The following is a 56,168-nucleotide window of genomic DNA, read 5'->3' on the forward strand; positions in this document are numbered from 1 at the left end:
CCATCTTGCTTAGAGCTTAGAATCTCATTGTAATATTTTTCAACACCTTTAAGTCCATAAACACGCGTGATTCCATCGATTTCGTTTTTTTTCACATAGCCGATGAGTGGCTCAAGCACGCTTGAGTAAGGATAACTGCGATTTATCCCGCTGACTTGGATTGTAAGTCCCTGTTTTGGGATTACCACGCCTTTGGCATTTTCATATTCCTTAAACACATCATAACGTAGCAAAATGAGATTTAAGCGCCGCAAGTTTGTCGCCACACTTGGCGAAAGTCGATAGGAAAGCACGACATTGCCCTGCGCTTGAAACTTTTTATACACTTCACTTGTAGGAATCCCGCTATATATTGAAAAGAGATTCACAAACAATTCTTTTTTTTGCGGGTCGATGCTTTGGGTGTTGATACTTGCTTTGTAAAGCTTTGAGCTTGCAGCCAATTCGAAATTATCAGAGCTAAAAATCGATCCGCGCAAGGCAGTATCGATTTTGGCAACCTCCAACGTTGGAAGTTTGCGTGGGGTGATAATTTTCACATAAATAATGCCTAGAAATGCCACAAAGCACAGCAATAGAAAGAAAAAAACGCTTAAAATAACCGCTACTTTTCGCTCTCGCAAGATACTCCTTTTGGCATTATATGCACAAAAATTCTAAGAAATTATCTCAAAATCTTTAAATATTGGGTCGTGTAGAAAATTTAAAAAAGCAGAGATTGCACCTGAATTTTATACCTGTTTTATATTTTTATACCTGTGTTCTCATAATCTCTTTATACGCGTTAATTGCTTTATTTCTCACTTCTAGCATAACTTTCATACTATTTTCCGCCTTGCTAATAGCAATTGCCGCATCGTGCAAATCTTTAATTTGTCCTGTCGCCATATCTGCAAGCGCTTTTTCGGAGGTTTGTTGCAAGGTATTAACATCATCAATTGTTTGTTTAAGCGTTTGGGTAAAATCAGGTCCATCATATTTTGCGCCATTGGCTTTGTTTCCAGCACTTGAAATGCTATTTATATCAGTATGAAGTATGTCACTTTTGATAACGCCAAATTGAATATCTGCCATTTTTTTCTCCTAACTCTTCACCAAGTCATTTCATGCTTGAAACATACTAATCGCGTTTGTCGCCATATTTTTCGCGCTTTGGAATGCGCTAACATTAGCTTGATATGCCCTTGTTGCTTCGATTAAATCGGCCATTTCTACGACTGGATTAACATTGGGATACGCCACATAGCCTTCAGAATTTGCATCTGGGTGACTTGGATCGTATTTCATCAATGGCTGTCTGTCATCACGCACGATTTTGTGAATATAAACGCTCATTATAGCAGGTTTTGGCTCGATTCCCAAATTTCCTTCACCAAGTGGATCTTCATATTTGAGCTGATTGTTTTTCGTGCCTAAGCGCTCATTTAGCACCTTATTGAAATCAAACGCACGAAATACCACTTCCCTACGTCTATATGGTCCACCTTCATCAGTGCGCGTGGTGTTGGCATTTGCAATATTTGAAGAGATAATGTTTGTGCGCACGCGTTGCGCAGAAAGTCCATAACCGCTAATATCAAAACTAGAGAGAAAAGACATTTTTTGCTCCTAAAATTAGTTAAGATTCTTTCCAGAATCTAGAGCGTAGCTAAAGATTCCCTTATGTCGCTTAAGTGCGGAGGTTAGGGCTTGATACATTGTAGAGTTTTTGCCCATTTCGCTAGTTTCTACATCTAAATCCACGCTATTGTCGTCATTTCTTGCTAAATGCCCATCGCGGAAAAACATTGTCGCCTTATTTAGTAAGCTTTGCTTCCCGTCAAAATGTGAGCCCTTACTTTGGATAAGTGGAAGTTCTGTGTTTTTATCTTTTTTAAACACCTTATTTGCGCTCTTTGCGAGATATTGTTCGAAATTAATATCTTTTGGTTTATAAAATGGCGTATCAACATTTGCGATATTTGAAGAAATCAAATCCTGCCTAAGCGAGCGAAAACTAAGGGCTTCATAAGTGAGCGGATAGACTTTTGAAATATCTTTAATTAAGCTCATTTTTTCTCCTTAAAACTTCTCAATAACTACATAAGTTTAAAGCAATAAATATGCCAAAATTATTGCAAAAAGAGTAAAAATAGGGATTTTGTTTTAAGAGATTTTCAAGTTAGAGGTGAAATGTAGTTTAAGTTGGATTTTTTCGTACACTCTGGGCAAATACCAATAAGCACCGCTGAAGTATCATAAAGTTTGTAGCCGCTTTTTTCCGCACCTAATGCTTCTAGCGCGCTTGTATCGATTTTAATATCTTCCAGTTTTCCACATTTTTCACACGTCACATGGATATGTCTATCGCAAGCAAGCTCATATTTTTGCTTTTGACCGGGAGCCTTAACTTCGCGCAAAATATTTGCTTCACAAAGCGCACTAATATTTTTATAAATAGTTGCAAGCGAGATAGAAGGGTAAAAATCCCTTATGTGTGCGTAAATCTCATCGACATCCATATGCCCATTTTTTTTGATTTCATTAAGCATCGCAATGCGTTGCGGGGTGATTTTGAGATTTTTTGCCCTTAAATCCTGTGCTACAAATTGTTGCATTCTTATTCCTGATTAATTAACTATAGTTTTTGCGCGCATTATAAAAATAAAAGTTAAGTTTTGGCAAATGAAATTAAAATTCGCACCAATAAATCCTAACATTTACAACTTAAGCCTTAATGAATATTAAAGCGCAAATTTTGCTACAATAGCGCGCTTATTTAATGTTTCAGAATCTAGGCAAGTTTATAAATCCGAGTTTTCATAAATTACATACATTAAAGGATAGAGAAATGAAAAAATTTTTGTTTTGGCTTTTTGGGATTATTTTTGTGCTTGTGCTATTGCTATTTGTCGCACTTTTTACACCCATTGGCAATAACCTATTTAAGCCACTTTTACAAGCACAGATCGATAAATACGCGCCACTAAAATTGGAGCTTGAAACTTTCAAACTGCGCTTTAATTCTATGGATGTGCTTGTGCGTAATGAGGAAAATATCATCATTACTTTAAATGGGGATTTTTCGTTTTTCTCGCAAGATGTGGATTTAGCGCTCAAAGTCGATGCGAGGGATATTAGCATTTTTGGTGAGCTTGTGGAGACACCACTAAGCGGGAGTTTCACACTAGAAGCACTCGCACAAGGAAATATTCAGAATCTTAGCCTACGTGTTTCAAGTGATATTGCGCACTCTTTTAGTCTTATTAGCGCGTTTGTAAAAGATTTTAGCTTAGAATCTATAAGGGCAGATATTAGAAATTTACAGATTCAAGAAGCGCTTGCAATGGTTGGGCAGAAACCTTATGCAAGCGGACTTTTGGGCGTTCAAGCAGATATAAAAGGAAATGAAAACTTGGAATTTAACGGGCGTGCGGATATTAAAATCACGCAGGGTGCGCTTTCACAGAATCTTGTCAAAAAAGATTTTGGCGTGGAGATTCCAAAAATAAATTTCACAAACACACTCGCCCTTATCTTTGATATGGACAAAGTCGCACACACACTGCAATTTAACTCAAATGTGGGCGTGATAGAATCTGAAGGGCAAACAACGCTTGAAAATCTTTTCACAAACAGCACTTATAGTATCAATCTCTCAAATCTTGCGCTATTTGCACCATTAGTAGGTATGCCTTTAAGAGGTGAGTTTAAAACGCAAGGAAGCGCGCTTGGTGCGATTATGCAAAATCTTGATATTCAAGGTGTTAGCAATGTGGCAAATTCTAAAACGAGCTATGCGTTAAATCTGAAAAATCTTGCGCCAAATACCGCGAATTTAGGGATTAAAGATTTAGAGATTCACAAGGCACTTTGGATTCTTAGTATGCCACAATATGTCAAAGGCACGCTTACAGCAGACATTGACGCATCAAATCTTGCCAAGAAACTTAATGCCACGATAAACGCGCAAATCAAAGCTAACACGGAAAATGCGGTGATGAAAAAAGAATTTGAGCTTGATATGCCAAAAACGCCATTTGAGCTCAATGTAAGCGTGGATATCAAAGAGCTTAAAGGCAGTGCGAATGCGATTTTTAGCTCGCCCCTTGCGATTTTAGAAGCAAAGCCAATAGCACTAGATTTAGAAAAAATCACTTTTAGCGCACCTTACACACTCACACTTCCAGATTTAAGCAAGCTTAAATTTGCAACTAAACTCAAACTTGTTGGCAAAATCTTAGCGCAAGGAAAATTTAGCTTTGCAGATATTCTATCCGCAGATTTTCACACACAAAGCCTAGGTGGGGATATTAAAGGTGAGCTCAAAGATTCTCAATTGAATGCAAAGCTTGATTCTGTCAATACATTAAGTTTGCTTAAAATGCTAAATACAAGTCAAATCTTTAGCTCAACACTTTTTGGCGACTTTGCCTACGATACTAAAACCTCGCAAGGCACGCTTAAAGCGAGTATGAAAGAAGGCAGAATCTTGGAAAATGAATTGACAAAAAATATCAAGCAATATTTGAAGTTTGATATGGTGGGCGAGGTGTATAAAGATGTTGCGTTAAGTGCGAATATTGATGAGGCAGTGATTAATTCTGCCTTTAGCCTTGCGAGCAAAAACACCACAATAAGCAGTGAGCGCACAAAACTTGATTTTGAAAAAGAAAGCATAGATTCTAAGATTTCCGTAGGAATCAAAGAAAATAAGGTTGATGTGTATCTCACAAATGCCATTAGCAAGCCGAATGTAAGAGTTGATGCGAAAAATTTGCTTATCCAAAACGCGCAAAAAGAAGTTGGCAGACAGGTTGAAAAACTCCTAGAAGATGAAAAAACTAAACAAAAAATCCAAGAAGGGGGCAAAAAACTTCTTAAGGGCTTGTTTTAGTAAGGATTAAAAAATGAAAAACAATGCAAGGTGGGCGTTTTTAAGTCTTTTATATGTGGGGAATATCAAAAAGGCACCAGGTACTTTTGGCACGTTGGCAAGCCTGCCTTTTGCGCTACCAATTTTGTTTTTTTCCCAAGAAAGTCTATTTTTATGTGCGTTGTTAGTTGGTGTGATTGCGACAAAGCAGATTGATATTTTCGAGCAAAATGGTGGCGCGCACGATGATAAAGGTATTGTTATTGATGAGCTTGTGGGTATGTGGGTAGCGCTAAGTTTTCTTAACCCTCACGAGCTTTTGGATAAATCGCTTTTTTGGTTATGTGGCGGGATTTTTGTTAGTTTTTTGCTTTTTAGAATCTTTGATGTTTTCAAGCCCTCGTTTATTGGCAAAATCGATAGAGAGGTAAAAGGCGGATTTGGCGTGATTGGTGACGATGTATTGGCTGGACTTGTGGCTGGGATTTGCGTGAAACTTTTTATATTTGGAGCACTACTTTTAGAATCACACCTTGCGTCTTAAAAAGACATAGCAAAAACTATACAGCACCATAAAGCTCACGCTTAAGACAATGAGTGCCGACGTATTTTGATACAGCATGCAACTTAGGATAATAAAAGGCGCGTTGCAAATCCAAAGTAAAAGTGAAGTTTGGGCATTTTTAAAAGATGAGGTTCGTGTGCGTTTTGAAAGCCCACTAAAAAGCAAGGTGTGTAAATGTAGGTCATCTGGTTGCATAGCTTGAAGCTTTTTGCTTTTACGCCGATAGATTGAAAAGAGCACTTCCCATACTGGATATATCATAACGCTAAACCCAAACCAAGTGCTGACATTTGCATTTTTTTGCGTCAAAAGGATAAGTAAGAATCCTGCCAAAAAGCCCAAAAAATATGCCCCACCATCACCTAAGAAAATTTTACCTTTTGGAAAATTAAGCACAAGAAATCCTAAAATTGCCATAATGATAAGAATACAAATCTCAAAAATATCTTTATCTTTGACTTCAAACGCCACAAAACCAATAGCCCCAAAAATTAGCAGGCAAATCCCGCTGGCAAGCCCATTAAAGCCATCTATGATATTGATAGCATTTGTAACGCCCACAAGCGCAAATATGCTAAAGAGCACACCAAGCACCTTTGGCAACTCAAATCCAAGCGACAAATCTTTGATATACACGCTCATCAAAAAGCACGCTAAAAATGCGCCAAAACATTGCAAAATAAGTCTTATTTTGGGATTTAGCGAGGAACTAAAATCCTCTGCTAGCCCGCTAAAAAAGATGATAAACGCACCAAATAAAAGCCCAAGCATCAATCTATCATAACCAAAAAAAAGCATATATGAACAGCAAAATGCTATAAAAATCCCCACGCCCCCAGCTCTAGAGGTGTTATCGGTGTGGAATCTTTGTGGTTTTTTTGAATTTGCAGAATCCACAAAAAAATACAAGTGTTTTGAAGTAAGAATAGCCATTACACAAAGGCAAAAACTCGCTACAAAACCCACAATACTCGAGAAAATAAGATGCTCGCTTATCATAATTCCAACTCCTTAAAATAGGGCAAAATATGCATTGTAATATATATTCTTTGTGTTTTGCCTTAAGGGAAAACACACTACGAGCGCATTTACACATCATTTACTTGACGTAAAATATTACCTAAACATCGAAATGCTTTGTATTTTGCACGTGTTAATCGCGTATCATAAAGCGCGCGATAGATAAAGATGTATTCCTTTAAACTTGCTTTATTGCAAAACTCGACATAATGGTGATTTTCAAGCAACAAAATATAGCGAATTTGGCGTTTTTTAGCTAGTGAGATTTTGTTTATGCCTTTATGAATTTTACTCAAACTGCCTCCTTTGAAAGGTTTTGAAATTTTTGTATGAATTTTTATGTATATGTAAAATGAATAAATATGTTACAATTTTTGGAGTTTTTTAAAAGCTCCTTTTAGAATCTACCAGAATCCACTCTCTCTTAAGAATTTGTTAAGAAAACCTGTATAACCGTGCCAAAGGGATATTCGTGAAAAATGTAAGATTGAAATGTGCTCTTTTCAATCTATCGAAAAAAGTTTATACGCGGATTATCGCCAATGCAACCTGACAAAATCCATTTCCATATGCTAATTTTTAAACGCTTTGTAAAAAGTAATCCTTTGACTTCGATGAGTATTTGCGCGTTGCAAGTACCTTTCATCGTGTTGAGCTGCATGTTTTATAACAATACCTTTGTGCTTATTGGCATAAGTGTGCTTTTTGTGCTTATGTATGTGTTTATATACAAACGCCTTGTGTATTTTGCGTGGAAAGGTAAGTAATAAAGGCTCAAAGAAAATATTATTTTTGCTTTTTGAGTTCTTTTTCAAATTTCTTGCGTTTTAAAATCGGAAGTTTATCAACAAATAAAACCCCATTAAGATGGTCAATCTCGTGCTGAATTGCCACGCTTAGAAAATCTTCTGCCTGCAAAAGCTTGTCATTCCCAAAACGGTCTTTATACGTAAGGCTAATATGCGAAAAGCGCGTGGTGGATTCATAAAAATCTGGCACTGACAAACAGCCCTCATTCCACGCAATCTCGCCTTCTTGCTTTAAAAATACAGGATTAATGATTTCTAGCAAATCCTCTTTATACTGCTGGTTGTCTTCGCGCGGAAGGTTGATGACAAGAATCTGCTTTGCCACACCAACTTGAATCGCTGCTAATCCCACGCCATTGCGCTCAATCATCGTCTCATACATATCATCAAGTAAAGTATGCAACTTAGAATCAAACACCTCCACAGGCTTTGACTTCTCTTTCAGACGCTTATTGGGGTATTTCAAAATTTCCAAAATCATCGTCTATGCCTTCTTGGCTATCTTCACTTGCTTGCGACTTGTATATTTCAAAGTGTTTGTTCTCTTTTTTCGCAGATCCTAGTGCTTCTTTAGTGTTTTCAAGATTCTGTTCTACGCTTAAAGTTGTGTCAAATTTACTAATGCCAACCACCACTTCGAGATTTACCTGCTCATCGTTTATATATACATTGCTTGTTTTTAGGATGTTGAGCATTTCTTTGATAAATTCTTGACTTTGAGATTCTGTAATATTGCGTATAAACACGCCAAATTCAGAATCCCCAAGATAGCAAAGGCTATCATTTTTGCCAAGCTGGTCAAGAAGTATTTTTGAAACCATCTTAATAGTTGTGATAAACGATTTTTTATCCTTGAGTGCTTTAAGTAAATTTTCGCCCAGCTCTATTACACAAAGCACGCCATTGCACGCAAGATCAGAATCTATCTGGCATTCTTTGGCAAGTTGAGAAAGGAAAAACTCCTTATTATAAATCCCAAGCGTGGTATCATACATAGAGTTCTTTTTCATATCAAGCAGTTCTTCATAAGTCGCGCCATAAGATTTTGCAATCCCTTTGATTTGGTTAAACACACTTTGATACGCACTTTGCACATCTTTTAAGAGAATCTTAATAGCGTTTTTGCTCGCAAATGGATTTTCTATATTTTCTATCTCTGTGATTTTTTCTTGCGTTTTTTGCTCGATTTTTTCTAGATTCTTACACACCACACCAATACTTTCTAATATTAACTTTATCCCGCCAAAGCTCCTATCAACATTCTTTTCAAGCGCGATAATTTTAGTCGTATAGTCGCGCGCTTCCCTTGCGTGGATAATTTTATTTTTGACTTCTTCATTAGTTTCTTGCTTAAGGTTGCGCTCAAAAATACTTTCAAAATTTTCCGGAAACGGTAAAATATTCTCATCCTCGAGAATCTGCATAGTTTTTTTGGAAATATCTCTTAAATGCTCTTTGGCTAGGCTTTCTGTATCGGCTTCTATCTTGTCTGTTGGCGTGTCACTTTCAAGCTCTAGCCCCAAGCTCCCAAAAAAATCATTATTATTGTCTAGCATCTTTTGCCCTTATTTTAAGCTTTTGTTTAAAATCTCATCGACTAGCCCATACTCCTTTGCTTCCTCGCTACTCATAAAAAAGTCTCTTTCCGTGTCTTGCGAAACTTTTTTAATACTTTGTCCTGTGTTTTTTGCCATAATTTCATTGAGAATCTTTTTCAAGCGCAGAATCTCTTTTGTCTGAATCTCAATATCTGTCGCTTGCCCCTGCGCGCCACCTAATGGCTGGTGAATCATAATGCGTGAATTTGGCAAGGAATAGCGCTTGCCCTTAGTTCCGCTACTAAGCAAAAATGCTCCAGCACTCGCAGCCTGTCCAATACAAATCGTGCAAATATCTGGGCGGATATAATTCATCGTATCATAAATGCTAAATGCGCTTGTAATCACGCCTCCGGGGGAATTGATATAAAAATTTATATCTTTCTCTGGATCCTCTGCTTCTAAGAAAAGCAATTGTGCGACAATAGAGCTTGCCACATGGTCATTTATCTCCCCACTTAGCAAAATAATGCGATCTTTTAAAAGGCGAGAGTAAATATCATAACTGCGCTCCCCTCTACCTGTGCGCTCAATCACATAAGGAATATAAGTCATAACCTGTCCTTTTTTTGTTTTTAAAATTGAAATCTATTCAAGAATCTTTTATTGTCTTTGACGTGCTTTTTGGCTTTTCGCCCTCTTGCGAGGTTTTAGAATCTTTAGATTCCTTGAGCTTCTTAGAATCTTCTAATTTAGAATCAAGCAAGAAGTTTAGAACCCTATCTTCAATCATCGCCATTTTAATCGCTGGTAAAAGATTATTTGCCTTATAATACTCCATCATTGCCTTTGGATCCTGCCCCATCATCATAGATTCATAATAAATTGTCTGCAACACTTCATTATCTGAAATGACAATATTATTTTTCTTTGCGAGCGCGTCCATAATGAAAGTTACTTGCACGCTTTTTTGCGCCTCTTCTTTGAAACTATCGCGCTTCGCCTTAGCTTTTTTCTCATCGTTTTTGATTTCTTCAAACTCTTCTGGCGTGATAGCGTTTAGCGCATTGCGGAATAAAATATCCATTTCTTGCTCGACAATAAGCTCTGGTAAATCAAAGCTAATCTCTTTAATAAGCGCAGTCAAAAGCTTTTCTTTCAATTCTTTATTATATGCATTTGTTTTATTTTCCACTTCTAATTGTTCTTTAATGGCGTCTTTCAATCCTTCCAATGTGCCAGAATCCCCAAGCACAGATTTTGCAAACGCATCATCAATTTTTGGCAATTCTTTTTGTGAAATCTTATGCACGCTGACTTTAAACTCCGCATTTTTGCCTGCTAAATGCGCTGCGTTATATTCCTCCGGAAAGCTAACCTGAATCGTCTTATTTTCTCCTGCTTTCATACCAATAAGAGAATCTTCAAAGCCCGGGATAAACTGATTTGAGCCAATGCTAAGATTATAATTCTCTCCATTACCGCCTTCAAACGCCTTCCCATCGACAAAACCTTCAAAATCAATTGTCGCTATATCATCTTTTGCAAGTGTATGTGTTTTTGGCATTTCCTTAAGCGGCGCGCGTGATTTTGCGATTTCTTCTAAGCGCTCTTCAATTTGCTTTTTGCTAACAGCCGGGAGTTTGACTTCTGGCACGCAAGAAAGCGCCTTATCTACATTAAATTCTGGTGTGAGAGAAATTTTTATCTCCACATCAATTTGTCCATCTTTTTCCTCAAACTTTGTAATTGCGGGATTGCCTAGAATCTGCGTGTGTGAAATCCCTAATTTTTTCGCACCTTCTGTGAGTAAATCTTGAATCGCTTCTTGCTTAGAATCTTGGTCGATTTGCTCTTTGTAGCGCATTTGGATAAGGTTTTTTGGCACTTTACCTTTTCTAAAACCATCAAGCTTTATGTTTTTTGCGATTTTTTTAATCACACCCTCAATCTTTTCTTCCAAAGTCTTTTTGGAGATATTCCCGCTCACACTTGCATTTGCGGAATTGTATTTTTGCGTATTGATAGTAGAAGTTGTAGAATCCATATCTTTCCTTAATGAGTTATGAAGTATAATGCGCGCGCATTCTAGCAAAAGATTCTTAAAATTTAGATTATTATTACAAAAGGGACGCATATATGCCGCTTTCGCAAATCCGCCAAAAACTCAAAAATAATATCAACCTCTCTCCTAGCTTTGGCAATGTGATAAAAGTTATGCCAAATATGATTGTCGCACACGGAATCCGCCCAAGTGTAGGCGATATTGTGGAGTTTATCTCTAAAGATTCTCAAAATGAAAATTTTCAAACGCATCAAAATCGCCAAAAAGAGCAAAGCAGAGAGCTGGGAATGGTAAGCGCGATTGAAGAAGATTCTTTTTTAATAAGCCCATTTTCCTTTGTAGAAGGACGCAAAAGTGGGGATATTGTGCGGATTGTGAATCCGGGCTTGCAAATCCCAGTGGGCGATGCGCTCAAAGGACGCATTATTAATCCGCTAGGCGTGCCAATTGATGATAAAGGCGCAATTTTTACAACTGATACCACACCACTTATGCGCCCACCCATAGGCGCGATGAAGCGTGGCGTGATAGATGAGATTTTTAGCGTTGGGGTGAAAAGTATTGATGGCTTGCTAACCTGTGGCAAAGGGCAAAAAATGGGAATCTTCGCAGGCTCGGGTGTTGGGAAATCTAGCCTTATGGGAATGATTGTCCAAGGTGCGCAGGCGCAGATTAAAGTTATCGCGCTTATTGGAGAGCGTGGGAGAGAAGTGCCAGAATTTGTGCAAAAAAATCTCGGCAATGATTTGACAAACACGATTATTATTGTCGCCACGAGCGATGATTCTCCACTTATGCGCAAATACGGGGCTTTTAGTGCGATGGCGATTGCGGAGTATTTCAAACAGCTTGGTAATGATGTGCTTTTTATTATGGATTCTGTGACGCGTTTTGCAATGGCGCAGAGAGAAATCGGGCTTTCCCTCGGCGAACCACCCACAAGCAAGGGCTACCCACCCTCAACTCTCACGCTTTTACCACAACTTATGGAGCGCGCGGGCAAGGAAGAGGGTGTTGGCTCAATTACAGCATTTTTTACGATTTTGGTTGAAGGCGATGATTTAAGCGACCCTATTGCGGATCAAAGTCGCTCGATTTTGGACGGGCATATCGTGCTTTCACGCGAGCTTACAGATTTTGGGATTTACCCACCCATTCAGATTCTCTCTTCTGCTTCAAGGCTTTTAAATGATATTGTGAGTCCCGCACATTTACAGGCGGTGCGGAAGTTTAGGCGCTTGTATGCGTTATTGAAAGAAAATGAGGTGCTTATACGCATTGGTGCGTATCAAAAAGGAAGCGACCCTGAGCTTGATGAAGCGCTTAGTAAAAAGACGTTGATGGAGGATTTTCTCAGGCAGGATTTGAAGCAAAAGTGGGAATTTGGCAAAACTTTAGAGCAGTTGCAAGTGATTATGGACTAAGTTTTTTGCTACAATGACACCTTTTTTGCAAATGCAACTTTTAGTTTGTAAATTTTTATTTTTAAAGGATTTTAGAATGCAAACCTTTCTTTTTACCGGTGCGAGTGGCTATATCGGCTCTCATAGTGCGTTTTGGTTTTTGCGCAATAGAGATGAGTGCAAAATTGTCATTTATGACAATCTAAGCACGGGCTTTGCACAAAATTATGAATACTTGCAGTCTGTATTCCCCAATCGCGTGGAGTTTGTCAAAGGTGATTTAAGCGAGAGCGCAAAGCTGGATTCTCTTTTTTCAAAACATAATTTTAGTGCGGTGGTGCATTTTGCTGCATCGCTCATTGTGAGTGAATCTGTAAGTCTTCCGCTAGTGTATTACAAAAACAACACGCTTAACACCACGCTTTTAATCGAGCTTTGCATAAAATATGGAATCCAAAAATTTATCTTTAGCTCGACTGCTGCGGTGTATGGAGAGCCAGATTCTAAACTTATCCCAATTATAGAATCCGCCCCACTCGCTCCAATAAATCCTTATGGTGCGAGCAAAATGATGAGCGAGCGCGTGCTTATGGATACGCATATCGCAAATCCGAACTTTAATTACGCGATTTTGCGTTATTTTAATGTCGCAGGGGCGAGTAGTGCGAATACTCAAGAGCTTTTAGATTCTAGTCGTGGTTTGGGACAAAGGAGCAAAAACGCCACGCATCTCATCAAAGTGGCTTGTGAGTGCGCGAGCGGAAAAAGAGAAGGTATGAGCATTTTTGGCAAAAATTACAAAACGCCAGATGGCACTTGCGTGCGCGATTATATCCATATTGATGACTTAGCCAGCGCCCACCTTTGCGCGCTCAAATTTTTAGAATCCACCAAACAAAGCGAAGTTTTCAATGTCGGCTATGGTAGGGGTTATAGTGTCAGCGAAGTAGTGGAAATGGTGAAAAAGGTGAGCGGTGTAGATTTCAAAGTTATAGATTCTGCCCCGCGCACGGGCGATCCAGCAATTTTAGTAGCGGATAATTTCAAAATAAAGCACCTCACTTCGTGGAAACCGCAATTTGATGATTTAGCTTTTATTATCAAAAGCGCGTATGAGTGGGAAAAGGCGTTTTAATTGCATTATAAATTATGGAACTAAAAATGCTAGGAGATTCTACAATCTCATAGAATCTTAAGGAAAAAACTATGAAAAAACTTTTTATTATAGGGATTTTTAGCATTTGTGGAATGTTTGCTTTGAATGCGTGCGGGAAGCCAAAGCCTGTGGGCTCGTATCAAGCGCTTGAGTGCAAAACAATCTGCGCGAAAGGAGAATGCCAGCAGCAGTGCGTCAATGTAAGCGGGGATTATTACAAAAAATAATTTTTTAAAATCTTAAGCTCACAACAAAGTCTAAATGATGTCACAATCCACAACGCCCACCACACCACCAAGCCAGCTAAAGTCCCCGCGCTTAAAAGGCGCGCTTTTACGCAAAATTTTTATCGCTGCAAGTATCCGTAGATGGAATGATCAAGCCACGCCGGTGGAATTTGTTGAGCTTGATAAACAGGCGCATAAAATCGTCATTGCCTATCTTTTAGCTCGCTATGAAGAGTTAGAAAATGGCGCGAAAATTGACTGGGAGCGCCTTATTTTGCAATTTTGCTTTGAATTTTTCGAGCGCGTGGTGCTTACAGACATTAAGCCTCCGGTGTTTCATCAGCTTGTCAAAACGCATAATAATGAGCTTGTAAAATTTGTGCTAAAAAATTTAGAATCTGATTTGGGTGCGTATGAATTTTTCCCAAAAATGGGTGAATATCTTACCTCGCATAGAGAAAATTTGGAAAAAAAGATTCTCAAAGCCTCGCATTATTACGCTTCAAAATGGGAGTTTGACATCATCTATCGCTTTAATCCTGAAATGTATGATGTGCAAAATATTAAGGACATTATCGATAGGCAGGTTGAAGAACATTACGAGCTAGCGGGTATGAAAAAAATTATGCTTTATAAGGACACGAGGGAGCTTATCACGATGTTTGGACAGCTAAGATTCCAAAAGCGTTGGAGTCAAACGCCCAGAATCCCAGCTACTTCTGTGTTAGGACACACGCTCATTGTGGCGTTAAGCGCGTATCTTTTAAGCTATGATTTGCCGTGTTGTCCGCAAATGCGGATTAATCACTTCCTTTGTGGGCTTTTTCACGATTTGCCAGAAATTCTCACGCGCGATATTATCTCCCCAATCAAACACACAATTAAGGGCTTAGATGAATTTATCAAAACCATAGAATCTCAAGCAGTGGGTGAGAAAATCCTCTCAAAAGTCCCGCATAACATACAAGAAGATATTCGCTATTTCACAGAAGATGAATTTAGCAATCGCTACAAAATTGATTGTTTCCCGCATAAGTCTTCAAGCGCACAAGAGCTTTTTGCAAAATTTAACAAAGACAAATTTGAGCCAATTTGTGGGGAGTTTTTAAAGCTTTGTGATCATCTAAGTGCATTCTTAGAAGCAAAAATTTCAATTGCACACGGAATCTCAAGCCAAGATTTGGCACAAGGTGCGGAAGGACTTCTTGAAAGATGTGGAAAAAAAGAGCTTTGCGGGGTTGATTTGGGTGCGTTGTTTAGGGATTTTGAATAACCCCTAAACAACAAGATTTATTGTGTATCTGGCTCATCGTCAAAAATTTCAATAGATTCTATCTTATCACCGACTTTTAGAGAATCTAGCACCTTAAGACTTTCGCGTTTATTTGGCATAATGCGCCCAAACACCGTGTGCTCGCCATCTAAATGTGGTTGGTCTGCAAAGCAGATAAAAAACTGACTTCCACCTGTATCGCGTCCAGCGTGCGCCATAGAGAGAGAGCCGCGCTTGTGCTGATTTGGGTTATTTGTGACTTCACACTTGATTCTATATCCCGGACCGCCTGTGCCATCGCCTTTTGGACAGCCACCTTGCGCAACAAATCCACTGATTACACGATGAAAATTTAACCCATTATAAAAGCCCTTTTTTGCCAAAGTCGCGAAGTTTGTAACCGCTTGTGGCGCATCTTGTGGAAAAAGTTTGATGAGAATCTGCCCCTTACTTGTTGTGATAAGCGCAAAATTTAGCTTATCTAGCGTGTCTTGATTGATTTCAAAAGTTTTGAGTGCCTCCATTGACTGCTCCTTAACATAAAAATTCCTTAGGTTATAAAAGGTGGCGCGTATTTTACCGATATAGCCAATTATTTAAGCTTAAAAATTTTTATCACAAGGAAAAACTTGCAAAATTTTTTTCAAAAACTTTCTATGATTGTTTTTTTATCGCTTTTATTCAGCGCGCACGCATTGGGCGATGTGATGCTAGAGGAAGTAGAAGAGATTGAATGGCTTGAAAAAAGCGCAGAATCCACACAAGAATTTTCCCAAAAAAATGCAGATTCTAGCGTAGATTTTCACTCGCTTAGCTCGCTTTTTTCCCAAAACACCACGCAGACAAATGAGAATCCCACAAACCCTATCTTGCCACAAAACCTTCTTCCACAACAATATATGCTAGAACACCCCTTGCCAAAGTGGATTTATGCCACGGCGATTATTGAAGTGTATTTTAGTGATGGTTCGCAGAGAATGGGCTTTGGCACGATGCTAGAAAATGGTTTGTTTATCACTTCTGCGCAGATTGTCTATGATGAGAAGCTTATCCCAAAAACCATTTACACCAAAATGCAAGATTCTAGCGCGCGCGTGCTTATCTGCACAAATAAGCTTAATGTTAAAGCTGTGGATACGCAAAACAATCTCGCACTTTTGGAATCTATCGCATCAACTGATGATTATTGTCATACGCGCGCAAAAAGCTACTATCACGACAGGATAGAAAAGCGCTATTTTATAGATATTTTCGCAAATCCAACACTTGCCAAAAAAAGCTCTTTTGATACGATGAATGCGCAAAAAAACAACACAAAAGATTCTATGATTTTTTATGCTTTTGTAGAGAGTTATTATTCTTTTGTCCCAAAGGTGCTTGAAGATGGCGATTTCACAAAGGCAAAAAATGGCGTGCAAGGCGCGCAGGTGGCATCAGATATGCAAGATTCTCAAAATTTGCTCGCGGTGTATGATGATTTCGCATATGGCAGAGCATTTTTTAGCAGCGATGGGGTGTTTTTGGGAATCCTTAGCGCAAAAGACAAGAATAATCAGCCAGTTTTTGCTAAAAGAGAGCTTATACAAGAATTTTTATGCTCTTTGCATCATCACGGAGTTTTAAAAGATAATGTCCTAAACTTCAAATGCACTCAAGGGCGCTTGTAGGGAATTGAAAAATTAGTTTGTGCTGGTGTGCTACAATTTGCAGATTTAAAATCTCAACAAACACTTTTAAAACACACAAAGGCAGGCAATGAAGCATTTTTGGGATTCTATATTTTTTAAAATTACTTTTTTATTTTTCTGCGCATTGCTTGGATTTTTTGCCTTTTCTTACTTTCTTATCAAGGACAAAATCGAGGAAGATAGCAACGCTAATCGCATAAAATATAATCAAATCGTTTCAATGATTAATGAAATCTCGCGCTTTGGCGGTGGTGTGGATATTGTGAAGCGCTATTTGAGCGATTTTGGCTTTGTAGAGGTTGAAGATGGCTTTAAAAAAGAACGTCTGCAAGAAGAGGATAAAATCCCGCAAAACTTCCCCGGTACAATTGCTAAAGTGCGCAACACACAGCAGGGAATCTATATCTTGCTAGAATCTAGCAAAGAAGTTATTTTGTATAAAGACAAGGCGTCGCATTCCTATGAAAGCTTTTATTTCATCACGCTTGCGGGTGTGGTGATTTTGACTTTTATTTATGTGCTACTTTTAAAAGCGCTTATCCCCTTAAATACTTTGCGCGCACAGATTTCAAGCTCTGAACAAGACATTATTTTGCGCGTGAAAAAAAATCCAAAAGATGAAATTGAGCTGTTGGCAAATGAGTTTTATAAATTTTCAAACAAAATAAAAGCGCTTAATGAATCGCGCCTTTTGTTTCTGCGTTCGATTATGCACGAGTTAAAAACACCAATAACCAAAGGCAGAATCACCGCTGAAATGATAGAAAATCCCGTGCAAAAAGAGCGCCTTTGCTCAGTGTTCAATAGGCTAAATGAGCTTATTTTTGAGTTTGCAAAGCTAGAGCAATTAAGCTCAAAAATGTATAAAATCACAAAAAGTGAGTTTTTGCTCGAGGATCTCATACGCGCAGCAGAGCAGATTCTCTTAATTGATAGAAATGCACCTAGTCCGATCACGTTAGAATCTCCTTATGCACTTATCAAGGCAGATTTTGAACTTTTTGTGATAACGATTAAAAATATGCTTGATAACGCCATAAAATACGGGGAGGATGGCAAGGTGCGCGTTTATACCAAAGATGATGGGTTGTATGTAGAAAATAAGGGCACACCGCTAAAATTTAAGCTTGATGAGTATTTTAAGCCCTATTTTCGGGATTCTAAAAAGAATACTCAAGGTTTTGGGCTAGGAATGTATATCATCAAAAGCACCCTAGATAGTCAAAATTTCAAGCTTCGCTATATCAATGAAAATGGGAAAAATAAATTTATCATTAAAGGCTGTGTGGTGGATAACTTTTGCGCGTTAGAGGATAGACCAAAACCCAAGACAAGAGAAATTGAAAAACTCTAATCCCAAAAATTTAGGAGGCAAAAATGTTTAGACGCTTTAGGAGACTGCGCTTAAATCCCTTGAGTAGGGAGCTTGTGCGAGAAAATGCACTTAGTGTGAGTGATTTTATTTATCCGCTTTTTGTGGTGGAGGGAAGCGGGGTAAAAAATGAGATAGATTCTATGCCCGGCGTGTTTCAGCTTAGCATTGATATGCTTTTAAAAGAAATTGATACATTGCAAAATCTTGGGATTTTTCATATTTTGCTTTTTGGTGTGCCAAATCACAAAGATTCTTGTGGAAGTGAGGCACTAAGCGATGAGAGCGTGACTGCGCGCGCGGTGAAAGAAATTAAAAAGCACGCGCCACAAATGTTTGTAAGCCTTGATTTATGCTTTTGTGAATACACAGACCACGGGCATTGCGGGATTTTGGATAAAAATGGAATTGTGGATAATGACGCGACTTTGGAAATTTCTGTTCAACAAGCAATCGTGCTAGCAAGTTGTGGCGCGGATATGATAGCACCAAGCGGTATGATGGATGGGATTATTAGCGCACTGCGCTATGGGCTTGATAAGGCAGGATTCCCAAATTTACCGATAATGGCATATTCTACGAAGTTTGCAAGCGCGTATTATGGACCATTTCGCGATGTGGCGCAGTCTAGCCCTAGCTTTGGGGATAGAAAAACCTATCAGCAAGATCCTGCAAACCGCAGAGAAGCTATAATTGAAAGCTTAAATGATGAGAGTGAGGGCGCAGATATTTTGATGGTAAAGCCCGCACTTGCCTATCTTGATGTGGTGCGCGATATTAGAGAACGCACGCTTTTGCCCCTTGCGGTGTATAATGTGAGCGGTGAATATGCGATGTTGCAGTGTGCGAAGCGCGCTGGCATTATTGATTATGAAAAAGTGATGATAGAAAGTCTCGTGGGAATGAAGCGTGCTGGGGCTGATATTATCATTTCTTATCACGCAAAAGAGGTGGCGGAGATTCTTAAAAAATAAAGCAAGGTTTGAGGGCGCAAGCCTCTTTTAAATTTCTCTCTAAAGTATCACCCCGCCACCTAGGACGATGTCTTTGTCATACACCACGAGTGCTTGTCCCTTTGCCACGCCATAGGCAGGCTCATTAAGGTGCGCAGAGATAATACCATTGTCCAAAGCCACTTGCGCTTTGATTGGCGTGCTACGATAGCGAATTTTGATTTCATATTCCCCATTTTCAAAGCTTGGTGTAAGGCTAAGATTCTGTGCGAAAACTTTATTTGTCTTTAGCTCCTCTTTTGTGCCTACGATGAGTTCATTACCTTCGGGATTTATGCCTGTTACATAGTGGGGCTCGTGTGCGCCAAAGACTTTGAAGCCCTTGCGCTTGCCAATAGTGTACTGCATATAGCCTTTATGTTCGCCGATAATCTCACCCTGTGCATTTTTCACAAGCCCAGCATTTTCAACCTGCTCATATTTTTTCAATATATCAATATAATCTGTCTCAACAAAGCAAATTTCTTGGGAATCTTTATAGGTTTCAAGCGTGCCTAAAAATGGCAGAAGCTTTAGCGCAGTGGGCTTAATATCCACTTTCAAGCTCTCTCCCAAAGGAAAAATAACAGAATCTATGGAATCTTGAGAGAGCGCATAGAGGAAGTAGCTTTGATCCTTTGTGTCATCGACCGCCTTTTGTATGCGCTTAATCCCCTTATACTTGCTAATGCGCGCATAATGCCCGGTGGCTATTTTCTCGCAGCCCATACTTTTAGCCTTTTCAAACGCCACGCCAAATTTGATAAAAGGATTGCAAATCGAGCAAGGATTTGGAGTTTCTCCGCGCTTGTATGAGGCGATAAACTCGTCATACACGACTTTTTTAAACTCCTCTTGGGCGTTGATGACTTCAAAATTTATGCCAAGTTCTTTGGCAACTTTTTGTCCGTTATTGATAAAAATTTCGTGTTTTGCCTCTTTGTCGTGCAGCTTGAGATAGATTCCCTGCACTTCGTAGCCTTGATTTTTGAGTAAATACGCGCAGTATGAGCTATCTACTCCACCGCTCATAAGTAGGGCAACTTTTTGCATTTATTTTCCTATTGTTTATTTGGGTTTGTAAGGGTGCGCATTATAAGATTTTTTAAAAAACAAAAAGCTTAGTGGTAAAAAATATTTGACCAAATCAGAACGACAGATTCAGGAGTTAAAGAAAAAGCTTAATAAATTGTAGCAAACTAGTGTTTTTAAGCTAAAGCAAGCTCTCTAATCCGCCGTTGTGAAGTTTCACAAATTCTTTAGCAATGCGTGGATTGCGGCTACCTTTTTGCGTGGCGAAGTTTAGCGCACTTTGGCGCACATTTGGCGTGCATTTGACACCCATAGATTCTACAAGCGCGATAAACTCCTCTGTGCCCAAAGTATAGAATCCAAGCGCAATGCCAAATCTATCACTTAGCGCGATAAGCTCATCTTGCGCATCATTTGTATGTATCGTATCTTGCGGGTAGGATTCTTGCAAAAGGTGGCGCATATTTGAAGTGGCATAAATGAGCACATTTTTTGCCACAGCCTCTAAACTCCCTTCCATAAGGCTTTTTAAGGTTTTGTAGCTTTCATCATTGAGCCCAAATGCCAAATCATCGCAAAAAATAACAAAGCAAAATGGCAGCTCACGGATAGAATCTAACACAAAAGGCAGAATTTCTAAGCTTTTTTTGGGAATCTCAATCACGCGCAAAGGCTTTAATAACGCGCTTTCTTGTGCGTGTTTTTGGGAAGTGGCAAAAGGGGGTGAATGGGTAAAATTACCAAAAGGCGCAAGGTGGGAATTAGAATCTAGATTCTCACCTGCAAGCACTTTGTTAAAAGGAATTGCAACCTTTGGCGCGTGTAATAAAAAATGCGTTAGCACCGCGCGCATAGATGAGCTTTTCCCACAGCCTCGAGCACCCCAAAACAGAGCATTACAAGAATCTTTGCCTTGTAAAAAATTCTGCGTGTTTGTATAGAGAATCTCTATCTGCTCTCTAATGCCAATAAACGCGCCAAAATCTACGCGCTCAAAGTCTCTAATGGCGTGCATTCCACCACTAAAGCCCTCAAATTCCCCGCGATATACGCACGCAAGCGTATGCTCAAAGTCAATCCCTAACATTAGTTTTTTTCAAGCTTGCAAGTATTAACTTCCCTTACGCTAACCTCTTGGATTTTATACAAGCCCATCACCAAAAACACAAACGCAGCAATTCCAACTCCTAATAAAAAGACAAAAAGCCCACCTATGGCTATAAGCGTAGCTGAATAGCCTTCAACAAAAAAGAATTTTATAGATTCTAGTTCATAACCACTAAGATTTTCCAAGCCTCCAAAATCGCTCGAAGCTTCTAGCAATATTGACGCAAAGATTCCAAACAACATACCTATACACACTATCGTGCCAATTGTTGCGATAATGGAGAGTTTGAAAGAGGTGATGAATTCTTTCAAATTTGTGCGCGCACTCATCTCATAGGACATAAGATAACCCCAATAAATGGCAAGCGCAGAATATCCAATGACTAAAAGTGCTAGTATCACAAGCGGAATAGCGCTTTCACTAAATACACTTGCAGTTGCACATATAGCACCCGCAATATCAAGTCCAATCACAAGTAAAAACTGAAAAAGATACAAGCGAAAAATAAAGGTATTGCAAAGCCTGCTAAACCTATACAGCCCAATCATACCCACTACAAAGGAAGCAATCATTCCTATGACAGCAAGGAAAGCTACAAATGGAATCACAATTACAAAACAACAAATAAAATAGCTAACAAGAGAGTAAAACATAAGATTTTTAGCACTTTGCAATTCTTGATTGTCTCTAACATTAAGCACTTGCATACAAACTCCTAAACACAAAGATAAGCGCGCATTATAGCTTAGTATTTGTAAAACCGCATCCGTAGATAAAATTTAAAGCTTGCTTGCTTTCATATCAATGACATAGCGGAATTTTGCCTTGCCTGTGGTGAGATTCTCATATGCCTCGTTGATTTTATCCGCAGTGATGATTTGCGTTTCTGGGTAGATTTTGTGCTTGAGTGAAAAATCTAGCATCTCTTGCGTCTCGTTTATCCCGCCAATAAGCGAGCCATACACTTTTTTGCCTGCTTTAAACACAAGCGTATCAAGGCTAATTTGTGGCATCACATCACTTGGTGGAATCCCCACAATCGCAAATTCCCCGCCATATTTCAAAAGGTTGATATACGCGCTTGGGTCGTATTTTGTGGGGATTGTTGAGATGATAAAATCAAAGCGCTCTTTGAGACTGTCTAGCTCATCAGTGATGTAAAGCGCCTTCGCGCCAAGCTCTAGTGCTTCTCTTTCTTTATTGCGATTGCGTGCAAAAACACTCACTTCCGCGCCCATTTTTAGCGCGTATTTTAGCGCCATTACGCCAAGCCCACCAAAGCCTGCCACACCGATTTTATCGCTCTTTTTGATTTGGCTAAATTTTAGTGGGGAATAAGTCGTAATACCCGCGCAAAGCAGAGGAGCAACTTTTTCTAGTGGCGCGTCATTTGGGACATTTACTGCGAATTTTTCGCTTACTACGATATTGTTGGAATACCCGCCATAAGTTGGTTCGCCATTATGGAAGCAATCCTTGCAATCATAGGTGAAGACGACTTTGCCATTTTCGCAGAATTGCTCTTGACTTTTTTTGCACGCCTCACATTCCCCGCAGGAATTTACCATACAACCCACGCCTGCATAATCGCCGACTTTGAATTTTGCTACATTTTTACCCACAGCTACCACACGCCCTGCGATTTCGTGTCCGGGAACCATCGGATAAATCCCCTCGTGCCACTCACTGCGCGCAGAGTGAATGTCGCTGTGGCAGATTCCAGCAAAAAGGATTTCGATAAGAATGTCATTATCCCCCAACGCGTGGCGACTAGCGCTAAAAGGCTTGAATGCTGAAGTTTTAGAATCCACCGCATAGCCTTTAAAATCTATTCTTTTGCCATCTAGTGCCTGTTTGATATACTCTTGCATATTTGCTCCTTGTAAAGATAGTTTCAGAATCTTAAAAGCTTGTTGTCAAAAGATTCTTATGTGTGCAATTATAAAAGATGACATCTAATGTCTGTCAAGAGGGTGAGGGCAAATTTGTTTGTAAAATTTACTTTAACGCAACTTTTCGTTATAATGCGCCTTTTGCGATAAAAAGCTCGCAAAAGGTCGATTATGTGTTCTCTGGGTTTTTAACGCTCTCATTTTATTTTAAGGAATTTGTATGAAAACTCTTTATAAAACGCTTTTGGCAGGTTTTTTATTGGGGAATGTCGCATTGAATGCGCAGGAATTTAACGAAGTGGGGCATAAATCTCTAGGTATGGGTGGCACAGGTGTCGCAGTGAAAAATAGCCCTTATGGATTGTTCTTTAACCCCGCACTTTTGGCTGCAAAACCCGGCACAAAGATAGGTTATAGCATTGGTGGTGGCTTGTCAGAAAAAAATATGTATAACATCATCAATAGCAACCTTGCAAATGTGCAAGATGTTCAGGCGTTTAACAAATTACTAGAAAGCAATAACCTTCAAGTAAAGCTTTCCGGCGCACTTGCTTTGCAATTACCAGAATTTAGCTTCGGACAGCTTGCTATTGGATTTAATACAAGCGCATATGGCTCGCTTGGGCTAACAGGGTATTTACCAACAAATCAAAACAATGTCGATAATGCGGGCATTAAGTTTAATGTCTCAAGCTTGGTTTTAACCGAAGTGCCGGTGGGCTATGCGTATTCTTTTGATCCCGGACTTGGCAAAATTAGCATAGGTGTGGCGCTTAAATATATGAATGCAAGCTATGCACATAGTTCTGTGGTGCTAGATTCTAAATTTAATGAGAAAAAACTTACTGATTTGTTAAATGATTCTCTAAAAAGAAAAGGGGCGGTTTCTAGCTCAAATGTGGGAATTGATGTGGGCATGACTTATGCACCGGTTGAAAGCTTGATTTTGGGACTTGTGGGGAAAAATCTCAATAGCCCATCTTTTGGCTTTGGCGAAACGAAGTTAAAGATTAAGCCACAAGCGCGCTTTGGAGCTGGATTTAACCCAAGCGAGCGCATTGTTATTGCTGCGGATATAGACTTGACAAATAACGATGTTATCACACTTGGTGGCACAAGATTGCAATCGCAAAAAATGGGCGTGGGTATTGATTTTGACGCGGTGCTTTTTAGCGCGCGTGCTGGTTTAGCAAAGGATTTGCGTCAGGATAATGGCGCGATTATTTCTGCTGGTATTGGCTTTGGATTCTTAGATGTTTCACTTGCTGTGTCTTCGGGCAAATCGCGTCTTGCTGATGGCGGGACAATGCCACGATATGTAGCACTTCAAGTGGGTGGCGGATTTACATTTTAATTTTAGATAAGGCTTGATTCAAGATTAGGGGGGGTGGCTATGAAAGCAAAAGTTTTTCTTACTTCCTTTGTTGCGTGTGTGGGTTTAGCAAGCGCACTAGAATTTGGCGGTATAGGGAATACTTCCGCAGGAATGGGGGGTGCGGGTGTCGCACTAAAAAACTCGGCGTGGGGACTTTACTATAATCCTGCTTTGCTTTCTGCCTCGCCAAAGGTGAAGTTTGGTTATAGCTTAGGTGTTGGTATTAGTGAAAAAAATCTCGTGCAACTCGCAACCGTGGATATTGCAAATATGCAAAATACCGCTAAAAGACTAGCAAGTAGCTTTAGTGGTGGAAGCGGTACTAGTGGCGCGGTAAATGGTGTCGTAGATGCCGTGGATAAAGCACTGGATAAGGTGCTAAATAATGGCAGTGGCACAGGGCAAAATACACAGCAAAAGTTAGAATCTTATCTGCAAAATCATCAAAATGGCAATTATACGGATCTAATTGATGCGATTAAGGCAGAAGTTCAGAATAGCTCGCTAGATTCTGTCCAAAAAGATTTGCTTGGTAGTATCTTAGGCAATGTGGATTATGATGATTTAAAGTTTGGTAATGGCAATGTTGGTAGTGGCTTGCAAAATGCACTAACCAGTATTACTATTAGCAAGGGTTCAGACAAGGGACTAGATAAATCAATGGCAGATATTGCGCTTGTGCAAGATTCTATCAAGGATAGCAATCTAAGCCTTGTTAGTCAAAATGGACTTGTATTTCAGCTTGGCTCGCAGACGCTAAATAACACCGTTGGCACGCTTGCAGTTGGATTTTTTGCTTCGGTGCATTCAAGTATGTCAATTAATGCAAATCCTAATAAAATGCGACTGATTTTGGAAGCTGGCGGGAATTATTATGAGTTAAAAATTAGCGATAATGGCTATACCTATGGGCTTTCTTCAAAAAGTGATTATGAAGCGCACTCACTCCTTGCGGCTTTGCAAACAACAAAGCCAGATGAAGCGCATAATCTCACTATTACTTCGTTTGTGCTAAATGAGATTCCAATCGGCTATGCGCGCACTTTTTATTTCAAAAATAGTAATCTCAATGTCGGTGTGAGCGGAAAGCTGATGAGTGGTATTAGCGTGCAAAATAAAATTGCTATTTCTACTAAGACTAATTTTAAAAAAGAACTTAGCAATATCACACAGAGTTTTAATGGAAGCAACGCTAGCAGAGCGTTTGGTGTCGATGCAGGGCTTGTGTATGAGATTGATTTACCAAAGTTTCGCAACCTCACTTTTGGCTTAGTAGGTAAGAATCTAAATTCCCCGTCTTTTAAATCTACTATTGAAGATATTATGATTAAGCCTCAGGTGCGTGCGGGGCTGGGCTACTATACAAGTTCTGGATTTAATGTCGCTTTTGACGTGGATTTGACACAAAATGATATTCTTGCTTTAAGTAGCTTGAAACAAAAAAGTCAAATGGTAGGTGGCGGTGTTGGTTTTTTGTGGAGGAGTATGGATTTGCGCGTAGGTGCGATGAAAGACCTACGCCAAGATACGGGACTTATCCTCACAGGCGGGGTAAATCTGCTCGGATTCCTTGATATTACCTTGCAGTCAAGCACCAAATTTACCAGTATGCAAAATATCCCAATGCCTCAATATCTTAATTTGCGTGTAGGCGGTAGCTTTTCGTGGTAGATTCTGTATTTGCAAAATACGGAATCTTGCCTAATCAAAGTTTTTTTAAAAATATTCAAAATTTTTCAAAGGTTTGGCGATGCAGTTTGAAATGATGTATTCTAAAATCCACCGCGCGCGCGTGAGTGATGCAAATCTCAACTACACGGGCTCAATCACAATTGATAAAAACCTCGCAAATGCGGCTGGAATGCTTGAAAATATGAAAGTAGATGTGCTCAATATCAATAATGGCGAGCGTTTCAGCACTTATGTGATTTTGGGTGAAAATGAGGGCGAGATTTGCCTCAATGGCGCGTGCGCACGCAAGGCACAAATTGGCGATCTTGTGATTATTGTGGCATATGCGATGATGGATTCTAATGAGACAAAGGGCTTTAAGCCAAAAGTCGTGCATGTGGATTCTTACAATAAAATTTGCGCGCAAGATTCTTAAGCCTAGAGAAATTAGAATCTACAAGTCTCATCAACCAACAAATGATGAGTGTGTGCGCGAAGCGGAGCCGAAGCGGGATATTCCCGCGCAGGTGATACATTCAAAGGAATAGAAGCGGAATTCCCAACTTCGACGATACAATTTAAGGAATTAGGAGTACTCAATGTTTGACCCAAAACAGCTTGGTGATATGTTTGCAAATATGCAAGAGAGTTTTAAGCAGCTCAATGAGAAGTCCAAAGACACGCGCTTTAATGTCAAAAGTGGCGGCGGGTTAGTGGAAGTGAGTTTTAATGGCGCGGGCGAAATCATTGATTTAAACATCGATGAAAGCCTGCTAGAGGATAGGGATTCTTTGCAGATTCTCTTGCTCGGCGCGCTTAATGATGCGTATAAGGCAATGGAGCTAAACCGCCAAAACACCGCACTTGGTATGCTTGGCAGTCTCAATCCTTTTAATAAAAGCTAGCAAAAATAATGTGCATAAGATTTTTTTTAAATTCTCTGTTTCTCTCTATTTTGTGCGTAGGTACGCTAGGTGCGCAGGAGTATGACTACACGCATTGTATTGATTACTACAATAACGCAAGTATTATTGTTGGCGATACGCGCGCAGTAGCACTTAAACACAATGGCAAAGTCGTGCTTTTGATGTATTCTCAAGCGCGCCCAAAGGCAAAGATTCTCAAAAGCGATCCCTTTGTGGGGCTGTATTTGATTGAATCTACACTCCCAAAGCTAAGCTATGATTTACTGCCCCTTGATGAGCGCACACTACAAGATAAAAATCTCATCGCCATCACTACCAAAAATCCGCCAAAAGGGCATATCACCGCGCGACAAAGCGACTATTTGCAATACGCGCGCTTTTCAAGCAAACTCGCGCCAAATAGCGTGATTGGCAATATTTGCTATCAAATTTATGGAATCGGCGTTGGGGGCAATGGCTTCCTTGAAAAAAAATATATTGATAGATTTTTACAAGGTGAAGCGGGCGTGTATGGGGATATTGGTGTGAGGCTAGATTCTAAACTGCGCGTGAGTTTAAGTGACCCATTTTTTGCAAACAATCCTTTTTTAAGCGGAGATGAGCTTGTAAGCATTAATGGCACTAAGCTCATTTCTCTTTCGCAAGCGCATTGGATTATTAGTAATCTCAAAATTGGCTCAAATGTGAAAGTTATCTTTAAGCGCGATGGTGTCTTGAAAAATGCCGAAGTGGTGGTGGATAGGCTGCAGGGCGGTATGCTTTTGCGCGATACTTTTTTGGAGCGCTTTGGGATAGAGCTTAGTGAAAATTTGCAGATTCTAAGTATGACAAATGCCAAAAAATCGCGCCTGAAAGAACTAAAGGTGGGTGATAAAATCGTGTGGATTAATAAAACGCCCGCAACTTTGGATAATCTCAAAACCCTACTAAGTGAAAGCCTGCAACCACAAGCTTTGAAAACTTATGAGGGTAAAATCCAGCTACTTGTAAGACGTGGGGAATTTGAGTTTTTTATAAAAATTTAAGGCAGTTTCTAGGCAAACTGCATTGTAAAGTCTCTAAGTTTTCTCAACCAAAAATGGTAAAATACGCGCGTAAGGCGCAAGGTGCGATTTCACTTCCGCGAGACGATACATTTAAAAGGAACTAAAGTGGATAGACTAGAGCAATTAAGCAAAGAGTTTGAGGAGTTTTTGAAAGCAAATGCGCCACAAGTTGGGGGATTCCACCCACATTACCAAAAGGCGCTGTGGGAGATGATGGACGCTGGAGGTAAGCGCTTTCGCCCAATGCTGTGCTTATGTGTGGTGGATTCTCTTTCTCCTGCGATGTTACCCAATGCCTTTTTACCCGCTTTAGCGTTGGAGAGTTTGCATACTTACTCACTTATCCACGATGATTTGCCTTGTATGGATAATTCCCCTTTACGCCGTGGTTTTCCTACTTTGCATACGACTTACAACGAAACTTTAGCACTTCTTGTGGGCGATGCGCTTAATACCTACGCATTTGAACTTCTCTCTCTATCTAAGCTTTCCCCAGAAGTGAAAGTTTCGCTTATTTATGAGCTTTCTCACAATGCTGGTGCTAGCGGAATGGTGCTAGGGCAGGTGCTTGATTGTGAGTTTGAAAACAAAAAAATCTCTTTTGAAGAGCTAAAAATCATTCATCAAAATAAGACATTAAAGCTCATCGCCACAAGCCTAAAATTTGGCGCAATTATCGCAAATGTGAGCGAGGAGATTATGTTAAAGTTAGAGAATCTAGGTAACGATTTGGGGCTTTTTTTTCAAGTGCGCGATGACCTCATCGATGTGCTTGAAAGCGAGGAGCAAGCAGGAAAGCGCGTGCAAAATGATTTGCAAAAAAACACTTATGTAACCTTGCTTGGATTAGAAGGCGCAAAAACGCAGGCACGCACACTTGCAGAAAACATCAAAATTGCGCTAGATTCTCTACCTTCAAGGCTTAGGGGTAATCTTAGCGAGATGCTAAAGCCCTATCTTAAATCTTATGTATAAATTGACAAAAGGGAAGCGCAAATGAAACGAATTCTTCTTACAAATGATGACGGCTATGAATCTAGCGGGCTTTTGGCGCTTAAAGATGCGCTTAGCGATTTGGCGCAAATTACCATCGTAGCGCCCTCAAGTGAAAAGTCCGCGTGTGGGCACGGGCTTAGCATCACAAAGCCCTTGCGCTTTGTGCGCTTAGATGATGATTTTTACAAGCTTGATGATGGCACGCCGAGTGATTGCGTGTATCTTGCGCTCAATACGCTTTATGGCAGTGGGGTGAAGCCTGATTTGGTGATTTCTGGCATTAATATTGGCTCAAATATGGGCGAGGATATTACCTATTCTGGCACAGCTGCAGGAGCGATGGAGGGCTGTTTGCAGGGTATAGATTCTATTGCGATTTCTCAAATACTAAGGGATAAAAATTTGGGAAGTGATTTTGATTTCGCACTTGCAAAAGAGACGATTAGGAAGCTGGTGCAAAGGATTTTTGCGCGTTCTTTTCCACTTGGCGCGCGAAAGTTTTTGAATGTCAATATCCCTCAAATTGCGCCCAAACAATGCAAAGGCACAAAAATCACGCAAATGGGTTATAGAATCTATGGTAATTCTGCACAATTGCACCGCAACCCACGCGGGCAGGAATACCATTGGCTGGGATTGCAACCGCTTGTGTGGGAGGAGCGCAAGGATATACCAGATGTCAATGGCACGCGTTTTTGTGGATTAAGCGATTTTGACGCGACAAAAGAGGGCTATATCTCTATAACGCCAATAAAGTTAGATTTGACAAGCTATGAAGATGTGGATTCTCTTCAGCAGTGGGCGCAAGAGTAGAAAAGGAATTAACATAATGAATAAGAGTAAAAAAATTACGCTGTTATTTTTTATGCTTTTTGTATGGGCTAATGGCGAGCAAGTGTCGCAAAATGCGCAAGAATCAAATATTTTTGATGTAAAAAGCGCGTGGGAGAAAGTGCTAGAAAATAATGATGCACTCAAAGCTCAAGAGCACAATCTCGCACGCGCTCAAAAGCTCGCTCTTGGTGCGAAACTTAGCTTTTTACCAGAGATTAATTTTAAGGGTTCATATCTCTATTTTGATGAAGCTATGAGTCATAGTTTGAATGCCTCAATACAACCAAGTGGGAATCCGATGATGGACGCGTATTTGAGCGGAATCTTAAGAGGTGTTAATAAGCCAATAACTTTGCTAGAGCGCGATGTGATGATGGGTGCGTTTAATATTATCTATCCGCTTTATACCGGTGGCGCGCGTGTGAGGGGGATAAAAATTGCTGAAATTGCTAAAAAAGATGCTGCAGAAGCAATGCGTTTAAAAAAGCTTGCAACTTTTGAAGAATTTGTGACGATTTATTATGGAAGCGTGTTGGCAAAGGACTTGCAGGAGGTTTGCGAGGAAAATTTTGAAGCCTCAATGTTGCATTACAATAATGCGCTTGATTTAGAAAAAAGCGGGCAAATTGCGCATCTAGAAGTGCTTGCAAGTCAAGTGGCAAGTGACAAATCTAAAAACACCCTGCGTAGCGCGCAAAATGCAAGACTTAGTGCGGATTTAGCCCTAAATAGCGCGCTAAGCACACAAGATTCTGTGCCTAGCTCAAAAATCGAGGTTTCCTCAAAGCCTTTGTATGATGAAAATTATTATGTGCAAAAAGCCTTGCAAAGTTATCCCGCACTGCGCTCGCTTGATTTAAAGATAGAATCTGCTAATGAAGCTACAAGCCTTGCGCGCGCTAGTTTTTTGCCACAGGTGGTGGGAATGGGAAGCTATATTTTTACCGATAAGCAGGATTCTTTATTGGTGCGCTCAATCCCTGCTTGGTATGTGGGTGTTGGTGTGAATATCCCTATTATCTCGCCCACTGCGCGCTTGCAGAGGTATCAAGCTAGCAAAATTACTACTTTGGAGCTAGAAAGTCTCAAAGCCCAAGCGATTAAGGATATTACCTTGCTTGTGCGTCGCACTTACAAAGAGGCGCTGTTTGCAAAGGAGGAGTATGAGAGTCTTAATTCATCAGTTGTTTTGGCGCAAGAAAATCTTAAGCTACAAATAAATGCCTTTAAGCAGGGCTTAGCCACGAGTGCGCAAGTCATTGATGCGCAAAATTCTCTTCAAAGTGTGCTTGTAGAGCAAAAGAGCGTGGGATTTAAGGCGATTGTGGCATTAGCAAAGCTTTTGGCATTGAGTGATGAGATAGAAACTTTTTATGAATACCAACGCTAGATTTGTTCCATTAATTTACTTTAGTAAGCAAGACTCGCTAAAGCTCCGTCTTATTTGTGCTCGCGCACAGACTTTGTATTTTTTGGTTAATAAGATTTGCAGATTCTATAAAAGAGAGGGTTAGTTATGCAACACATTGAAAATGTCGGAATCATCGGGCTTGGGCTTATTGGTGGCTCGATTGGGCTGGCGCTAAAAAATCTTGGGAGTTTTGGTTGTATCGCAGGCTATGATACAAATCCATTGCATTCTTCTCAGGCACTTTCCCTCGGGCTTGTTGATGAGTGTATTGGTTTAGAACAGCTTTTAAGTGAAAATGATGTGATTTTTATCGCGGTGCCAGTTGAGGGGATTATTGAAATTGTTAAAAACATTAAGCATATTAAGCCAACTGCCACGATTATCGATCTTGGCGGGACGAAGCAAAAGATTTTGGAATCTGTGCCATCATCTATTCGTGCAAATTTTATCGCCGCACATCCGATGAGTGGGACAGAATTTTATGGACCAAAAGCTGCGGTGCAGGATTTGTTTAAGGATAAGATTGTGATTCTGTCAAACCTAGAGCAAAGTGGCGCGCATCAGGTGCAGGTGGCGCGCGAGATTTTCCTTAGCATTGGTATGAAAATTATAAAGATGGACGCAAAAGAGCACGACAAGCATATCGCGCTTATTAGTCATATGCCTCATATCATCAGCTATGCGCTGGCGAATGCTGTGCTTTCTCAAGAGGACCCACAGACAATTTTAGCACTTGTGGGCGGGGGCTTTAAGTCTATGAGCAGGCTTTCTAAAAGCTCGCCAAAAATGTGGAATGATATTTTTAAGCAAAATAAACAAAACACTTTGTGCGCGCTAGAATGCTTTGAATCCGAGCTCAAAAATGCAAGAGAAATGCTCCAAAATGAAGATTGGGAAGGCTTAGAATCTTTTATGACAAGGGCAAATAGATTGCAGGATTTTTTGTAAAAATAATCGCTGATTCCGTGTTTTTTGATTGATTAGAATCTGCAGATTTTATTTGCTTGAGTTTCTTAAAAAATCCTAAATTATTTGGGGTGAGAGCGTTTGCAAATCCTAATTTTGTGCGTTACTCGCGCAAGTGTTTTGTAATCCAAAGCAAAATATCTTGCAAAACTTGCTTTTTGCAAAAATCATTCAAAATCTCGTGTCTCGCGTCATTATAGAGGATAAGTTGCGTGTTTTGATAGCCATTTTTGCGCAAAAATACTTGCAGTTTTTCCACACCCTTGCCAAAATCCCCGCACGCATCGTCTCGCCCGCTAATGATAAGCACAGGAAAGCGCGGATTTTTGGGAGGTTGCGCCGCACCATAAACGCACTTTAGCCCACCAAAAAGATTGATAAAACTTTGCGTTGTGAAAATAAAATTGCATTTTTTATCATTTTCATACGCGCTCACCACATTTTTATCGCTACATAGCCACGCGTAAGGACTGCCTTCTGTGCGGAATTTCGCATTAAATCCGCCAAAAGACAAGGCGTTGAGAATCTTTGCACCAAAATCTTTTGCACCAATAGCGTGAAAAAACTTACCAAGCGCGATACCAAGCGTGGATAGCGGATTGTAAGCTGGACTTCCGCTCAAAATTAACCCAATCACAGAATCTTCATACAAACTCACATAGCGACGCGATAGCAGTGAGCCCATAGAATGCCCAAGTAGCACGATTTGCGCGTGCGGATAGAGGGAGTGCAAAAGGTGATTAAACACGTGCATATCCTGCACAGCACGTTCAAATCCTTGCTCGCCCATTTCACCAAGCGTGATGATGGGACTTGTAGATTCTATGCTGTTGGCATTTGTGTGGTTTGTTTCTTTGGATATTTTAGGCTTTGCGGATTGCGTGTTTATACTATCGCCGTGCCCGCGGTGATCGTTGATTGCCACGATATAGCCATTTTGCGCTAGCTCACGTGCCACCCACTCAAAGCGCCCTCTGTGCTCGACCATACCGTGCGCGATTTGGATAATGATATTTGCACCATTTGCACCAGAATCCGGCTCATAGATGTCATACACCACCGCGCCAAAGTCTGATTGAAAGTTTCCGCTTGTTTTTATCATATCGCTTCCTTAAGAGAAATTTTTGTGTGCGCTAGTTTGGGCGCAGACCAAGTGCGTGTAAGATAGCCTTTGGGAAAAGCTCGTATTCTAGCTTATGGATTCTCTTTTCAAACTCTGCAAGGCTTTCGCCAGAAATTTTTGGCAACTTTTCTTGCAGGATAATTTCTCCAGAATCTAGCTCCTCACTCACCCAATGCACGCTTACCCCTCCAAAATCTTCATTTGATTCAAAGCTTTGCTCTATGGCGTGTGCACCCTTATGCAATGGTAAAAATGACGGGTGGATATTGAGCGCTTTTAGGTGTGCGGTAAAATGAGGTGTTAAGATTCTCATAAATCCGCTAAGCACACATAAATTCGGCTTAAAAGCTTTAATTTGTGTCACTAATTCTTTATCAAATTCTTCGCGTGCTTTTCCTTTGCTGGGGATTATCACGCATTCAATCCCGCACCCTCTCACGCGCTCAATCCCTTTTGCGTGCGGATTATTACAAAAACACACGCTAATGCAAATCCTGCGCGCCACATTTTGAGAATCTAAAAACACTTTATTATGAAGCTTGTCGATGAGGTTTAGCATATTTGTGCCATTCCCGCTGAAAAGCACCACAAGGCGCAATGTGTTTTGGCTCATTTTGTAAAAAGATCCGCTCTTTTTTGGCGCAAGAGATTGATTGTCTCAATAATCTCATCAATCCCATATGGCGCATTTTCATCAAAACTCTCATCATCAAGTAGTGTCTCATACGCTTCTAGTGCCTCTTGTATCTTATCCTTTTTTACCCCCGCAAAATACAGTGCTGCGCCCAAATTATCAACAAGCTGCTCGGCGAGCTCTTGGAGTGAAAAATCTGATTCCATAATTTTGTCCTTTTTAAAATATCTTTGTGCGGGATAAACCCCACCTGCGCGCGCATTGTAGCATTTTTTACTTGATAAGGTTTTAAAAAACTTATCGCTTGAAACTTTGCATTTTTATTTTTTTGCTAAGCTTTTTAAGGCTTCAAAAATGCGCGTCTCATCACCATCTAAAAGCGTGCGTATGTCGCACACCACTTTATCTGCAATAATGCGTGTGATAATACTAAAATCCCGCCGCAAGCATTCCTCTAGCTGTGCGCAAGAAAAAGCTTTTGCGCTTATGGCAATACCATAGCTTTCAAACTTCATATCAGGCAAGCTCCCGCCACCTGAGAGAGAATCCACTTTTATAATTTCAAAGTTATACATAGACTCCAAAGGACACAATATTTTTAGAAACTCTTGCGCGCGGGATAAGAGAAAATCTGGCGAGATTCTAAGCATATGAAGTGTGGGGATTGCATCAAAATCATTTTGTAAATACATTTCTAGGCTTGCTTGCAATACGCCTAAACACAGCTTATCCACGCGCAATGCACGCAAAAGCTGATTGTTCTTTAGTTTCTCAATAAGCTCTTTTTTACCTGCTATAATGCCTGCCTGCGCGCTTCCAAAGAGTTTATCCCCGCTAAAGCTAAGTAGTGATGGTGGCGCGCTAAAAATCTCCTTTAAGCTTGGCTCTTGTGAGTTCTGACTTGTATAATGCGCGTGAGGCAGGGATTCTAGCCCGCTTACATATCCACTTCCTAAATCATAATAATCAATCACACCTACTTTTTGTGCGAGCGCGCTTAAGTCCTGCATTTTTACTTCTGCGCAAAATCCAATCTGCGCAAAATTGCTCTTATGAGCTTTTAAAATCATCGCACATTCCGCACTTAGCGCATTTTCATAATCGCTTAAATGTGTCTTGTTTGTCGCGCCAACTTCAAGCAGTTCGCAACCTGCTTGCTTCATCACCTCTGGGATTCTAAAGCCTCCGCCAATTTCTACGAGTTCCCCACGCGAGATAAGCACTTTTTTATTTTTTGCAAAAGTTTGCAGGATTAAAAGCACCGCCGCAGCATTATTATTCACCACCAAAAACTCATAATCTGTCTGAAAAAGCGTCTGAAAAAGCGCATTTGCGTGCATGTAGCGACTTGAACGCGTGCCTTTGTCTAGGTCGTATTCAAGCGTGCAGTAGCGCGTGATAAGTGGCAGTAATTTCTCCGCCACCTCCTTGCTTAGCACACTGCGCCCGAGGTTTGTTTGTAGCACCACACCGCTGGCATTCACCACTGGAACGAGCGTGTGGGTAAAAAGCGCGTTGTAGGCGTTTTTTATTGTTTGGTGGAGGTTGTGGATTTTTTCTTGTATTTGCGCTACTGCGTGGGAATTTGGCACGCTTTGTGTGTGGGGATGCACTAAATCTTGCGTCTTAATTTTTGTATAAATTTCTTGGATTTCTTCTCGGAGCTCTTGCAAATGTTTTGTGATGAGGGGCTTTAAAAGAGTTTTGTTTGTCTGTGCAAAATCCGCGTGATTAAGGAGTGTATCCACCTTTGGCAAGGCTTGAAACAATTCTTGTGCGTGCATAACTTACACCTTTATTTTTTGTGTTTTTTTTGGTTGTTTTTGTGAAAGCTTGATTATAACGCATAAAGTTATTTTTAACTACAATAGCTTATAATACACGTGGTTTTTGGGAGGCAAGTGTAGCTGGTGCGCACCTTAGGCTTCAAACCTAATGTAGGGCTAGATGACTAGTCCTTGGGGAGTTCGATTCTCTCGCCTTCTCGCCAAATCTTTCAAATTTTCTAAACTCTTAAAATATAAAAAGGCGCAAATTATGGAGTCCCAACTTATGTCCCTTGCTGTGCAAACCTACAAACTCACTCTTATTCTCTCTCTTCCGATGTTGTTAGCTGGGCTTATTGTGGGGCTTTTGGTGAGTATTTTTCAAGCCACCACGCAGATTAATGAAATGACTTTAAGCTTCGTCCCAAAAATCCTTGCTGTCGTGGCTGTGATTATTTTTACAATGCCGTGGATGATTAGTATGATTACAGATTATGCGACAATGCTTATAAATATGATTCCAGATGTGAAATTTTAAGTGCAGACGCGCTGTATTGATTTTTCAAAATACTCTAGCTTGCGTATTGGCGCGCCTGTGGAGGTACATCTCATACGCTCAAGCAAGGATGCGCAAGAATGTGTAGCGCGTGGCTTTTCTCTTATTGGAAAAGCACAGAATCTCCTCATCTCTCCGTATGCCAAAAATCTTGCAATGCTTGATAAAGAAATTTTTAGTCGAATAATTATAGAAAGTCAAAGCGCCACAAATGGCGTGCAAGATGATAAAAAGCACACTCAAAGCAGCCAAAATAGCACGCAAAAAGAATGTGTGCTTGTGGGCGCAGCACTTAGCTCATCTAAAATTTTTAGTTTTTTTAAAACGCAAGATTTAGGTGGTGTGGAATTTTTGCAAGGCTTGCCCGGCTCACTTGGGGGTATTATTAAGATGAATGCAGGGCTTAAAAGTAGCAGTGGGCAAAATTATGAAATTTGTGAAATGCTAGATTCTATTAATATCAATGGCGAATGGATAGATGCGGAGAAAATCCCCTTTAGCTATCGTTCTAGCGGGATTAATGGGGTGATTTTGCAAGCGCGCCTTAAAAAAATACAAGGCTTTAATGACGCGCTTAGCAAGGATTTCCTCACTATCCGCGCTAAACACCCAAAAATGCCTAGCTGTGGGAGTTGCTTTAAAAATCCAAAGGGTGATTTTGCCGGTAGATTGCTAGAATCTGTGGGGCTAAAGGGCTTTAGTATCGGTGGTGTCGCTTTTAGTCCGCAACACGCAAATTTTTTGGTAAATCTCGGCGGGGGGAGCTTTGAAGATGCGTTTGCTCTTATTGAGCTTGCCAAAAAGCGCGTGTTTGAGGCTTTTAATATTATGCTTGAATGCGAAGTGCAGATAATTTCTTAAAAATTACAAGCAAAATGACTTAATAAAATTATTATTTAAAAAATTATAGAATCCGCGCTTATTTTTTGAAGTTTTGGGGGCAAAGTATGGAGCAAAAATTAAAACCTATCATCTCTATTGTCGTGCCTTGCTATAACGAAGAGGTTTCACTTCCGAGATTCTATGATGAGATTACAAAAGTAATGAATGAATCAAAAAGTCTGCTTGCAAACCATAATTTTTTACCTAAAAATGCACCATTTTATGAGTTAATCTTTGTTAATGACGGCTCAAAAGATAAGACGTTAGAAATCCTAGATTCCCTATGGGCAAAAAATAATAAGCTAAACACACAAGGCGCACAAAAAGAGTGCGAGATTGGTATATTTTCATTTTCGCGTAATTTTGGCAAGGAAGCTGCGATTTTAGCAGGATTGCAAAAGGCGTGCGGAGAGGGTGTGATACTGCTTGATGCGGACTTACAAGATCCGCCAAATTTGATTCCAAAAATGATAAAGATTTGGCTAGATTCTAGTCGAGAAATCAAAGTCGTCTATGCGCGACGCACCACACGCGCTGGAGAATCCAAAATACGCGCAAGCTTGAGCGAGGCGTTCTATAAGCTTTCAAATTGGATTTCTGAAGTCAAAATAGAATCTGGCGTGCGAGACTTCCGCCTTATGGATAGGGAAGTCATTGACGCGCTTTTGGAAATGAAAGAGTATCACCGCTTTTCAAAGGCGATGTTTGCGTGGGTGGGCTTCAAGCGCGAGTGCTTGGAGTATGAGTATATCCCGCATTTTAAGGAAAGCTCGAGCTGGAGCTTTTGGAAGTTATTTAAATACGCCGTTGAAGGGATTGTGAGTTTTAGCACAATGCCTTTACGAATCGCGTTTGTCATTGGCGCACTGATTTCTATATTTGCCGTTGCTTATGGAATCTATCGCATTGTAGATACGATAGTGTATGGCAATCCGGTGCCGGGTTACCCAAGCCTTATTGTGGTCATTACATTTATTGGCGGGATACAGCTGATGCTTTTGGGTGTGATTGGTGAATATATTGCAAGAATTTATGAGCAAGTGAAATGCCGCCCTATCTATATTTTAGAAAATCGCAGGAATGCAGAGGCTAACAAAAATGCAAAATCTAAAAAGATGGAATCTAATTTAAGTGCAGATTCTAATAGTCATTGCGAATGCAACGTGCCAGAGCGTGGCAATCCATAAAAGATAGCTTTGAAATAGAATCTAAAAAGCAAAACATTACACAAGGAGTTCATATGAATATCTTGTCCCGCTCATTTAGGGAATTTAAAGTCGCCTCTTGGGCATTTTTCCACACGCAAGGTTTTTGGAAATATTTTCTCGTTGCCTTTAGCCTTTATGGTTTGGGGATTTTGAGTCTTATCCGCGCAGATGTGTATTATATCGATGATTTGAACCGCGCAATCATCGGTTATAAAGAATGGGAGAATTTCTCACGCTATATTAGCTGGTTTCTTTCTACCTTTATGCATATGGATTCTGTGCTCTCTGATGTCTCACCGCTTACACAGCTTGTGGCGATTGCGTTTTTGAGCTTTGCTAGTCTTATTTTGGTGTGGAGTGTGCGGGAAGTCATTTGGAAAAATGAAGATTCTAATTGGGAATCTAGTGAGATTCCATACAAAAAGCGCCTAACTACGCTTGGCATTATCGCTTCCATTCCGCTTGGGCTTTCGCCTTATTTTTTAGAGGAGCTTTCTTTCAAATACGACTCGCCTTATATGGCGTTAAGTGTGCTTTTTAGCGTGATTCCATTTGTGTTTATTCACCATATTCGCGCGTATATCCCTGTTTCTATTCTTTGCTTGCTTGGTATGTGTATGACCTATCAAGCAAGTAGCGGGATTGAAGTGATTTTGGTGCTATTTTTTGCATTTTTGATGTTTAACCAAACAAATGCCGGTGTGAAAAAAGCTTTTGCTTTCATAGGTGTTTCTGCGCTTAACTATATCATCGCACTTGGCATTTTTAAGTTTTTCATTATGCACGAAAACTCACACGATCAAGCGAGCACTGCGATGCTAAAGGGAAGTGATTTGCTTAGTGGCTTTTTGCGAAATATGGATATGTATCTCAATTATCTTTGGAGCGACTTTGGCTTGGCAGGGGTGAAAATCTGCGTGTTGGTGCTACTTGGATTTTTTGTCATTTCTGCGATGTATCAAGCACGGATAAATAAGATTCTTTCCCTCATTTTAGCGCTTGCAGTGCTTTGTATTGGAATCTGCCTAAGTTATGGCACTTATCTCGTGCTAGAGCAGCCACTCACGCGCCCGCGCGCATTTATTGGTATTGGCGTATTTGTAGCAGCTCTTAGCGTGTATGTGGTGAGTGCGTGGCGTGGCTGGGCATATAAGCAAAAAGACCAGTCTCGCACCAACTCCACGCGTTATATTTCCCGCCCATTGCCACAAAGGGCGTTTTATATTTTAAGCGCGGTGATTGTTGGCTTTTGCTCTTGGTCGCTTGTGGTGTTTGCAAACTCTTATGGCAACGCACTTTCACAACAAAACGAATACCAAAAATTCCGCCTAACAGTGCTTTTAAATGATTTGGTAAATGCCACGCCGCGCTATGCTAATGCGGAAAACTATCTTTACAGAATCAAAGGTTGGGTGACAGCTTCACCTGCGCTAGAAAATGCCTCAAAACACTATCCGATAATGAAGCGCCTTGTGACGATTACGGATACAAAATATTGGGTGCGCACGGCGATGAAGCACTATGGTTGGGGTGAAGTGCCTGAAGAGCAACTTAAAACAATGCCGGTGACAGAGGATTTTAACGCACTCAAAGAAGATCCGCGTTGCGATCCTGCTACTGCGGGCAAACGACTGAAACTCATCGATAATATTTATCACAGAATCGAGGTGTATCCGAAATGCACATTGATTGAGTTTAAGGGCAAGGAGCGCTATATCCACACATTTGATAAGGAAGTGGCAAAGGATTTTCAAGAACGTTTGAATTTGGAGAGTGAAGATTCTATGCAAGATTCTTCCTTGTAAGAAAATGCGCCAGAATCTAACACAGAAGCCAAAACTGCGCCACACGTCAAAAGTGCTAAGTCAAATGAAATGAAATAGAGCTAAAAACGCGAGAATCTAAATGAGTCAAAAGTCATCAAAACAAAAATTGCAAGCGCTTTTGTCGCATTCTGCCCTACGTTATGGACTTGTGGGCGTGGCAAATACGATTGTGGGTCTTGGGGTAACTTTTTTTCTTACATTTATTGGCATTTTGCCCGAGCTTGCAAGCACGTTTGGAATCATCGTTGGCGTGATAAATTCCTACTTCCTTAACAAGCACTTTACTTTTAAATCGCAAAATTCTCATAAAAGTGATTTTGTGAGATTCTGCGTGGCCATGGGGATTTCTTATGCGGTGAATATGCTCATTCTTACGCTAAGTTTCCGCGTTTTTGAGATTGATAAGTATATCTCTATTATCATCGCAAATGTAGCTTACACCATCACAGGCTATTTTATTAGCCGATTTTGGGCATTTAAACAAAGGCAATAATTAAACCACAAACTTAAGGAGAAAACTTGTTTGACACACTAACTCAATCATTTAAAAATGTCGCAAATAAAATCCGCTTTAGCGATGATGAAAGGGCGCTAAAAAGCGCGTTGGAGGAGTTAAAGAGAATCTTGCTACGCAATGATGTCTATCACAAAGCCACAAAAGAGATTTTGCAATCTGTGGAATCTAAGACGAAGGCGCAGGGCATTGGCAAACAAAGCTTCAATAACGCGCTAGAGCAAAGCCTGCTTGAAATCCTGCGTACTTCAAAGCATTATGGCTTTATCTACGCACCTATGCCTCCTACAATTATTTTGATGATGGGTTTGCAAGGAAGTGGGAAAACCACTACCACCGCAAAGTTAGCAAATTATCTCAAAAGTCGCGGGAAAAAGGTATTGATGGCGGCGTGTGATTTGCAGCGCTTGGCTGCTGTGGAACAACTCATACAATTAGGACAAAGCATAGAAGTAGAAGTATTTGCACCCACACAACAGAATCCAAATGCGTTAGAAGTCGCTAAAGAGGCTAAACAAAAAGCTATTGGCGGGCATTTTGATGTACTCTTGATTGATACTGCTGGGCGCTTGGCGATAGATTCTCAATTAATGGAGGAGTTAAGCGCGATTAAAAAATCCATAAATCCCACAGAGTGCTTTTATGTGGCAGATTCTCTTGTAGGGCAGGAGGGTGTGAAAACAGCCGCGCTTTTTAATGAAAAAATAGGCATTGATGGCGTGATTTTGACAAAATTTGATAGCGATTCAAAAGGTGGCATTGCGCTTTCTGTGGCGTTTCAAATCGGCGTGCCATTGCGCTTTATTGGGAGCGGGGAGAAGGTGGCGGATTTGGATATTTTCTTGCCAGAACGCATTGTTTCACGTCTTATGGGGGCCGGGGATATTGCCTCATTAGCGGAAAAAACCGCAAGTGTGATTGATGAAAAAGAAGCAAAAAATATCACCAAGAAGCTCAAAAAAGGGCAGTTTAGCTTTGAGGATTTTTTAAACCAAATTGAAAATATCAAAAAATTAGGCTCGATGAGCTCGATTGTCTCAATGATTCCCGGACTTGGGAATATGGCAAGTGCGCTGAAAAATGTGGATTTGGATAATTCAAGTGAGATTAAAAATATCCGTGCGATGGTAAATTCTATGACGCCAAAAGAGCGTGCTAATCCTGATTTGCTCAACGGCTCAAGGCGCAAAAGGATAGCGCAAGGCAGCGGGCTTGATGTTGCGAGCATAAATCGTATTATTAAGCAGTTTGATAGTGCTGCAAAAATGGCAAAGAGAATGAGTCAAAAAGGCGGTATGCAGGATTTTATGAGTATGCTTGGAAATGCAAAATTCCCACGATGAGCCAAAATAAAGCTTTTTTAAGCAAAGAATCTTTATAATTGTCCGCTTAATTGACATATTTTTTCACATAATAAGGAGCACACAAGCAATGACCGTAATTCGTTTAACAAGAATGGGGCGCAAGAAAAAGCCTTTTTATCGTATTGTTGTTACAGATTCTCGCAAGAAGCGCGATGGTGGCTGGATAGAATCTCTAGGTTATTACAATCCACTTACACAGCCTGAAATTGTGAAATTTGACAAAGAGCGCTTGGCATATTGGAAAAGCGTTGGTGCAAAAATGAGCGAGCGCGTAGCAAAGCTTACAAAATAATCTTAAATCACAGCTTGCGAAAATCGCGGGCTGTTGCATTAGAATACATTTAGAGAATAGATATGAACAATGAAAGTAGGATAGAGGATTTTGTCGAAAAATACGCCAAAAAGATTGTAACCCAACCGCAGTGTATTAGGGTGCAGAGCACTTGCACGCAAGATGCGCAGGGCAATAAGCTAAAGGATATTTTGGTGTATGCGCATCCAGATGATGTAGGACGCTTGATAGGCAAAGAAGGCAAGATGATAAGCTCTCTTAAAACTCTCATATCTGGAGCAAAAGCAAAAGATGGGCAAAATTACAAAATCACCATTGAATCTTCCTAAACAGGCAGAAACCGCGCGTATCTACATTGGCAAGCTTGGGCGCAGTGTCGGCGTAAATGGCGCATTGCGTGTTTTTTTGCAGACGGATTTTCCGCAGTTTTTAAAACAAGGCGTAGTTCTTAGCACTTCTCACTCATTGTATCCTGCACTTGAAATCTTAGAGTTTCAAAGCGCGCATACTTCTAATAAAACACAATCCCATCAAAACACAGCACCTAGCACTCTTATCAGCTTTAAAAACATCACTTCAAAAGAGCAAGCAAGCCAGCTTACAAACACTTTGCTTTTTAGCAGTGTAGATTCTACGCGTGCGGTTTGCGAGTTAGGAGAGGGTGAGTTTTTTTGGTTTGATATTATTGGGTGTAAGATTATTGAGGAAGACACAGGGCTTGGCATTGTGAGTGAGATAGAGCGCATAGGGAGCATAGATTATCTCATTATTGAGACAAACAAGAATCTTTTGAGCGCAGATTCTAAGCCAAAATTACCAAAGCGTTTTTTACTCCCCTATATTGAGCGCTACATTCTTAAAACGCACCTTGAGACAAAAAGTATTTTCACTCAAGGTGCGCGCGGGATTTTAGAAGAGAGCTAGAGGAATGAAATTTAGTTTTTTGAGCCTTTTTCCACAGCTCATCGCACCTTACTTTACGGATTCTATCCTTAAGCGCGCGTGTGAAAAAGGAACAATCGAGTTTGAATGCATCAACCTGCGCGATTTTACCTCGCCACCGCATTTTAAGGCAGATTTTGCGCCTATTAGCGGTGGAGCGGGGCAGGTGCTACATTTAGAAATGCTAGCTTTAGCGTTGCAGAATTTTAGAGATTCTCATATTATTTTTTTAAGCCCTTGTGGGAAGCCATTTAATCAAAACGACTCCTTGCGTCTTAGCAAAAAAGGACATATTAGCTTCGTGTGTGGGCGCTATGAGGGCTTTGATGAGCGTGCGATTGAGCTTTTTGCGGATGAGGTGTTTAGCATTGGAGATTTTATTTTGACAGGTGGCGAGCTTGGCGCGCTAAGTTTAGCCGATAGCATTGCAAGGCAGGTTGAAGGCGTGCTTGGGAATAAAGATTCTCTCAAAGGCGAAAGCTTTGAATCTTATCTTTTAGAAGCGCCAAATTTTGCTAAAAGCAGCCCAAAAGTTGAAAAAATCTTGCAAGATTCTCAAAAATTGCAAGTGCCTTCAGAGTATTCAAAGGGAAATCGTAGTAGAATCGCGGACTTAAAAACAAACCTTGCAACCGCAAAGACAAAGTATTTTCGCCCTGATTTGTATATCACATTGAAGGTGCAAAGCACTGCTTATAAGCCTAAAAGCGCGCAAGAGTAAAACACACAAGGCAAAAACATAAGGAGTTTTAAGATGAGAAATAGATATATTGAGAGCTTTCAAAAAGCCCAAATTGGTGAGAGAAAAGTGCCATATTTTAAGGCAGGTGATACAATCAAGCTTGGTATTAAGATTATGGAAGGCGATAAAAGCAGGATTCAGAACTTTGAAGGCGTGTGTATCGCTATCCGCGGAAATGGCGTAGATAGGACTTTCACGGTGCGTAAAATTGGCGCAAATAATATCGGCGTGGAAAAAACTTTCCCACTTTATAGCGAGAGTTTAGATTCTATCCAAGTGTTAAGAATCGGGCGTGTGCGCAGAGCGAAACTTTATTATTTACGCAATAGAAGGGGTAAAGCAGCGCGTATCAAAGAATTCCGCAAGGACACAAGAACAAATAAAGCATGATCCGAGCCTTGGCGCATTGCGTCTCGTACTTTGGTTACTTTTTAAGGAGAAGTTGTGCGTTTGCAAGAAGCGATAGAGTTTTTAGAATCAAAAAATATTGCAGTGCGTTATTTTAATGCGAGCAAAGACTTTGAGTTAAGCGCTTTAGCCCCGTTAGAGCAGGCTACTCAAACGCAGATTAGCTACATTGACCAAGAAAAATACCTTGATTCTCTTGCGGATTCTCGCGTTGGTGCGGTTTTGGTGCGTCCAAATCACGCAAAGCTTGTCCCAGCGCACATTCAAGGCTTAGAAGTTGCAAATCCTCATCTTGCATTTGCCTATTTAAGTCATCTTTTCGCAAAGCCAGAATTTGCAAATCCCCATAAAAACTACACCCAAGAACTTTTGGAATCTAACCCCACACTTACCATCGCGTCAAATGTTTTTGTTGGCGAAAATGTTTCTATTGGTGCGCATACGCAGATTTTGCCCGGTGTGGTGATAAGCGATGATGTTTCAATTGGCGCGCATTGCAAGATTTATCCAAATGTAGTGATTTATCGCGACACACAAATTGGTGATAATGTCTCAATCCACGCGGGCAGCGTGATAGGAAGCGATGGTTTTGGCTACGCACACACAAGTGAAGGCAAACATATCAAAATCGAGCATAGTGGGCGTGTGGTGATAGAATCTTGCGTAGAAATTGGCGCAAATAACACCATCGATCGTGCTGTGTTTGGGGAAACACGTATCAAAAGTGGCGCGATTATCGATAATCTCGTGCAGGTGGGGCATAACTGCGTGGTTGGCGAAAATACGATTTTAGTCTCACAAGTTGGCTTGGCGGGCTCCACCACCACCGGGCGTAATGTCGTTATGGGCGGACAGGCAGGCACAGGCGGGCATATACATATTGGAGATTTTGTGCAAGTGGCTGGGCGTGGGGCTGTTGGGAAAAATCTTCCGCCAAATACAAAGTGGGGCGGACACCCGCTTATGGAGCTTGATGAATGGATGAAATTTTATGTAAGCCTGCGCCGATTGCTAAAGCAAAAAAAAGGAGAAATAGAATGAAAAAAAAAGTTGCATTTGGGTTGATTGGCGCTGGTGCGGTGGTTGTGATTGCCCTTCTTGTGGTAGTGCTTGTGCTTTCAAAGAAAATGAATGCGAGTTTGGAACAAGAAATTAATCGCTTTTTACAAGAAAAGGTGGCGAGTGCGGATTCTGAAATTTTAAGCTTTGAGCCTTTTGAATGTTTTGGGAAAACTAAAATTGCTTGCAAGTCAAAGGCTATTGTTTTTGGCGCGCCTAATTTGTTAAACATTGAAAAAGATGTGCAATCTAAGCAAACGCGCGCGGAATCTTGGCGATTTGAAAATATCGAGCTTGATTTAAGCGGGAGAGATTCTCAAGCAAATACGAGTGTGCAATTTCTTGCAAAAAATAGTGAAATTGCATTTAAAATCTCGTGCGACACTTCGCTTGATTTAGAATCTAAAAATACTCTGCATACAAGCACTGAGTGTTATGCAAAAAATGAAGAGTTCGCATACAATGGTTTTGGTAAGGTGCATTTTACCCTTACACACGATGATTTTGAAGGCAAGATACAAAATGCGCTGGCTATTTTGTTTGATACAAACAAAGAGGGTGATAATGGCGAGGAGGGCGAAGACAAACACAACGCGCTTGGCGTGAGGCTAGATTCTCTAGTGATTAATGAGCGTGCAAATGATTTGTTTGAAACATATAAAAAGACACTTGGAGCGGAAAATGAGGGTATGCTAGAAGGTATGCTTTTTGGATTTGCGCTGTTTAGTGGTATGTTGCAAAATGAATTGCAAGAGCAGAGCAATGAGGAGATTAAGGAGTTTCAATCTGCGCTTTTAAATGCGCTAAATAATGTTTTGATGGTCTTTAAGGGTGGATATGCGTTAAATATTGAGATAGCTAAAAAGGTCGATTATGAGCCGATTTTGCTTCCTCAAATCCAAGAGCGTGTCAGCCTTGAATGGCTTGCAAAGCACTATGTAATAGATTCTAATGTGCAAGCACTTGAAAATGAAAATAACGCAGAGTAGGGTGAATTTGTGTCAAATTTGCAAAATGTGGATTTACAGAATAAAAACTCACAAAACACGGAGACTCAAAATATGAATACTCAAAATGCCCACGTTCAAAATGTGTGCGAAAGTAAGCCCTCCGCGCCTTTTCGTAATGCAAAAAAAGGCAAAAAAGGTTTTAAGCGCATCGCGAATGCGTTTTTTTATTCTATTGATGGTGTGAAAGCCGCGTGGAGCGATGAAGTGGCGTTTCGTCAAGTAACATTACTTGCCTGCGCTTGTATCCCACTTGGCATTTTTTTGGCGCGCAGTTGGAGTGAGGGAATTTTGCTTCTACTGCCTTGCTTTTTAGCGCTTATGGTGGAGCTTATTAATTCCGCTATTGAAAACGCCATTGATTTCACAAGCACGCAAATCCACCCTCTAGCAAAGAAAGCAAAAGATATGGGAAGTGCCGTGCAACTGCTCACGCTCACATTTTGGGCACTCGTGTGGGGGTGGTATTTGATTGAGCGCTTTTGCTGATTATTTGTTTTTTGAACCTATAATCTTGAGGTTATGCTTAGTCTTTCAAAAAGTAAGTATAAACATAAAATATTTTAAAGGAGTGAATATGAGAGTAGTTTCATTTGTAGCGGCATTGGCTTTGGCTGGGAGTTTGAGCGCGGCGACTTTTCAAGTTGATGTCTCGCATTCATCAGTTGGATTTGAAGTAAAACATCTTATGGTGAGCAAGGTAAAAGGGGATTTTAAGAATTTTAGCGGTGAAGTAGAATTCGATGGCAAAAAGCTTACAAAACTCGAAGGACAAGTAAAAATCGCTGATATTAATACAAACAATGACGCAAGGGATAAGCATTTGAATGCACCAGATTTTTTTGATGCGAAAAAATTCCCAACAGCGACTTTCAAAATGACGAAACTTGAAAAAAACAAACTTTACGCAGATATTACAATACGTGGTGTAACGAAAAATATCGCGTTTGATGTAGATGTGAGCGGTCCTGTGAAACATCCAAAAACCGGCAAAGATTTGATTTCTATCTCTTTGAAAGGTGCGCTTAATCGTAAGGATTTCAAAGTGGGTGAAAGCACAGGCGATTCAAGTGTGAGCGAGCTTGTAGGCATTAATATCGAAATCGAAGCCACTGAAAAATAACTTCTTGAGCTATGCCTTAGAGCTTTAAGGTGTAGCACCTCTTAAATCTCTCAATTTGTCTTTTATAAATCCTAAAAGACGTGTTAAAAATATATATTGTGGTTTCTTAAGAACGAAGCGTTTCAAAAAATCTAATTTTCCAAAACTCATTTCATTGAGATAAGGGATAAAAGTCTGTAAATTTGGAATACAATTTTTAGGATCTTTTGGCAGAGATAAAAGATCTATGGCAACAGGTGAAATGCGAGTGAAACAAAATTTTTTTATATATAAGGTTGCTAAAGACTTTTTTCTATCTTCTAAAAGATCAAAAAATGCAAGACTTAAAATTAAATATTGTGTAGCAAAGTGATAGCGTTTAGCCAATATGGGGTTTCTGAAAGTTTTTGAATCTCTTGCTATTTTTGGTGAAATACCCTCAAATGTGCCTTTGGCAAGGGATTTCATTGTGCTATCACTACGAAATCTATAGTTGTATAATTTTTTAGGTGTCAAACAAATGCGACTGGCTTTTTCAAGCATACTGAGCGTAAAAATGCAATCTTCTCCGGGCATCACATTTATAAATAATTCCTTATTTTGTAAAAAGAAATCGAAATTTATAAAAAGCTTCCAGACAACAATATCAATAAACCCTTCTGCCTTAAGCAAATAGGCAAATAAATCTTCTTGTGAAAATATCTGTTCCTTCTCAAAATGCTGAGATTCTAACCAAGTTGGAGTTGCTGTAAGCGCTACTGGCATATCAATATAATTTTTTGAATCGAACTGCAAAATATCAAGATGATATTTTTGTGCAGCTCTCACACACTCCTCTACACATTCCTTTTCCCAATAATCATCAGAATCCAAAAAGATAATGTAATCAATATGTGGAGAAATATGAATGGTATGTGTGGATTCTAAAGAGTTTAGAGAGTTTAGAGAGTTTTTGGTGTCATTTTGCAAAGTATTTTCTTGTGCTTTGCTAGCTTGTGTAAAGACTTTCTTAATATTATAGGGATTTGGGTTTGTAACTTCATAGGTTTGTAGAGCTTTTATTCCTTCAATGCTATCGCCTGCGCGGGAGTGAATCCCGCTTGGCTCCGCTTCGCGTTCATACTTTGTATTTTGTTGGTTGATTGGGTTTGTAGATTCTGCAACGATGTTTGGTTGTTTGGAATCTATTCCTTCAATGCTATCGCCTGCGCGGGAGTGAATCCCGCTTGGCTCCGCTTCGCGTTCATACTTTGTATTTTGTTGGTTGATTGGGTTTGTAGATTCTGCAACGATGTTTGGTTGTTTGGAATCTATTCCTTCAATGCTATCGCCTGCGCGGGAGTGAATCCCGCTTGGCTCCGCTTCGCGTTCATACTTTGCGTTTTGTTGGTTGATTGGGTTTGTAGCTTTTAAACTAGTATTATCCCCCCCCCTATTTGCTCATTTAGGATTCTCTTAGCAAATCCTGTTTCTTTTTTGCTTATGTTTTGTTTGTCTTGGCTTTTGTATTCCTCAATATTGCTTTTTTGCAGTGTTATATTCCCACTGAAATATTCAATCCCTACATTTCTAGCACTGCTTTGTCCTCCATTTTCTTTATCAAGGAGGACAAAGCGAGAATCTCTTAAAACATATTCTTTTGCTATTTCTAGATTCTGTGCTTTTGTGCTTCCATCATTGACTAAAACTATATGTAGATTCTTATAGGTTTGATTGATTACAGAATCTAAGCATTCTCTTAAATATTGCTCCACATTGTAGATTGGGATAACTACGCCCACTTTCTTTTCTTGCTTTTGATTGAGTTTGGGGGATGGAATTTTATCCATAAACTATCCTTTTTAAATCACAATTTAGATAAACAAAGAATTCACGCTTTCACTATGGTGAATCCTGCGAATAACTTCCGCAAAAAGTGGGACGACACTAAGCACCTTTATTTTCTTGCTTTGCGTGCGCAAGGGAATCGAGTTTGTTACCACGATTTCATCAAGCGCGCTATTTTCTATGCGCTCAAATGCTGGACCACTCAACACTGGATGCGTGCCAATCGCCATAACACTCTTTGCCCCGCGCGATTTTAAGACATCTGCTGCCTTACACATTGTGCCGGCGGTATCTATCATATCATCGACTAAAATCACATCTTTCCCACTCACATCGCCGATGATATTCATCACTTCACTTTCATTTGCGCGCTCACGCTTTTTATCCACAATCACCAAATCAAGTCCCAGCTTATCCGCAAAATAGCGCGCACGTGAAACTCCCCCGATATCGGGGCTTGCAACGATTGGATTGCCGAAATGTTTCGCCTTGATATAATCCCTAAATACAATCGAGCCATACAAATTATCCACAGGAATATCAAAAAATCCCTGAATCTGCCCTGCGTGCAAATCCATCGTAATAAGGCGATTTATCCCAGCATTTTGGATAAGGTTTGCCACGAGTTTTGCGCTGATTGGTACGCGCGGGGCGGCTTTCCTATCTTGACGCGCATAGCCAAAGTATGGCACTACCGCATTAATGCTATTTGCCGCACTGCGTTTGAGCGCATCTGTCATAATGAGTAGCTCCATAAGATTGTCATTTGTCGGCGCGCAGGTGGGCTGGATAATAAATATATCTTTACCACGCACAGATTCTTTAATCTGCACATTTATCTCACCATCGCTAAAGCGCGTTACGCTCGCATTTGAAAGCACAATATCAAGGTATTTGCTAATTTCAGCACCAAAATCTGGGTGCGCAGAGCCACAAAAAATCTTATAACTTCGCATATACTGCCTTTTTGTGTGGGATTTTGGGTTCAAAGTGGGAATTGTAAAGAAATTTTGCTTAACTTTGCTTATAGAATCCCTGAAACTCACTCTAAATCCGCAGAGCTATCCGCAAAATCCTCATCCCTTTGACTTGATTTTTTCCTTGCTTCAATGATAATTGGGACGCCACTAAAATCGCATTCCTCGCGCAATGTATTTATCAAATAGCGCTTATAGCTGAAATGCAGGGCATTTGGGCGATTCATCACAAGGCTAATTTGTGGCGGGCAGATTCCAAACTGCGTGACGTAATAGATTTTAACAATCTTGCCTCTATCGCTTGGCAAATGGTGCTTGGTGGTGGCATTTGAGATAATATCATTGAGCTTTGCGGTTGGGATTCTGTAATTAAAATTTCTCCAAACTTCTAGAATCTTTTTTTTCAGCGCATTGATATTGCGCTTATCCTTGGCACTCACACACACCATAGGCGCGTAATCAAGGAATTTGAACTTGTATTTAATCTCCTGTTTTATGCTCTTAAAATCCGCGCGCGCGATGTCCCATTTATTAAGCACGATGATAATGCCAAGATTATGCTTTGGTACAAGAGAGGTAATTTTTTCATCAAGCTCGACAAAAGGTTGCGAGCAATCCAGCACCAAAAGCGCGATATGGGATTTTGAAAGCGCCTTATTTGTCCTATCAAGCGCGTATTTTTCAATGCCCTCAATCTTGCCAGCGCGCCTAATCCCAGCTGTATCAATAAAGCGCAAAGTCTTGCTTTCAAACTCTGTGCTTTCATCAACAGGGTCAATTGTCGTGCCAGCAATCTCGCTTACAATGCTTCGATTTTGTCCTAAAAGCGCGTTTAGCAGCGAGCTTTTGCCGACATTGACGCGTCCGATGATTCCAATATGGATTTCTTGATTTTCATCTTGATTGTGTGCGGAATTTGCTATAAATTCTTCGATACTTACATCTTGGCTTGTGTTTTGATTTTGCAAAATCGCTAGATTCTGTGTGTGCGCATCTTGGCTTTGTAAATCAAGCGCGCGTGCGATAGAATCCTGCAATGTGCTAATGCCACGATTATGCGCCACAGAAATGAAAAACATCTCCTTAATCCCAAGCGCGCTAAATTTCCACGCTTCAAGCTTGAGTTTGTCATTATCGATTTTGTTGAGCACCAAAAACACACGCACCTTTTTTTGTAAGCCCCGAATAATGCGTGTATCCTCCTCATTAATCTCCGCGCGCCCATCAACGACATACAGCACCAAGTCAGAATCTGCCCCTGCCTTAAGGCTTGCTTCACTCACTTGCTTAAAAAGCTCGGCGCGTTTTTGCGCGTATTTAAGCGCTTTTTTATTGGATTCTAACTCGGCATTTTGGTTTGCATCAATCCCACCAGAATCTAACAAAGTAAGCGGTGTGTTATTTACCACACACACACCTTTTTTGATGTCTCTTGTAGTCCCGCTAAAATCCGATGTAATCGCGCTTTGCTCCTTGCATAAGCGATTGAAAAGCGAGCTTTTGCCGACATTTGGCTTGCCTAAAATCGCGATGGTTTTCATTCTGCTAAAACCCCTTATTTTTTACTTAAAATTTAAAAAACTTTTAACGATATGTTAGCGAAGTTTTGCCTAAAAAAATGTAAAGGATAACAATGAAAAAGACGCTATGGGCGTGTAAAATAGCACTTTGTATGATGATTGTAGCAAATAGTTTTGTGCTTGGGGATAATTTTTTGTCTTTAAGCAAGAGTGGGAAAATCCTACAAAGAGTGGGATTTATTGAGGGTGATTCGTATGAGTATGAGCGCACAGAAGTAGAATTTGGGCTTTATGAAGAACGCGCGGTAATTTTTATCAAATCAAAAGAGTTGAAAGACTTTATCGCGGGCAAAAAAAGTGGCGATGACACCATTAGCGCGATTTATACAAAAAATGGTTTTACCGCCACAAGGACAAATTTCAAAAATCCGCGCAAGAGCTTTTATTACCACAGCACGCGGGATTCTAGACTTTATGAAAAAATCGCGCCAAAGAGTTTCGCGCTAAAGCAAGTGGAGCCAGAGATTTTTGTGATTGAGAATTTCACAAGCCACATTATGTCCTCCTCGTGCAATATCGTGCGGAGCAACACTTTCACGCGTCAAAGTGATAAAAAAGAGCTTATTTTAAACACACAGAAAAACTACGCGCCAAAGGAGCAAAATATCACTTTTCATTTAGAATGCGAGATAAATACAGATGAGGAATATTTATAAAAATTGTGTGAATCTAGCTAAGTTGCGCGCAAAAATCCTCAACTGCGCTTTGCAATTCCTTTATGCCATTTGTATTTATGATAACAAAATCTGCTAGTTCGCGCTTTTTTTCAATATCAATTTGAGAATCTAGTCGCGCGTTAATGCTTTTTTCATCTAAATTATTGCGCTTTTTCACACGCGCCAAACATAGCTCCCTTGGCGCATACACCACCGCAACAAATGCCACAGGATAGCGAGCTTTTGCGCCAGATTCAAAAAACAACGGAATATCTAGGAAATATGGCACGCAAGATTTTTCAAGCTCTTTTGCCTGTGTTAAAATGCGCTCTTGAATTTTTGGGTGCAAAATAGATTCTAAGTCCTTGCGCGCTTTTTCATCGCCAAAAACAAGTGCGCCGAGCTTTTTTCTATCAATTGTTGTGTTTGTAGCTTTTGAGCCTGTTTTATCTGCGAAATCTTGTTTGATAGAATCCTCTTGCAAAATCTCTTCACCAAAGCGCGTTAGCACTTCTCCTGCGCACGATTCTAACACTTCGTGCGCGATAGTATCTGCACAAATCACCTTATAGCCGTGCAGCTTCAAAAGGCTTGCTACACTACTTTTTCCGCTACCGATACAGCCTGTAAGCGCGATGGCGTATTGCAAAGTTTCCATAATTTTTTAAAACTTCGCCACATTTTTAAGCGCAGAATCTATGAAATTTGGCAAAGCAAAAACTTGCTTATGCACGCTGGCGTTGTAGTATTTAAGCGCATCGATAAAATCAATCTTTGCAAGCACCATATCGCTTGTGGGGTGGTATTTGCGCGAGGCAAACACATAGCTTTTATCATTCAAAATACTCACGCTTGGGAAAAATGGCAGTATTACCTCAAAAAAATCCCTCGCTTGCGCAATGCCCTCTTTAAAACCCTCCATATCAAGCATTGGGTGCTTATTAGCATAGAGCAAAATCCCGCGCTCACTTAGCATACGCGATAATCCATCGATTGTATGCGCGCTAAGTTTAGAATCTGAAATAATCACATCATATTTTGCAATATCCAAATCAATAATATTCTCAAAAAGCCTAAAGCGCGGGTTTTGACGCGTCAAGGAAAAATGCTCAAAAAAATCAATCAAAGAATCTAAGCATTTTGTATCCTCCTGCACGAAATCCACGCACACATCGCTATGCTTAAGTGCTTCAAAGGCAATTTCAATATTGAAACTATCATAAACTAAAACGCGCAAAGATTTCGTAGCATTTAGATTCTCTAGCCCTAAGTGTGAATCTAGCGGCAAAGTGCAGATTCCGATATGCCCCAAAAGCTCGCTATGCACAAAAAGATACTTTTTCAAAAGCAAATCTTTTTTATCAATGAGTGCCACCTGCTCAAAATCGTTACTTTTAAAAATCTCCAAACTATGCGCGCTAACGCAAGTAAGGATTTGCTCATCAATGGCGTATTCCTGCCTAAAATTTGGGCTTGGTTCGCGTAATATCCACATTTTTTATCCTTTAATCGTGTGTGAAACAAATTTTGAAAAATTATCCACTATTGCCCCGCCCTTGCGGAATCCTAGCCCGCAAGATTCATAGGCAAAAAAAACATTTGGTTGATAAAAGCTCCCATTGTGCGCGTTTAGCTCGTAAAATTGCTGATAGACTTCTTTATGTGCGCCATAGATTCCATCCTTTGCTTCTAACACCTTTGCGTGAGTATCCAAAATCTCCACATTCGCCCCTTCTCTACCAAAAGAGCGCTTGCGCACTTGCTTTGTGCTAAGTGGCTCAAAGCTAGATTCTAGCAATAAAGGGTGTTTTGGGAATAAATCATAGAGAATTTTTAGCATACGCTTGCTTTGAAACATCAACGTATAAGCGGGATTGAGAAAAATCGCATTTTTATTTTGCATCATTTCTTTCATAAGTTGCGCCATTTCTGGTTCATCAATGGCGATAAACTCCCACGGCACGAGCTTGAAAAGAAATTCATAATTCTGCCCCTCATACAATACGCCCTCATTTGCAGAAAATCCCACCTCATCAATGTAGGCAAAGTTCGTCTCAAAGCCTGCTTCGCGCGCCATTTGCTCCAAAAAGCGCGTGGTGGTTTCCTCCTCAATATTGCCTTTCATGCTTGAAAAAAGGATTTTCCACCCTTCATACAGGCTTGCAAAAGCGCTTGTGTCAGAATCTAGTGTAATTAATCGCTTGAAATTTTCACGCAACGCGTTGGCAATATCGTTAAACTGCAGATTCTCATTTAAGTTGTTATGTTTCAAAAGTGCCCATTGCACAAGCGCGGATTCATAAAGCATTGTTGGTGTGTCGGCGTTAAACTCAAGCAGTTTGATAGGCTTCCCATCAAGCCCACCAGCCAAATCAAAGCGCCCATACAAATGCCAGTGGATTTCCTCCTCCCAGCTTTGATAAATCATCTCGTGCAAACTTGGCGGAATATCAAGCTCAAAAAGTAGCTCATTTTCTAGCACATATTCACCCGCCTCCACATACATATCATACAGCTCATTGCTCGCGTTGTAAAACGCTTCTGCCTCATCTTGGCTAATATGCACGAGCTCATTTTCGATATAAGGTGTATTATCAGAATCTGTGTGCCAGCCTAGTCCGATTTCCTCTAGCACCTCTTTATTTAGAGGTTGTAGTTTGGTTACTTCCATAGTCTTGTTCCTTAGGTGTTGTGAATCTTAAAGTATTATACAAAAAGTCGATAATAACTTTCGGCTTTCAAGTTTAAAACAAGGAGTTAAAGATGAAAAAATTACATATTTCATTGCTTGCGACAAGCCTTGCGGCGAGCGCAGCTTTGAGTGCAGAAGTCACACCTTTTGGTTTCTTAGGTGCGTATTATTCTCAAGGGTTACAAAGTATGGGAGCTTATAATTCTGATAATAAAGCTGAGCAGGAAGCCTATATGGCTGCAGCTGCGCGCTTGGGCTTAGATATTGGTTTGGGGCAAAATTTTAGTTTTGGTGTAGGGTTGCAAGGTGCATTTCCTTTCTATCAAAATTATTACTCACAGAATAAACAACAACCAGTAGGCGATGTGCATTATCCGCAAAATTATGATGTCTCTGATGCGTATTTGAAGTATGACAACAAAGCAACTTCATTTGTCGCAGGACGCTTTGATGTGGGGCAGTTCTATTATGGCAAAGATAGAAAAGAGTATTCGGGCATGGATTGGCTTTGGGGAAATATCCAAGGTGCGGCGCTTAATATCAAAGGTCAAAATATAGGAATCTGGGGCTTATGGATGAACTCAAAGCTAGGTGTGTATGGCAATCAAAATCGTATGGCGTATGAAATGGCACGCTTTGGCACTTTCAGCGCGTGGAAGCACAATCACGCAGGTGAAGTGTTTATGGGTGGAGTAGATTTTGATTATGATGTGTTTAAGTTTAGCCCTTATGTGATGTTTGACACAGACAATCAGCATTCAAAAGCCTCAGGGACAAAGAGCGTGCTAAGT

General features: G+C 40.3%; 62 protein-coding genes, 1 tRNA gene and 1 pseudogene (2 of these 64 only partly in view). 37 read left to right on the forward strand and 27 right to left on the reverse strand.

From position 1 onward, the window contains the following. The 5 genes from A3217_RS02185 to A3217_RS02205 form a co-directional block, all read right to left on the reverse strand. A protein-coding gene (locus tag A3217_RS02185; protein ID WP_231860265.1) for a peptidoglycan D,D-transpeptidase FtsI family protein crosses the window boundary here: on the reverse strand, positions 1-623 show its 5' portion. The gene continues 1,168 nt to the left of window position 1, outside the view; the window shows 623 of its 1,791 coding nt (coding positions 1-623); it begins with the start codon at positions 621-623; its stop codon lies beyond the left edge, outside the window. 127 nt (positions 624-750) lie between these two features. Next, on the reverse strand, positions 751-1,074 hold the full coding sequence (fliE, locus tag A3217_RS02190; protein ID WP_066387388.1) for a flagellar hook-basal body complex protein FliE: 324 nt from the start codon (positions 1,072-1,074) through the stop codon (positions 751-753). Positions 1,075-1,104: 30 nt separating this feature from the next. Beyond that, a complete protein-coding gene (flgC, locus tag A3217_RS02195; protein ID WP_066387391.1) occupies positions 1,105-1,599 on the reverse strand; it encodes a flagellar basal body rod protein FlgC in 495 nt (164 codons plus the stop codon). Between the two features lie 15 nt (positions 1,600-1,614). Next, positions 1,615-2,052 carry a flagellar basal body rod protein FlgB gene (gene flgB, locus A3217_RS02200; RefSeq protein WP_066387396.1) on the reverse strand — a complete coding sequence of 146 codons (438 nt, stop codon included), beginning with the start codon at positions 2,050-2,052 and terminating at the stop codon, positions 1,615-1,617. A gap of 104 nt (positions 2,053-2,156) precedes the next feature. Further along, complete coding sequence (locus A3217_RS02205) at positions 2,157-2,597, reverse strand: Fur family transcriptional regulator (RefSeq protein WP_066387398.1); 441 nt, start codon at positions 2,595-2,597, stop codon at positions 2,157-2,159. 233 nt (positions 2,598-2,830) lie between these two features. Here A3217_RS02205 and A3217_RS02210 point away from each other — a divergent pair, with 233 nt between their 5' ends. Together A3217_RS02210 and A3217_RS02215 are read left to right on the forward strand one after the other, a co-directional pair. Next, the gene (locus A3217_RS02210; RefSeq protein WP_066387400.1) at positions 2,831-4,876 is read left to right on the forward strand and encodes a hypothetical protein; all 2,046 of its coding nucleotides are present in this window, start codon (positions 2,831-2,833) and stop codon (positions 4,874-4,876) included. Between the two features lie 13 nt (positions 4,877-4,889). After that, positions 4,890-5,399: a phosphatidylglycerophosphatase A family protein gene (locus tag A3217_RS02215; RefSeq protein ID WP_066387402.1), complete on the forward strand. Its 510-nt coding sequence runs from the start codon at positions 4,890-4,892 to the stop codon at positions 5,397-5,399. On the opposite strand, the gene A3217_RS02220 is transcribed toward A3217_RS02215, so the two are convergent. Both A3217_RS02220 and A3217_RS02225 read right to left on the reverse strand, forming a co-directional pair. After that, positions 5,382-6,419 carry a glycosyltransferase family 4 protein gene (locus A3217_RS02220; RefSeq protein ID WP_066387404.1) on the reverse strand — a complete coding sequence of 346 codons (1,038 nt, stop codon included), beginning with the start codon at positions 6,417-6,419 and terminating at the stop codon, positions 5,382-5,384. The genes A3217_RS02215 and A3217_RS02220 overlap by 18 nt on opposite strands. An 89-nt stretch (positions 6,420-6,508) precedes the next feature. Then, positions 6,509-6,736 (reverse strand): hypothetical protein, encoded by a 228-nt coding sequence (locus tag A3217_RS02225; protein ID WP_066387406.1) that lies wholly within the window; start codon positions 6,734-6,736, stop codon positions 6,509-6,511. Positions 6,737-6,982: 246 nt separating this feature from the next. Here A3217_RS02225 and A3217_RS08945 point away from each other — a divergent pair, with 246 nt between their 5' ends. Further along, positions 6,983-7,207: a hypothetical protein gene (locus A3217_RS08945; protein ID WP_197456903.1), complete on the forward strand. Its 225-nt coding sequence runs from the start codon at positions 6,983-6,985 to the stop codon at positions 7,205-7,207. 19 nt (positions 7,208-7,226) lie between these two features. Here the strand turns inward: A3217_RS08945 and def are convergent, their stop codons facing one another. Genes def through tig form a run of 4 tightly spaced genes read right to left on the reverse strand, consistent with a single transcriptional unit; the run spans position 7,227 to position 10,834 of the window. Beyond that, on the reverse strand, positions 7,227-7,730 hold the full coding sequence (gene def / locus A3217_RS02235) for a peptide deformylase (protein WP_066387410.1): 504 nt from the start codon (positions 7,728-7,730) through the stop codon (positions 7,227-7,229). Continuing rightward, on the reverse strand, positions 7,699-8,805 hold the full coding sequence (locus tag A3217_RS02240; protein WP_066387412.1) for a diguanylate cyclase domain-containing protein: 1,107 nt from the start codon (positions 8,803-8,805) through the stop codon (positions 7,699-7,701). The genes def and A3217_RS02240 overlap by 32 nt, the downstream gene beginning before the upstream one ends. Before the next feature lie 9 nt (positions 8,806-8,814). Further along, positions 8,815-9,402 (reverse strand): ATP-dependent Clp endopeptidase proteolytic subunit ClpP, encoded by a 588-nt coding sequence (gene clpP / locus A3217_RS02245; RefSeq protein WP_066387417.1) that lies wholly within the window; start codon positions 9,400-9,402, stop codon positions 8,815-8,817. A 37-nt stretch (positions 9,403-9,439) separates the two neighbouring features. Next, the gene (gene tig, locus A3217_RS02250) at positions 9,440-10,834 is read right to left on the reverse strand and encodes a trigger factor (protein ID WP_066389682.1); all 1,395 of its coding nucleotides are present in this window, start codon (positions 10,832-10,834) and stop codon (positions 9,440-9,442) included. A 92-nt stretch (positions 10,835-10,926) separates the two neighbouring features. On the opposite strand from tig, the gene fliI reads away from it, so the two are divergent. The 4 genes from fliI to A3217_RS02265 all read left to right on the forward strand — a co-directional run bounded on the left by fliI (position 10,927) and on the right by A3217_RS02265 (position 14,911). Then, on the forward strand, positions 10,927-12,276 hold the full coding sequence (gene fliI, locus A3217_RS02255) for a flagellar protein export ATPase FliI (RefSeq protein WP_066387418.1): 1,350 nt from the start codon (positions 10,927-10,929) through the stop codon (positions 12,274-12,276). Positions 12,277-12,352: 76 nt separating this feature from the next. Further along, a complete protein-coding gene (gene galE, locus A3217_RS02260) occupies positions 12,353-13,390 on the forward strand; it encodes a UDP-glucose 4-epimerase GalE (RefSeq protein ID WP_066387425.1) in 1,038 nt (345 codons plus the stop codon). A gap of 71 nt (positions 13,391-13,461) precedes the next feature. Continuing rightward, on the forward strand, positions 13,462-13,638 hold the full coding sequence (locus A3217_RS09180; RefSeq protein WP_197456904.1) for a hypothetical protein: 177 nt from the start codon (positions 13,462-13,464) through the stop codon (positions 13,636-13,638). A 37-nt stretch (positions 13,639-13,675) separates the two neighbouring features. Next, positions 13,676-14,911 (forward strand): HD domain-containing protein, encoded by a 1,236-nt coding sequence (locus A3217_RS02265; RefSeq protein ID WP_066387427.1) that lies wholly within the window; start codon positions 13,676-13,678, stop codon positions 14,909-14,911. 17 nt (positions 14,912-14,928) lie between these two features. Here the strand turns inward: A3217_RS02265 and A3217_RS02270 are convergent, their stop codons facing one another. Then, positions 14,929-15,435 (reverse strand): peptidylprolyl isomerase, encoded by a 507-nt coding sequence (locus A3217_RS02270; RefSeq protein WP_066387429.1) that lies wholly within the window; start codon positions 15,433-15,435, stop codon positions 14,929-14,931. Positions 15,436-15,540: 105 nt separating this feature from the next. On the opposite strand from A3217_RS02270, the gene A3217_RS02275 reads away from it, so the two are divergent. From A3217_RS02275 to hemB, 3 genes are all read left to right on the forward strand, one after another. Continuing rightward, entirely contained in the window at positions 15,541-16,578 is a 1,038-nt protein-coding gene (locus A3217_RS02275; protein ID WP_066387431.1) for a hypothetical protein, read from the forward strand. An 88-nt stretch (positions 16,579-16,666) separates the two neighbouring features. After that, on the forward strand, positions 16,667-17,953 hold the full coding sequence (locus A3217_RS02280) for an ArsS family sensor histidine kinase (protein WP_066387435.1): 1,287 nt from the start codon (positions 16,667-16,669) through the stop codon (positions 17,951-17,953). Between the two features lie 23 nt (positions 17,954-17,976). Next, positions 17,977-18,945: a porphobilinogen synthase gene (hemB, locus tag A3217_RS02285; protein WP_066387438.1), complete on the forward strand. Its 969-nt coding sequence runs from the start codon at positions 17,977-17,979 to the stop codon at positions 18,943-18,945. A 39-nt stretch (positions 18,946-18,984) separates the two neighbouring features. On the opposite strand, the gene mnmA is transcribed toward hemB, so the two are convergent. The 4 genes from mnmA to A3217_RS02305 form a co-directional block, all read right to left on the reverse strand. After that, the gene (mnmA, locus tag A3217_RS02290; RefSeq protein WP_066387440.1) at positions 18,985-20,016 is read right to left on the reverse strand and encodes a tRNA 2-thiouridine(34) synthase MnmA; all 1,032 of its coding nucleotides are present in this window, start codon (positions 20,014-20,016) and stop codon (positions 18,985-18,987) included. Between the two features lie 160 nt (positions 20,017-20,176). Then, the gene (locus A3217_RS02295; RefSeq protein ID WP_066387444.1) at positions 20,177-21,082 is read right to left on the reverse strand and encodes a DUF815 domain-containing protein; all 906 of its coding nucleotides are present in this window, start codon (positions 21,080-21,082) and stop codon (positions 20,177-20,179) included. Further along, positions 21,082-21,810 (reverse strand): hypothetical protein, encoded by a 729-nt coding sequence (locus tag A3217_RS02300; protein WP_066387447.1) that lies wholly within the window; start codon positions 21,808-21,810, stop codon positions 21,082-21,084. The genes A3217_RS02295 and A3217_RS02300 overlap by 1 nt, the downstream gene beginning before the upstream one ends. Before the next feature lie 72 nt (positions 21,811-21,882). Further along, positions 21,883-22,974: an NAD(P)-dependent alcohol dehydrogenase gene (locus tag A3217_RS02305; protein WP_066387449.1), complete on the reverse strand. Its 1,092-nt coding sequence runs from the start codon at positions 22,972-22,974 to the stop codon at positions 21,883-21,885. A 241-nt stretch (positions 22,975-23,215) separates the two neighbouring features. Between A3217_RS02305 and traF (A3217_RS02310) the strand changes: the two genes are divergently transcribed. The 9 genes from traF (A3217_RS02310) (at position 23,216) to A3217_RS02350 (ending at position 32,202) form a co-directional block, all read left to right on the forward strand. Further along, a complete protein-coding gene (gene traF / locus A3217_RS02310) occupies positions 23,216-24,349 on the forward strand; it encodes a conjugal transfer protein TraF (RefSeq protein WP_066387452.1) in 1,134 nt (377 codons plus the stop codon). 39 nt (positions 24,350-24,388) lie between these two features. Then, positions 24,389-26,041: a conjugal transfer protein TraF gene (gene traF / locus A3217_RS02315; RefSeq protein WP_066387455.1), complete on the forward strand. Its 1,653-nt coding sequence runs from the start codon at positions 24,389-24,391 to the stop codon at positions 26,039-26,041. A gap of 79 nt (positions 26,042-26,120) precedes the next feature. Further along, entirely contained in the window at positions 26,121-26,477 is a 357-nt protein-coding gene (gene panD, locus A3217_RS02320; protein ID WP_066387458.1) for an aspartate 1-decarboxylase, read from the forward strand. A gap of 163 nt (positions 26,478-26,640) precedes the next feature. Next, the gene (locus A3217_RS02325; protein ID WP_066387460.1) at positions 26,641-26,946 is read left to right on the forward strand and encodes a YbaB/EbfC family nucleoid-associated protein; all 306 of its coding nucleotides are present in this window, start codon (positions 26,641-26,643) and stop codon (positions 26,944-26,946) included. 8 nt (positions 26,947-26,954) lie between these two features. Then, complete coding sequence (locus tag A3217_RS02330; RefSeq protein ID WP_082807845.1) at positions 26,955-27,992, forward strand: DUF7488 domain-containing protein; 1,038 nt, start codon at positions 26,955-26,957, stop codon at positions 27,990-27,992. Between the two features lie 126 nt (positions 27,993-28,118). Further along, positions 28,119-28,988, forward strand: coding sequence for a polyprenyl synthetase family protein (locus A3217_RS02335; RefSeq protein ID WP_066387463.1), 870 nt, complete (start codon positions 28,119-28,121; stop codon positions 28,986-28,988). Positions 28,989-29,009: 21 nt separating this feature from the next. Then, entirely contained in the window at positions 29,010-29,822 is an 813-nt protein-coding gene (surE, locus tag A3217_RS02340) for a 5'/3'-nucleotidase SurE (protein ID WP_066387464.1), read from the forward strand. A 16-nt stretch (positions 29,823-29,838) separates the two neighbouring features. Then, positions 29,839-31,233 carry a TolC family protein gene (locus A3217_RS02345; RefSeq protein WP_066387467.1) on the forward strand — a complete coding sequence of 465 codons (1,395 nt, stop codon included), beginning with the start codon at positions 29,839-29,841 and terminating at the stop codon, positions 31,231-31,233. A 126-nt stretch (positions 31,234-31,359) separates the two neighbouring features. Then, complete coding sequence (locus A3217_RS02350) at positions 31,360-32,202, forward strand: prephenate dehydrogenase (RefSeq protein ID WP_066387476.1); 843 nt, start codon at positions 31,360-31,362, stop codon at positions 32,200-32,202. A 121-nt stretch (positions 32,203-32,323) separates the two neighbouring features. On the opposite strand, the gene A3217_RS02355 is transcribed toward A3217_RS02350, so the two are convergent. The 4 genes from A3217_RS02355 to selA all read right to left on the reverse strand — a co-directional run bounded on the left by A3217_RS02355 (position 32,324) and on the right by selA (position 35,761). After that, on the reverse strand, positions 32,324-33,322 hold the full coding sequence (locus A3217_RS02355; protein WP_066387479.1) for an alpha/beta fold hydrolase: 999 nt from the start codon (positions 33,320-33,322) through the stop codon (positions 32,324-32,326). Between the two features lie 31 nt (positions 33,323-33,353). Beyond that, complete coding sequence (gene purN, locus A3217_RS02360; protein WP_082807847.1) at positions 33,354-33,956, reverse strand: phosphoribosylglycinamide formyltransferase; 603 nt, start codon at positions 33,954-33,956, stop codon at positions 33,354-33,356. Next, complete coding sequence (locus A3217_RS02365; RefSeq protein ID WP_066387486.1) at positions 33,953-34,183, reverse strand: hypothetical protein; 231 nt, start codon at positions 34,181-34,183, stop codon at positions 33,953-33,955. Before A3217_RS02365 ends, purN begins: the two co-directional genes overlap by 4 nt. A 114-nt stretch (positions 34,184-34,297) precedes the next feature. Next, a complete protein-coding gene (gene selA / locus A3217_RS02370) occupies positions 34,298-35,761 on the reverse strand; it encodes an L-seryl-tRNA(Sec) selenium transferase (protein WP_066387489.1) in 1,464 nt (487 codons plus the stop codon). Between the two features lie 108 nt (positions 35,762-35,869). Here selA and A3217_RS02375 point away from each other — a divergent pair. From A3217_RS02375 to A3217_RS02450, 16 genes are all read left to right on the forward strand, one after another. Further along, positions 35,870-35,967, forward strand: a tRNA-Sec gene (locus tag A3217_RS02375). 47 nt (positions 35,968-36,014) lie between these two features. After that, complete coding sequence (fliQ, locus tag A3217_RS02380) at positions 36,015-36,281, forward strand: flagellar biosynthesis protein FliQ (RefSeq protein WP_066387492.1); 267 nt, start codon at positions 36,015-36,017, stop codon at positions 36,279-36,281. Next, on the forward strand, positions 36,282-37,160 hold the full coding sequence (locus A3217_RS02385) for a UDP-N-acetylmuramate dehydrogenase (RefSeq protein ID WP_066387497.1): 879 nt from the start codon (positions 36,282-36,284) through the stop codon (positions 37,158-37,160). Positions 37,161-37,246: 86 nt separating this feature from the next. Next, positions 37,247-38,368, forward strand: coding sequence for a glycosyltransferase (locus A3217_RS02390; RefSeq protein WP_082807848.1), 1,122 nt, complete (start codon positions 37,247-37,249; stop codon positions 38,366-38,368). A gap of 53 nt (positions 38,369-38,421) precedes the next feature. After that, positions 38,422-40,194, forward strand: coding sequence for a glucosyltransferase domain-containing protein (locus tag A3217_RS02395; protein WP_066387498.1), 1,773 nt, complete (start codon positions 38,422-38,424; stop codon positions 40,192-40,194). A 100-nt stretch (positions 40,195-40,294) separates the two neighbouring features. Further along, positions 40,295-40,708, forward strand: a complete 414-nt coding sequence (locus A3217_RS02400) for a GtrA family protein (protein ID WP_066387501.1) — start codon at positions 40,295-40,297, stop codon at positions 40,706-40,708. A gap of 26 nt (positions 40,709-40,734) precedes the next feature. Continuing rightward, positions 40,735-42,072, forward strand: a complete 1,338-nt coding sequence (gene ffh, locus A3217_RS02405; protein ID WP_066387503.1) for a signal recognition particle protein — start codon at positions 40,735-40,737, stop codon at positions 42,070-42,072. Positions 42,073-42,160: 88 nt separating this feature from the next. Continuing rightward, positions 42,161-42,385 carry a 30S ribosomal protein S16 gene (gene rpsP, locus A3217_RS02410; protein WP_066387505.1) on the forward strand — a complete coding sequence of 75 codons (225 nt, stop codon included), beginning with the start codon at positions 42,161-42,163 and terminating at the stop codon, positions 42,383-42,385. A 62-nt stretch (positions 42,386-42,447) separates the two neighbouring features. Beyond that, on the forward strand, positions 42,448-42,714 hold the full coding sequence (locus A3217_RS02415; protein ID WP_066387508.1) for a KH domain-containing protein: 267 nt from the start codon (positions 42,448-42,450) through the stop codon (positions 42,712-42,714). Continuing rightward, the gene (rimM, locus tag A3217_RS02420) at positions 42,677-43,309 is read left to right on the forward strand and encodes a ribosome maturation factor RimM (protein WP_066387510.1); all 633 of its coding nucleotides are present in this window, start codon (positions 42,677-42,679) and stop codon (positions 43,307-43,309) included. The genes A3217_RS02415 and rimM overlap by 38 nt, the downstream gene beginning before the upstream one ends. A 4-nt stretch (positions 43,310-43,313) precedes the next feature. After that, the gene (gene trmD / locus A3217_RS02425) at positions 43,314-44,048 is read left to right on the forward strand and encodes a tRNA (guanosine(37)-N1)-methyltransferase TrmD (protein ID WP_066387512.1); all 735 of its coding nucleotides are present in this window, start codon (positions 43,314-43,316) and stop codon (positions 44,046-44,048) included. 33 nt (positions 44,049-44,081) lie between these two features. Then, positions 44,082-44,459 carry a 50S ribosomal protein L19 gene (gene rplS, locus A3217_RS02430; protein ID WP_066387514.1) on the forward strand — a complete coding sequence of 126 codons (378 nt, stop codon included), beginning with the start codon at positions 44,082-44,084 and terminating at the stop codon, positions 44,457-44,459. A 72-nt stretch (positions 44,460-44,531) separates the two neighbouring features. After that, complete coding sequence (lpxD, locus tag A3217_RS02435) at positions 44,532-45,518, forward strand: UDP-3-O-(3-hydroxymyristoyl)glucosamine N-acyltransferase (protein WP_066389685.1); 987 nt, start codon at positions 44,532-44,534, stop codon at positions 45,516-45,518. Next, positions 45,515-46,525 (forward strand): hypothetical protein, encoded by a 1,011-nt coding sequence (locus A3217_RS02440; RefSeq protein ID WP_066387517.1) that lies wholly within the window; start codon positions 45,515-45,517, stop codon positions 46,523-46,525. Before lpxD ends, A3217_RS02440 begins: the two co-directional genes overlap by 4 nt. Positions 46,526-46,597: 72 nt before the next feature. Next, entirely contained in the window at positions 46,598-47,032 is a 435-nt protein-coding gene (locus A3217_RS02445; RefSeq protein WP_066389687.1) for a diacylglycerol kinase, read from the forward strand. A gap of 88 nt (positions 47,033-47,120) precedes the next feature. Next, positions 47,121-47,666 carry a YceI family protein gene (locus A3217_RS02450; protein ID WP_066387519.1) on the forward strand — a complete coding sequence of 182 codons (546 nt, stop codon included), beginning with the start codon at positions 47,121-47,123 and terminating at the stop codon, positions 47,664-47,666. A 24-nt stretch (positions 47,667-47,690) separates the two neighbouring features. Here A3217_RS02450 and A3217_RS02455 read toward each other — a convergent pair whose 3' ends face one another. The 4 genes and pseudogenes from A3217_RS02455 to der form a co-directional block, all read right to left on the reverse strand. Then, positions 47,691-48,614 carry a glycosyltransferase gene (locus tag A3217_RS02455; RefSeq protein WP_066387522.1) on the reverse strand — a complete coding sequence of 308 codons (924 nt, stop codon included), beginning with the start codon at positions 48,612-48,614 and terminating at the stop codon, positions 47,691-47,693. A gap of 515 nt (positions 48,615-49,129) precedes the next feature. Further along, positions 49,130-49,474: pseudogene (locus A3217_RS02460) on the reverse strand (glycosyltransferase family A protein); the annotation flags it as partial. A gap of 24 nt (positions 49,475-49,498) precedes the next feature. Beyond that, entirely contained in the window at positions 49,499-50,428 is a 930-nt protein-coding gene (locus A3217_RS02465) for a ribose-phosphate pyrophosphokinase (protein WP_066387526.1), read from the reverse strand. Between the two features lie 86 nt (positions 50,429-50,514). Beyond that, the gene (gene der, locus A3217_RS02470) at positions 50,515-51,990 is read right to left on the reverse strand and encodes a ribosome biogenesis GTPase Der (protein ID WP_066387527.1); all 1,476 of its coding nucleotides are present in this window, start codon (positions 51,988-51,990) and stop codon (positions 50,515-50,517) included. 92 nt (positions 51,991-52,082) lie between these two features. Here der and A3217_RS02475 point away from each other — a divergent pair, with 92 nt between their 5' ends. After that, the gene (locus A3217_RS02475; RefSeq protein WP_066387528.1) at positions 52,083-52,685 is read left to right on the forward strand and encodes a hypothetical protein; all 603 of its coding nucleotides are present in this window, start codon (positions 52,083-52,085) and stop codon (positions 52,683-52,685) included. Between the two features lie 13 nt (positions 52,686-52,698). Here A3217_RS02475 and coaE read toward each other — a convergent pair whose 3' ends face one another. Genes coaE through A3217_RS02490 form a run of 3 tightly spaced genes read right to left on the reverse strand, consistent with a single transcriptional unit; the run spans position 52,699 to position 55,356 of the window. Continuing rightward, positions 52,699-53,343 carry a dephospho-CoA kinase gene (coaE, locus tag A3217_RS02480; protein ID WP_066387530.1) on the reverse strand — a complete coding sequence of 215 codons (645 nt, stop codon included), beginning with the start codon at positions 53,341-53,343 and terminating at the stop codon, positions 52,699-52,701. A gap of 6 nt (positions 53,344-53,349) precedes the next feature. Continuing rightward, positions 53,350-54,180 (reverse strand): spermine/spermidine synthase domain-containing protein, encoded by an 831-nt coding sequence (locus A3217_RS02485; protein WP_066387532.1) that lies wholly within the window; start codon positions 54,178-54,180, stop codon positions 53,350-53,352. 3 nt (positions 54,181-54,183) lie between these two features. Next, positions 54,184-55,356 carry a glutathionylspermidine synthase family protein gene (locus tag A3217_RS02490; protein ID WP_066387534.1) on the reverse strand — a complete coding sequence of 391 codons (1,173 nt, stop codon included), beginning with the start codon at positions 55,354-55,356 and terminating at the stop codon, positions 54,184-54,186. A 92-nt stretch (positions 55,357-55,448) separates the two neighbouring features. On the opposite strand from A3217_RS02490, the gene A3217_RS02495 reads away from it, so the two are divergent. Continuing rightward, positions 55,449-56,168 carry the 5' portion of a hypothetical protein gene (locus tag A3217_RS02495; protein ID WP_066387537.1) on the forward strand. Its footprint extends 543 nt past the window's final position, so the window shows 720 of its 1,263 coding nt (coding positions 1-720); the start codon lies at positions 55,449-55,451; its stop codon lies beyond the right edge, outside the window.

This window comes from Helicobacter himalayensis (assembly GCF_001602095.1).
In the GTDB taxonomy this organism is placed as follows: Bacteria; Campylobacterota; Campylobacteria; order Campylobacterales; family Helicobacteraceae; genus Helicobacter_F; species Helicobacter_F himalayensis.

What these genes read in the sequence shown, in the direction of transcription:
- A3217_RS02445 (WP_066389687.1), top strand. Translation starts at nt 46,598, where the DNA reads ATGAATACTCAAAATGCCCACGTTCAAAATGTGTGCGAAAGTAAGCCC.
- panD (WP_066387458.1), top strand. Translation starts at nt 26,121, where the DNA reads ATGCAGTTTGAAATGATGTATTCTAAAATCCACCGCGCGCGCGTGAGT.
- A3217_RS02440 (WP_066387517.1), top strand. Translation starts at nt 45,515, where the DNA reads ATGAAAAAAAAAGTTGCATTTGGGTTGATTGGCGCTGGTGCGGTGGTT.
- clpP (WP_066387417.1), bottom strand. Translation starts at nt 9,402, where the DNA reads ATGACTTATATTCCTTATGTGATTGAGCGCACAGGTAGAGGGGAGCGC.
- A3217_RS02215 (WP_066387402.1), top strand. Translation starts at nt 4,890, where the DNA reads ATGAAAAACAATGCAAGGTGGGCGTTTTTAAGTCTTTTATATGTGGGG.
- A3217_RS02490 (WP_066387534.1), bottom strand. Translation starts at nt 55,356, where the DNA reads ATGGAAGTAACCAAACTACAACCTCTAAATAAAGAGGTGCTAGAGGAA.
- A3217_RS02345 (WP_066387467.1), top strand. Translation starts at nt 29,839, where the DNA reads ATGAATAAGAGTAAAAAAATTACGCTGTTATTTTTTATGCTTTTTGTA.
- rplS (WP_066387514.1), top strand. Translation starts at nt 44,082, where the DNA reads ATGAGAAATAGATATATTGAGAGCTTTCAAAAAGCCCAAATTGGTGAG.
- A3217_RS02485 (WP_066387532.1), bottom strand. Translation starts at nt 54,180, where the DNA reads ATGTGGATATTACGCGAACCAAGCCCAAATTTTAGGCAGGAATACGCC.
- A3217_RS02330 (WP_082807845.1), top strand. Translation starts at nt 26,955, where the DNA reads ATGTGCATAAGATTTTTTTTAAATTCTCTGTTTCTCTCTATTTTGTGC.
- mnmA (WP_066387440.1), bottom strand. Translation starts at nt 20,016, where the DNA reads ATGCAAAAAGTTGCCCTACTTATGAGCGGTGGAGTAGATAGCTCATAC.
- A3217_RS02240 (WP_066387412.1), bottom strand. Translation starts at nt 8,805, where the DNA reads ATGCTAGACAATAATAATGATTTTTTTGGGAGCTTGGGGCTAGAGCTT.
- A3217_RS02220 (WP_066387404.1), bottom strand. Translation starts at nt 6,419, where the DNA reads ATGATAAGCGAGCATCTTATTTTCTCGAGTATTGTGGGTTTTGTAGCG.
- rimM (WP_066387510.1), top strand. Translation starts at nt 42,677, where the DNA reads ATGGGCAAAATTACAAAATCACCATTGAATCTTCCTAAACAGGCAGAA.
- A3217_RS02475 (WP_066387528.1), top strand. Translation starts at nt 52,083, where the DNA reads ATGAAAAAGACGCTATGGGCGTGTAAAATAGCACTTTGTATGATGATT.
- coaE (WP_066387530.1), bottom strand. Translation starts at nt 53,343, where the DNA reads ATGGAAACTTTGCAATACGCCATCGCGCTTACAGGCTGTATCGGTAGC.
- A3217_RS02365 (WP_066387486.1), bottom strand. Translation starts at nt 34,183, where the DNA reads ATGGAATCAGATTTTTCACTCCAAGAGCTCGCCGAGCAGCTTGTTGAT.
- A3217_RS02210 (WP_066387400.1), top strand. Translation starts at nt 2,831, where the DNA reads ATGAAAAAATTTTTGTTTTGGCTTTTTGGGATTATTTTTGTGCTTGTG.
- purN (WP_082807847.1), bottom strand. Translation starts at nt 33,956, where the DNA reads ATGAGCCAAAACACATTGCGCCTTGTGGTGCTTTTCAGCGGGAATGGC.
- A3217_RS02305 (WP_066387449.1), bottom strand. Translation starts at nt 22,974, where the DNA reads ATGCAAGAGTATATCAAACAGGCACTAGATGGCAAAAGAATAGATTTT.
- hemB (WP_066387438.1), top strand. Translation starts at nt 17,977, where the DNA reads ATGTTTAGACGCTTTAGGAGACTGCGCTTAAATCCCTTGAGTAGGGAG.
- surE (WP_066387464.1), top strand. Translation starts at nt 29,010, where the DNA reads ATGAAACGAATTCTTCTTACAAATGATGACGGCTATGAATCTAGCGGG.
- fliI (WP_066387418.1), top strand. Translation starts at nt 10,927, where the DNA reads ATGCCGCTTTCGCAAATCCGCCAAAAACTCAAAAATAATATCAACCTC.
- galE (WP_066387425.1), top strand. Translation starts at nt 12,353, where the DNA reads ATGCAAACCTTTCTTTTTACCGGTGCGAGTGGCTATATCGGCTCTCAT.
- A3217_RS02265 (WP_066387427.1), top strand. Translation starts at nt 13,676, where the DNA reads ATGTCACAATCCACAACGCCCACCACACCACCAAGCCAGCTAAAGTCC.
- A3217_RS02270 (WP_066387429.1), bottom strand. Translation starts at nt 15,435, where the DNA reads ATGGAGGCACTCAAAACTTTTGAAATCAATCAAGACACGCTAGATAAG.
- A3217_RS02355 (WP_066387479.1), bottom strand. Translation starts at nt 33,322, where the DNA reads ATGATAAAAACAAGCGGAAACTTTCAATCAGACTTTGGCGCGGTGGTG.
- selA (WP_066387489.1), bottom strand. Translation starts at nt 35,761, where the DNA reads ATGCACGCACAAGAATTGTTTCAAGCCTTGCCAAAGGTGGATACACTC.
- A3217_RS02295 (WP_066387444.1), bottom strand. Translation starts at nt 21,082, where the DNA reads ATGTTAGGGATTGACTTTGAGCATACGCTTGCGTGCGTATATCGCGGG.
- tig (WP_066389682.1), bottom strand. Translation starts at nt 10,834, where the DNA reads ATGGATTCTACAACTTCTACTATCAATACGCAAAAATACAATTCCGCA.
- A3217_RS02390 (WP_082807848.1), top strand. Translation starts at nt 37,247, where the DNA reads ATGGAGCAAAAATTAAAACCTATCATCTCTATTGTCGTGCCTTGCTAT.
- A3217_RS02280 (WP_066387435.1), top strand. Translation starts at nt 16,667, where the DNA reads ATGAAGCATTTTTGGGATTCTATATTTTTTAAAATTACTTTTTTATTT.
- A3217_RS02205 (WP_066387398.1), bottom strand. Translation starts at nt 2,597, where the DNA reads ATGCAACAATTTGTAGCACAGGATTTAAGGGCAAAAAATCTCAAAATC.
- flgB (WP_066387396.1), bottom strand. Translation starts at nt 2,052, where the DNA reads ATGAGCTTAATTAAAGATATTTCAAAAGTCTATCCGCTCACTTATGAA.
- fliE (WP_066387388.1), bottom strand. Translation starts at nt 1,074, where the DNA reads ATGGCAGATATTCAATTTGGCGTTATCAAAAGTGACATACTTCATACT.
- A3217_RS02350 (WP_066387476.1), top strand. Translation starts at nt 31,360, where the DNA reads ATGCAACACATTGAAAATGTCGGAATCATCGGGCTTGGGCTTATTGGT.
- A3217_RS02325 (WP_066387460.1), top strand. Translation starts at nt 26,641, where the DNA reads ATGTTTGACCCAAAACAGCTTGGTGATATGTTTGCAAATATGCAAGAG.
- A3217_RS08945 (WP_197456903.1), top strand. Translation starts at nt 6,983, where the DNA reads ATGCAACCTGACAAAATCCATTTCCATATGCTAATTTTTAAACGCTTT.
- traF (WP_066387452.1), top strand. Translation starts at nt 23,216, where the DNA reads ATGAAAACTCTTTATAAAACGCTTTTGGCAGGTTTTTTATTGGGGAAT.
- A3217_RS02395 (WP_066387498.1), top strand. Translation starts at nt 38,422, where the DNA reads ATGAATATCTTGTCCCGCTCATTTAGGGAATTTAAAGTCGCCTCTTGG.
- flgC (WP_066387391.1), bottom strand. Translation starts at nt 1,599, where the DNA reads ATGTCTTTTCTCTCTAGTTTTGATATTAGCGGTTATGGACTTTCTGCG.
- def (WP_066387410.1), bottom strand. Translation starts at nt 7,730, where the DNA reads ATGATTTTGGAAATTTTGAAATACCCCAATAAGCGTCTGAAAGAGAAG.
- fliQ (WP_066387492.1), top strand. Translation starts at nt 36,015, where the DNA reads ATGGAGTCCCAACTTATGTCCCTTGCTGTGCAAACCTACAAACTCACT.
- A3217_RS02450 (WP_066387519.1), top strand. Translation starts at nt 47,121, where the DNA reads ATGAGAGTAGTTTCATTTGTAGCGGCATTGGCTTTGGCTGGGAGTTTG.
- rpsP (WP_066387505.1), top strand. Translation starts at nt 42,161, where the DNA reads ATGACCGTAATTCGTTTAACAAGAATGGGGCGCAAGAAAAAGCCTTTT.
- A3217_RS02400 (WP_066387501.1), top strand. Translation starts at nt 40,295, where the DNA reads ATGAGTCAAAAGTCATCAAAACAAAAATTGCAAGCGCTTTTGTCGCAT.
- traF (WP_066387455.1), top strand. Translation starts at nt 24,389, where the DNA reads ATGAAAGCAAAAGTTTTTCTTACTTCCTTTGTTGCGTGTGTGGGTTTA.
- A3217_RS02465 (WP_066387526.1), bottom strand. Translation starts at nt 50,428, where the DNA reads ATGCGAAGTTATAAGATTTTTTGTGGCTCTGCGCACCCAGATTTTGGT.
- trmD (WP_066387512.1), top strand. Translation starts at nt 43,314, where the DNA reads ATGAAATTTAGTTTTTTGAGCCTTTTTCCACAGCTCATCGCACCTTAC.
- der (WP_066387527.1), bottom strand. Translation starts at nt 51,990, where the DNA reads ATGAAAACCATCGCGATTTTAGGCAAGCCAAATGTCGGCAAAAGCTCG.
- A3217_RS02300 (WP_066387447.1), bottom strand. Translation starts at nt 21,810, where the DNA reads ATGCAAGTGCTTAATGTTAGAGACAATCAAGAATTGCAAAGTGCTAAA.
- A3217_RS02415 (WP_066387508.1), top strand. Translation starts at nt 42,448, where the DNA reads ATGAACAATGAAAGTAGGATAGAGGATTTTGTCGAAAAATACGCCAAA.
- A3217_RS09180 (WP_197456904.1), top strand. Translation starts at nt 13,462, where the DNA reads ATGAAAAAACTTTTTATTATAGGGATTTTTAGCATTTGTGGAATGTTT.